The sequence below is a fragment of the Vibrio sp. E150_011 genome (genome assembly GCF_053544015.1).
Map to the genome: position 1 here is coordinate 230,687 of NZ_JBHFOL010000001.1, position 57,447 is coordinate 288,133.

At 44.1% G+C, this 57,447-nt stretch carries 57 protein-coding genes and 1 pseudogene (2 of these 58 only partly in view); 28 read left to right on the top strand and 30 right to left on the bottom strand.

Annotated features, from left to right (window positions below; genetic code table 11):
- The 8 genes from ACE1OE_RS00870 to ACE1OE_RS00905 all read right to left on the bottom strand — a co-directional run.
- Positions 1-1,183: the 5' portion of an ABC transporter ATP-binding protein gene (locus ACE1OE_RS00870; protein ID WP_449209767.1), read on the bottom strand. The gene continues 464 nt to the left of window position 1, outside the view; the window shows 1,183 of its 1,647 coding nt (coding positions 1-1,183); it begins with the start codon at positions 1,181-1,183; its stop codon lies off the left edge, out of view.
- A gap of 15 nt (positions 1,184-1,198) precedes the next feature.
- Complete coding sequence (locus ACE1OE_RS00875) at positions 1,199-2,221, bottom strand: ABC transporter permease (protein WP_102469427.1); 1,023 nt, start codon at positions 2,219-2,221, stop codon at positions 1,199-1,201.
- Positions 2,222-3,310, bottom strand: coding sequence for a microcin C ABC transporter permease YejB (locus ACE1OE_RS00880; protein ID WP_102469428.1), 1,089 nt, complete (start codon positions 3,308-3,310; stop codon positions 2,222-2,224).
- Positions 3,311-3,319: 9 nt separating this feature from the next.
- Positions 3,320-5,146, bottom strand: a complete 1,827-nt coding sequence (locus tag ACE1OE_RS00885) for an extracellular solute-binding protein (RefSeq protein WP_449209768.1) — start codon at positions 5,144-5,146, stop codon at positions 3,320-3,322.
- A gap of 166 nt (positions 5,147-5,312) precedes the next feature.
- Positions 5,313-6,281, bottom strand: a complete 969-nt coding sequence (locus ACE1OE_RS00890) for a diguanylate cyclase (protein ID WP_449209769.1) — start codon at positions 6,279-6,281, stop codon at positions 5,313-5,315.
- A gap of 225 nt (positions 6,282-6,506) precedes the next feature.
- Positions 6,507-7,859, bottom strand: coding sequence for a carbohydrate porin (locus ACE1OE_RS00895; protein WP_449209770.1), 1,353 nt, complete (start codon positions 7,857-7,859; stop codon positions 6,507-6,509).
- Between the two features lie 141 nt (positions 7,860-8,000).
- Positions 8,001-9,566: a family 16 glycosylhydrolase gene (locus ACE1OE_RS00900; RefSeq protein WP_449209771.1), complete on the bottom strand. Its 1,566-nt coding sequence runs from the start codon at positions 9,564-9,566 to the stop codon at positions 8,001-8,003.
- A 112-nt stretch (positions 9,567-9,678) separates the two neighbouring features.
- On the bottom strand, positions 9,679-10,518 hold the full coding sequence (locus tag ACE1OE_RS00905; protein WP_449209772.1) for a MalM family protein: 840 nt from the start codon (positions 10,516-10,518) through the stop codon (positions 9,679-9,681).
- A gap of 631 nt (positions 10,519-11,149) precedes the next feature.
- Between ACE1OE_RS00905 and ACE1OE_RS00910 the strand changes: the two genes are divergently transcribed.
- Positions 11,150-12,157, top strand: coding sequence for a LacI family DNA-binding transcriptional regulator (locus ACE1OE_RS00910; protein WP_102469434.1), 1,008 nt, complete (start codon positions 11,150-11,152; stop codon positions 12,155-12,157).
- A 138-nt stretch (positions 12,158-12,295) separates the two neighbouring features.
- Here ACE1OE_RS00910 and secF read toward each other — a convergent pair whose 3' ends face one another.
- The 3 genes from secF to ACE1OE_RS00925 all read right to left on the bottom strand — a co-directional run bounded on the left by secF (position 12,296) and on the right by ACE1OE_RS00925 (position 15,713).
- Complete coding sequence (gene secF, locus ACE1OE_RS00915) at positions 12,296-13,198, bottom strand: protein translocase subunit SecF (RefSeq protein ID WP_102469435.1); 903 nt, start codon at positions 13,196-13,198, stop codon at positions 12,296-12,298.
- A gap of 2 nt (positions 13,199-13,200) precedes the next feature.
- A complete protein-coding gene (gene secD, locus ACE1OE_RS00920; protein WP_449209773.1) occupies positions 13,201-15,027 on the bottom strand; it encodes a protein translocase subunit SecD in 1,827 nt (608 codons plus the stop codon).
- Positions 15,028-15,149: 122 nt separating this feature from the next.
- The gene (locus ACE1OE_RS00925; protein WP_449209774.1) at positions 15,150-15,713 is read right to left on the bottom strand and encodes a hypothetical protein; all 564 of its coding nucleotides are present in this window, start codon (positions 15,711-15,713) and stop codon (positions 15,150-15,152) included.
- A gap of 159 nt (positions 15,714-15,872) precedes the next feature.
- On the opposite strand from ACE1OE_RS00925, the gene ACE1OE_RS00930 reads away from it, so the two are divergent.
- The 4 genes from ACE1OE_RS00930 (at position 15,873) to nfsA (ending at position 18,417) form a co-directional block, all read left to right on the top strand.
- Entirely contained in the window at positions 15,873-16,274 is a 402-nt protein-coding gene (locus tag ACE1OE_RS00930; protein ID WP_372062069.1) for a hypothetical protein, read from the top strand.
- Between the two features lie 189 nt (positions 16,275-16,463).
- On the top strand, positions 16,464-16,895 hold the full coding sequence (locus tag ACE1OE_RS00935) for a MarR family winged helix-turn-helix transcriptional regulator (protein WP_372062126.1): 432 nt from the start codon (positions 16,464-16,466) through the stop codon (positions 16,893-16,895).
- Positions 16,896-17,224: 329 nt separating this feature from the next.
- Positions 17,225-17,485, top strand: coding sequence for a hypothetical protein (locus ACE1OE_RS00940; RefSeq protein WP_449209775.1), 261 nt, complete (start codon positions 17,225-17,227; stop codon positions 17,483-17,485).
- A gap of 209 nt (positions 17,486-17,694) precedes the next feature.
- Positions 17,695-18,417, top strand: coding sequence for an oxygen-insensitive NADPH nitroreductase (gene nfsA, locus ACE1OE_RS00945; protein ID WP_449209776.1), 723 nt, complete (start codon positions 17,695-17,697; stop codon positions 18,415-18,417).
- Positions 18,418-18,688: 271 nt separating this feature from the next.
- Here the strand turns inward: nfsA and ACE1OE_RS00950 are convergent, their stop codons facing one another.
- Complete coding sequence (locus tag ACE1OE_RS00950; RefSeq protein WP_449209777.1) at positions 18,689-19,207, bottom strand: hypothetical protein; 519 nt, start codon at positions 19,205-19,207, stop codon at positions 18,689-18,691.
- A gap of 222 nt (positions 19,208-19,429) precedes the next feature.
- On the opposite strand from ACE1OE_RS00950, the gene ACE1OE_RS00955 reads away from it, so the two are divergent.
- The gene (locus ACE1OE_RS00955) at positions 19,430-20,164 is read left to right on the top strand and encodes an IclR family transcriptional regulator (protein WP_102469443.1); all 735 of its coding nucleotides are present in this window, start codon (positions 19,430-19,432) and stop codon (positions 20,162-20,164) included.
- 113 nt (positions 20,165-20,277) lie between these two features.
- Positions 20,278-21,141, top strand: a complete 864-nt coding sequence (locus ACE1OE_RS00960) for a hypothetical protein (protein WP_449209778.1) — start codon at positions 20,278-20,280, stop codon at positions 21,139-21,141.
- A gap of 223 nt (positions 21,142-21,364) precedes the next feature.
- Here ACE1OE_RS00960 and ACE1OE_RS00965 read toward each other — a convergent pair whose 3' ends face one another.
- Positions 21,365-21,790 (bottom strand): septal ring lytic transglycosylase RlpA family protein, encoded by a 426-nt coding sequence (locus ACE1OE_RS00965; protein ID WP_449209779.1) that lies wholly within the window; start codon positions 21,788-21,790, stop codon positions 21,365-21,367.
- 352 nt (positions 21,791-22,142) lie between these two features.
- Between ACE1OE_RS00965 and artP the strand changes: the two genes are divergently transcribed.
- The 4 genes from artP to artM are packed head-to-tail and all read left to right on the top strand — an operon-like array spanning position 22,143 to position 25,020.
- Positions 22,143-22,871 carry an arginine ABC transporter ATP-binding protein ArtP gene (gene artP, locus ACE1OE_RS00970; RefSeq protein WP_372062078.1) on the top strand — a complete coding sequence of 243 codons (729 nt, stop codon included), beginning with the start codon at positions 22,143-22,145 and terminating at the stop codon, positions 22,869-22,871.
- 55 nt (positions 22,872-22,926) lie between these two features.
- Positions 22,927-23,658: an arginine ABC transporter substrate-binding protein gene (locus ACE1OE_RS00975; protein ID WP_102469447.1), complete on the top strand. Its 732-nt coding sequence runs from the start codon at positions 22,927-22,929 to the stop codon at positions 23,656-23,658.
- Between the two features lies 1 nt (position 23,659).
- A complete protein-coding gene (gene artQ / locus ACE1OE_RS00980) occupies positions 23,660-24,352 on the top strand; it encodes an arginine ABC transporter permease ArtQ (protein ID WP_102469448.1) in 693 nt (230 codons plus the stop codon).
- On the top strand, positions 24,349-25,020 hold the full coding sequence (gene artM / locus ACE1OE_RS00985; protein ID WP_102469449.1) for an arginine ABC transporter permease ArtM: 672 nt from the start codon (positions 24,349-24,351) through the stop codon (positions 25,018-25,020). Before artQ ends, artM begins: the two co-directional genes overlap by 4 nt.
- Positions 25,021-25,155: 135 nt before the next feature.
- Here the strand turns inward: artM and ACE1OE_RS00990 are convergent, their stop codons facing one another.
- Together ACE1OE_RS00990 and ACE1OE_RS00995 are read right to left on the bottom strand one after the other, a co-directional pair.
- Positions 25,156-25,614 carry a hypothetical protein gene (locus tag ACE1OE_RS00990; RefSeq protein ID WP_198593017.1) on the bottom strand — a complete coding sequence of 153 codons (459 nt, stop codon included), beginning with the start codon at positions 25,612-25,614 and terminating at the stop codon, positions 25,156-25,158.
- A gap of 84 nt (positions 25,615-25,698) precedes the next feature.
- A complete protein-coding gene (locus ACE1OE_RS00995) occupies positions 25,699-26,553 on the bottom strand; it encodes a MaoC family dehydratase (protein WP_449209780.1) in 855 nt (284 codons plus the stop codon).
- 144 nt (positions 26,554-26,697) lie between these two features.
- Here ACE1OE_RS00995 and ACE1OE_RS01000 point away from each other — a divergent pair, with 144 nt between their 5' ends.
- Positions 26,698-26,856 (top strand): DUF3012 domain-containing protein, encoded by a 159-nt coding sequence (locus ACE1OE_RS01000; protein ID WP_372062081.1) that lies wholly within the window; start codon positions 26,698-26,700, stop codon positions 26,854-26,856.
- 90 nt (positions 26,857-26,946) lie between these two features.
- Here ACE1OE_RS01000 and ACE1OE_RS01005 read toward each other — a convergent pair whose 3' ends face one another.
- The 3 genes from ACE1OE_RS01005 to ACE1OE_RS01015 form a co-directional block, all read right to left on the bottom strand.
- Complete coding sequence (locus ACE1OE_RS01005; RefSeq protein WP_449209781.1) at positions 26,947-27,348, bottom strand: DUF4345 family protein; 402 nt, start codon at positions 27,346-27,348, stop codon at positions 26,947-26,949.
- Between the two features lie 167 nt (positions 27,349-27,515).
- On the bottom strand, positions 27,516-27,680 hold the full coding sequence (locus ACE1OE_RS01010; RefSeq protein ID WP_372062083.1) for a hypothetical protein: 165 nt from the start codon (positions 27,678-27,680) through the stop codon (positions 27,516-27,518).
- A gap of 204 nt (positions 27,681-27,884) precedes the next feature.
- Positions 27,885-29,015 carry a 1-acyl-sn-glycerol-3-phosphate acyltransferase gene (locus ACE1OE_RS01015; protein WP_449209782.1) on the bottom strand — a complete coding sequence of 377 codons (1,131 nt, stop codon included), beginning with the start codon at positions 29,013-29,015 and terminating at the stop codon, positions 27,885-27,887.
- Positions 29,016-29,215: 200 nt separating this feature from the next.
- On the opposite strand from ACE1OE_RS01015, the gene ACE1OE_RS01020 reads away from it, so the two are divergent.
- Positions 29,216-29,833, top strand: a complete 618-nt coding sequence (locus tag ACE1OE_RS01020) for an AraC family transcriptional regulator (RefSeq protein ID WP_449209783.1) — start codon at positions 29,216-29,218, stop codon at positions 29,831-29,833.
- A gap of 45 nt (positions 29,834-29,878) precedes the next feature.
- Here ACE1OE_RS01020 and ACE1OE_RS01025 read toward each other — a convergent pair whose 3' ends face one another.
- Both ACE1OE_RS01025 and ACE1OE_RS01030 read right to left on the bottom strand, forming a co-directional pair.
- Entirely contained in the window at positions 29,879-30,373 is a 495-nt protein-coding gene (locus tag ACE1OE_RS01025; RefSeq protein ID WP_102469455.1) for a hypothetical protein, read from the bottom strand.
- A 21-nt stretch (positions 30,374-30,394) separates the two neighbouring features.
- A complete protein-coding gene (locus ACE1OE_RS01030; RefSeq protein ID WP_449210095.1) occupies positions 30,395-30,916 on the bottom strand; it encodes a nicotinate-nicotinamide nucleotide adenylyltransferase in 522 nt (173 codons plus the stop codon).
- A gap of 117 nt (positions 30,917-31,033) precedes the next feature.
- Here ACE1OE_RS01030 and nadE point away from each other — a divergent pair, with 117 nt between their 5' ends.
- The gene (gene nadE, locus ACE1OE_RS01035; RefSeq protein WP_102469456.1) at positions 31,034-31,864 is read left to right on the top strand and encodes an ammonia-dependent NAD(+) synthetase; all 831 of its coding nucleotides are present in this window, start codon (positions 31,034-31,036) and stop codon (positions 31,862-31,864) included.
- A 274-nt stretch (positions 31,865-32,138) separates the two neighbouring features.
- On the top strand, positions 32,139-32,384 hold the full coding sequence (locus tag ACE1OE_RS01040) for a YdcH family protein (RefSeq protein WP_449209784.1): 246 nt from the start codon (positions 32,139-32,141) through the stop codon (positions 32,382-32,384).
- 177 nt (positions 32,385-32,561) lie between these two features.
- Here the strand turns inward: ACE1OE_RS01040 and ACE1OE_RS01045 are convergent, their stop codons facing one another.
- On the bottom strand, positions 32,562-34,409 hold the full coding sequence (locus ACE1OE_RS01045) for an MOSC N-terminal beta barrel domain-containing protein (protein ID WP_449210096.1): 1,848 nt from the start codon (positions 34,407-34,409) through the stop codon (positions 32,562-32,564).
- Positions 34,410-34,576: 167 nt separating this feature from the next.
- Here ACE1OE_RS01045 and pyrC point away from each other — a divergent pair, with 167 nt between their 5' ends.
- The 6 genes from pyrC to trhO all read left to right on the top strand — a co-directional run bounded on the left by pyrC (position 34,577) and on the right by trhO (position 40,762).
- Positions 34,577-35,602: a dihydroorotase gene (gene pyrC, locus ACE1OE_RS01050; protein ID WP_372062087.1), complete on the top strand. Its 1,026-nt coding sequence runs from the start codon at positions 34,577-34,579 to the stop codon at positions 35,600-35,602.
- A gap of 130 nt (positions 35,603-35,732) precedes the next feature.
- A complete protein-coding gene (locus tag ACE1OE_RS01055; RefSeq protein ID WP_102469460.1) occupies positions 35,733-36,074 on the top strand; it encodes a DUF1289 domain-containing protein in 342 nt (113 codons plus the stop codon).
- A 117-nt stretch (positions 36,075-36,191) separates the two neighbouring features.
- Positions 36,192-36,629 carry an acyl-CoA thioesterase gene (locus ACE1OE_RS01060; RefSeq protein ID WP_449209785.1) on the top strand — a complete coding sequence of 146 codons (438 nt, stop codon included), beginning with the start codon at positions 36,192-36,194 and terminating at the stop codon, positions 36,627-36,629.
- 148 nt (positions 36,630-36,777) lie between these two features.
- Entirely contained in the window at positions 36,778-37,698 is a 921-nt protein-coding gene (locus ACE1OE_RS01065) for a M14 family metallopeptidase (RefSeq protein WP_449209786.1), read from the top strand.
- Positions 37,699-38,031: 333 nt separating this feature from the next.
- Positions 38,032-39,351, top strand: a complete 1,320-nt coding sequence (locus ACE1OE_RS01070) for a BamA/TamA family outer membrane protein (RefSeq protein WP_449209787.1) — start codon at positions 38,032-38,034, stop codon at positions 39,349-39,351.
- Positions 39,352-39,772: 421 nt separating this feature from the next.
- The gene (gene trhO, locus ACE1OE_RS01075) at positions 39,773-40,762 is read left to right on the top strand and encodes an oxygen-dependent tRNA uridine(34) hydroxylase TrhO (RefSeq protein WP_449209788.1); all 990 of its coding nucleotides are present in this window, start codon (positions 39,773-39,775) and stop codon (positions 40,760-40,762) included.
- Positions 40,763-40,882: 120 nt separating this feature from the next.
- Here the strand turns inward: trhO and ACE1OE_RS01080 are convergent, their stop codons facing one another.
- The 4 genes from ACE1OE_RS01080 to ACE1OE_RS01095 all read right to left on the bottom strand — a co-directional run bounded on the left by ACE1OE_RS01080 (position 40,883) and on the right by ACE1OE_RS01095 (position 46,311).
- Complete coding sequence (locus ACE1OE_RS01080) at positions 40,883-41,344, bottom strand: exoribonuclease R (protein WP_449209789.1); 462 nt, start codon at positions 41,342-41,344, stop codon at positions 40,883-40,885.
- 274 nt (positions 41,345-41,618) lie between these two features.
- Complete coding sequence (locus ACE1OE_RS01085) at positions 41,619-41,858, bottom strand: PAS factor family protein (protein ID WP_102469465.1); 240 nt, start codon at positions 41,856-41,858, stop codon at positions 41,619-41,621.
- A gap of 186 nt (positions 41,859-42,044) precedes the next feature.
- Positions 42,045-45,164: an efflux RND transporter permease subunit gene (locus ACE1OE_RS01090; RefSeq protein ID WP_449209790.1), complete on the bottom strand. Its 3,120-nt coding sequence runs from the start codon at positions 45,162-45,164 to the stop codon at positions 42,045-42,047.
- Positions 45,157-46,311 carry an efflux RND transporter periplasmic adaptor subunit gene (locus tag ACE1OE_RS01095; protein WP_449209791.1) on the bottom strand — a complete coding sequence of 385 codons (1,155 nt, stop codon included), beginning with the start codon at positions 46,309-46,311 and terminating at the stop codon, positions 45,157-45,159. Before ACE1OE_RS01095 ends, ACE1OE_RS01090 begins: the two co-directional genes overlap by 8 nt.
- Positions 46,312-46,674: 363 nt before the next feature.
- Here ACE1OE_RS01095 and ACE1OE_RS01100 point away from each other — a divergent pair, with 363 nt between their 5' ends.
- Both ACE1OE_RS01100 and ACE1OE_RS01105 read left to right on the top strand, forming a co-directional pair.
- Positions 46,675-47,403 (top strand): glycosyltransferase family 2 protein, encoded by a 729-nt coding sequence (locus ACE1OE_RS01100; protein ID WP_372062096.1) that lies wholly within the window; start codon positions 46,675-46,677, stop codon positions 47,401-47,403.
- A gap of 107 nt (positions 47,404-47,510) precedes the next feature.
- A complete protein-coding gene (locus tag ACE1OE_RS01105) occupies positions 47,511-48,824 on the top strand; it encodes an LssY C-terminal domain-containing protein (protein WP_449209792.1) in 1,314 nt (437 codons plus the stop codon).
- Positions 48,825-48,847: 23 nt separating this feature from the next.
- Here ACE1OE_RS01105 and ACE1OE_RS01110 read toward each other — a convergent pair whose 3' ends face one another.
- Both ACE1OE_RS01110 and ACE1OE_RS01115 read right to left on the bottom strand, forming a co-directional pair.
- A complete protein-coding gene (locus tag ACE1OE_RS01110; protein WP_449209793.1) occupies positions 48,848-49,663 on the bottom strand; it encodes a hypothetical protein in 816 nt (271 codons plus the stop codon).
- 283 nt (positions 49,664-49,946) lie between these two features.
- Positions 49,947-51,848 carry an alpha/beta fold hydrolase gene (locus tag ACE1OE_RS01115; RefSeq protein ID WP_449209794.1) on the bottom strand — a complete coding sequence of 634 codons (1,902 nt, stop codon included), beginning with the start codon at positions 51,846-51,848 and terminating at the stop codon, positions 49,947-49,949.
- Between the two features lie 370 nt (positions 51,849-52,218).
- Here ACE1OE_RS01115 and ACE1OE_RS01120 point away from each other — a divergent pair, with 370 nt between their 5' ends.
- The 3 genes and pseudogenes from ACE1OE_RS01120 to ACE1OE_RS01130 all read left to right on the top strand — a co-directional run bounded on the left by ACE1OE_RS01120 (position 52,219) and on the right by ACE1OE_RS01130 (position 53,386).
- Complete coding sequence (locus ACE1OE_RS01120) at positions 52,219-52,941, top strand: SDR family NAD(P)-dependent oxidoreductase (RefSeq protein ID WP_449209795.1); 723 nt, start codon at positions 52,219-52,221, stop codon at positions 52,939-52,941.
- 32 nt (positions 52,942-52,973) lie between these two features.
- Positions 52,974-53,189: pseudogene (locus ACE1OE_RS01125) on the top strand (ISAs1 family transposase); the annotation flags it as partial.
- Entirely contained in the window at positions 53,186-53,386 is a 201-nt protein-coding gene (locus ACE1OE_RS01130) for a hypothetical protein (RefSeq protein WP_449209796.1), read from the top strand. The pseudogene ACE1OE_RS01125 and the gene ACE1OE_RS01130, both read left to right, overlap by 4 nt.
- A gap of 278 nt (positions 53,387-53,664) precedes the next feature.
- Here the strand turns inward: ACE1OE_RS01130 and ACE1OE_RS01135 are convergent, their stop codons facing one another.
- A complete protein-coding gene (locus ACE1OE_RS01135) occupies positions 53,665-54,039 on the bottom strand; it encodes a hypothetical protein (RefSeq protein WP_449209797.1) in 375 nt (124 codons plus the stop codon).
- Between the two features lie 58 nt (positions 54,040-54,097).
- On the bottom strand, positions 54,098-54,403 hold the full coding sequence (locus ACE1OE_RS01140) for a monooxygenase (RefSeq protein WP_449209798.1): 306 nt from the start codon (positions 54,401-54,403) through the stop codon (positions 54,098-54,100).
- 156 nt (positions 54,404-54,559) lie between these two features.
- On the opposite strand from ACE1OE_RS01140, the gene ACE1OE_RS01145 reads away from it, so the two are divergent.
- Positions 54,560-55,465: a LysR family transcriptional regulator gene (locus ACE1OE_RS01145; protein ID WP_449209799.1), complete on the top strand. Its 906-nt coding sequence runs from the start codon at positions 54,560-54,562 to the stop codon at positions 55,463-55,465.
- A 349-nt stretch (positions 55,466-55,814) separates the two neighbouring features.
- Here ACE1OE_RS01145 and ACE1OE_RS01150 read toward each other — a convergent pair whose 3' ends face one another.
- Positions 55,815-56,744, bottom strand: a complete 930-nt coding sequence (locus ACE1OE_RS01150; RefSeq protein ID WP_449209800.1) for a LysR family transcriptional regulator — start codon at positions 56,742-56,744, stop codon at positions 55,815-55,817.
- Positions 56,745-56,826: 82 nt separating this feature from the next.
- Between ACE1OE_RS01150 and ACE1OE_RS01155 the strand changes: the two genes are divergently transcribed.
- Positions 56,827-57,447: the 5' portion of a sulfatase-like hydrolase/transferase gene (locus ACE1OE_RS01155; RefSeq protein ID WP_372062105.1), read on the top strand. It continues 834 nt past the right edge of the window; only the first 621 of its 1,455 coding nucleotides appear in the window; it begins with the start codon at positions 56,827-56,829; its stop codon lies off the right edge, out of view.

A 57,447-nucleotide genomic window follows, 5' to 3' on the forward strand; every position in this document is an offset into this window, starting at 1 on the left:
GATTCAACGCAGAAAAGGGGTCTTGGAATACAACCTGCATACGACTACGATATGGCAGCATACCTTTCCTATCTAAGGTTTGAATATCATGACCATCGAACTCAATTAAGCCTTCGCTTTGAACCAATTTGAGAATAGCCATTCCTGTTGTGGATTTACCTGACCCACTTTCTCCCACCAGCCCTATGGAGTGCCCGCGTTTTAGTTGAAACTGCATTTTTGTCACGGCTTTAACGTGATCAACCACCTTTTTAAAGATCCCACCTTTAACTGGAAACCAGACTTTGAGATCATTTACAGTCAGCAATGCCTTGGCATCCTCTTCAACGTCAACAGGTAAGCCACGAGGGTCAGAGTCGATTAGCTTTTTAGTGTAAGGATGAGAAGGGTTGCTAAAGACTTGTTGGCATTGACCGATTTCAACAAGCTCACCTTGTTTCATTACTGCCACACGATCCGCAATGCGGCGCACGATACTGAGGTCATGGGTAATAAACAACATTGCCATGCCGAGTTCTTGCTGCAACGCTTTCAACAGATCCAAAATTTGAGCTTGTACTGAAACGTCGAGGGCGGTAGTCGGCTCATCGGCAATCAAGAGCTCTGGTTCATTAATCAGCGCCATTGCAATCATAACGCGTTGCCTTTCTCCCCCTGATAATTCATGTGGGTACGCGGTTATTTTTTGTTCCGGTGAACGAATACCGACTTTTTTTAACCAAGAAATTGCCAATTGTTCCGCTTTGTTGCTGCGCATGCCGCGATGAATGGCTAAGGTTTCAACGAGCTGTCTGCCTACTTTATGTAACGGGTTGAGCGATACCATCGGCTCTTGGAAAATCATACCAATGCGACCGCCTCGAATGCCTCGCAGTTGTCTGTTACTGCATGACAGCATATCGATACCATCAAAGGTGATCTTGCCGTTCAAATAATGGCTTGATCCTTTCGGCAGTAATTTGAGCACAGAGTTAGCTGTCACTGATTTACCAGAACCACTTTCCCCTACAAGCGCGAGCGTTTCGCCCTTTTCAATGCTTAGACTGACCTCGTGCGTCACCGTTTCGATATTATCTCCACGACCAAATCCAACCGATAGGTTGTCGATGCTAAGCACCTTATTCACGCTATCGTCTTTTTGACGTTCCTGTTTTGTCTGTTGCGTCACTGACTGTTGCATCATTGCCATCTCTCAATATCAACCTTGTTGGTGCGGGTCAAACGCATCTCGAACCGCCTCACCTGCAAAAACCAGCAGAGTCAGCATGATGGAAAGCACGGCAAACGCCGACAAGCCTAGCCATGGGGCTTGCAAGTTAGCCTTACCCTGGGCAAGCAGTTCACCTAATGACGGTGAACCCGCCGGTAATCCAAACCCTAGAAAATCCAATGACGTTAATGTCGTTACCGAGCCAGACAGGATGAAAGGCATCATCGTTAAGGAAGCCACCATCGCATTGGGAAGCATATGCCTTAACATGATGCGCTTGTCGCTGACACCCATCGCATGCGCCGCTTTCACGTAATCAAAATTACGACAACGTAGAAATTCAGCCCTCACAACACCAACGAGGCTCATCCAGCTAAAGAGCACCATAATGCCTAATAACCACCAAAAGTTTGGTTCTACGAAACTCGACAAGATGATCAGCAAAAATAATGTCGGCATACCGGACCACACTTCAATAAAACGCTGGCCGATAAGGTCAATCCAGCCACCGTAGTAACCTTGTGTGGCCCCTACCGCAACCCCAACAATGCTCGATACGATCGTTAAAATCACACCAAATAACACGGAAATACGAAAGCCATAAATAATTCGAGCTAAAACATCTCGCCCCTTATCATCGGTACCTAACCAATTCGCAGAGTCCGGAGCTGAAGGGACTGACGCGACAATGTCATAATTAATCGTATCGTAGCTAAATCGAATAAGGGGCCAAATAATGTAGCCATTTTCTTCGATAAGGTCACTGACATATGGATCCGTGTAATCAGCTTCCGTCTCAAACTCTCCGCCAAACTCTGTTTCTGCATATTGCGAGAAAATTGGGTAATACCATTGAGAGTCGTATTCCACTAATAGCGGCTTGTCGTTGGCGATAAACTCCGCAAACAAACTTAAAAAGAATAAGAGACAAAATATCCACGTTGACCAAAAGCCTCGTTTATTGGCCTTAAAGCGCTGCCATCGCGCTTGAGTAAGCGGGTTCGTCGCCATCTATCGCGCCTCAAAATCGATACGCGGATCAACCCACATATACGTCAAATCAGAAATAATACTCAAGACTAAACCTAGTAACGTCATGATATACAAAGAACTAAATACAACGGGATAGTCTCGTTGAATGGTAGACTCAAAACCCAAAAGCCCGATCCCTTCCAAAGAGAACATCACTTCAATCAGCATAGAACCGGTAAAGAATATACTGATAAAGGCACTCGGAAATCCGGCGATAATAATTAACATGGCATTTCGAAACACATGCTTGTAAAGGATGTTGTTTTCGTCTAACCCCTTGGCACGCGCCGTCACCACATACTGTTTGTTAATTTCATCTAAAAACGAGTTCTTTGTCAGCATACTCAAGGTGGCAAAACCGCCAATTACCATGGCCAGTATTGGCAGGGTTAAATGCCAAAAGTAATCAATGATCTGCTGATACCAAGTCAGCTGGTCAAAATTACTTGACACCAACCCGCGCAACGGGAACCAACTAAAATAATTACCGCTAGCAAACAAGATGATCAGAATAATGGCGAACAAGAATCCGGGAATCGCATAACCGATGATAATCATCGCACTCGACCAGATATCGAAGCGAGAGCCATGATGGATTGCTTTGAATATCCCTAGAGGAATAGAGATAAGATAGATGATCAATGTGCTCCACAGACCCAGTGAGATCGAGACCGGTAACCGCTCCTTGATCAGGTCTATGACATTGCCACCTCGAAACAAACTTTCGCCAAAATTAAACATGGCGTAATTCTTGAGCATGTCGAAGTAACGTTCATGGATAGGTTTATCAAAGCCAAACTGTTTTCGAATGGCTTCCACGACCTCAGGATCAAGCCCACGAGAGCCCTTATAGCCCGTTGATACATCATCTGAGCTCGTATCGAGTTCAACTTCTTTTCCACCACCGCTAAAACGCTCCATCACACCGGAGTTAAGCCCTTGCATTTGAGCAATCGCTTGCTCAACAGGACCACCAGGTGCAACCTGAATGATAAAGAAGTTAATGGTAATAATTGCCCAAAGTGTTGGGATGACCAGCAATAATCGCCGGAATATATAAGCCGCCATTAATCCCTCTTATCGACGTTTTACAGGAAGCTTCTGCGCTTTCTCTTTAGACACCCACCAGGTATCAATACCTAGGTCATAGGTAGGTAAGACATCAGGGCGTTCAAATTTATCCCACGTCGCCACCCGATATTTTTTGATGTACCACTGAGGAATAGCAAAATAATTCCACTGCAGAACGCGATCGAGAGATCGGCCGAGTGCAAGTAGCTTTTCAGGATTGTCTTGATTGTCGGCAATTTCATCCGTCAACGCATCAATCACTGGGTTCATCACACCGGCAGTATTATAGGTAGAATCAATAAACTTCGAGTTCCAGACTATTTTTAGGTCTGAATTTGGGTAAGGGTTTGCAAAGTAAGACGAGGACACCATGTCAAAGTCACGATCCCTAAGTCGCTTAGTATACTGCGTTGTGTCGATAGTACGAATTCGCATATCAATGCCCATAGCACGCATATTCTTTTGGATTGGAATGGCGTATCGCTCTGTCGTCGGACTGTAAATAAGCAGCTCAAAGCTCATCTTTTCACCCGTTTTGACGTTCGTCATCGCTTTATTCTTAAGCTCCCATCCGGCTTCTTTAAATAGTGCAAAGGCTTTACGCATTTGCGGGCGAATTCTGCCTGAGCCATCGGTAACAGGAGGGTTGTACTCCTCAGTAAAAATTCGAGCAGGTATCTGATCTTTGTACTTGTTTAGCACTTCTAACTCAGCATCGCTTGGCAACCCTTTCGCTTCGTAGTCTGTATTTTGAAAATAGCTGCGTGTTCGAGTGTATTGGTTATAGAACATGTTCTTGTTCATCCACTCAAAATCCATCGCGTAATTCAGAGCTTCTCGTACTTTAGGGTCACTAAAGACAGGCTGTTGGATGTTAAATACGAAAGCTTGCGTCGCCATCGGCTTGTGGTGTTCAATCTCTTCTTTCTTGATGAATCCCTTGTCAAAGTTCACACCCGTGTATGAGCTCGCCCAAAATTTCGCACTAGATTCTTGCCTGAAGTCAAACTCACCCGCTTTGAAAGCTTCAAGCATCACAGTATCATCACGATAATAATCGTATTGAACGGTTGCGAAATTATTACGACCAACGTTAACGGGTAAGTCCTTCGCCCAATAATTCTCATCGAGCTTATAGGTCACGCTTTGACCTAGCTTGAAACTGGAGATCTTGTATGCCCCACTACCAACCGGCGGCTCGGTGAGGGGCTCCGCAAAGTCTTTGTCTTTCCAAAAGTGTTCAGGGAGTACACGAGTGCTTTGCGCTAGCCCAAACAGTTTCTCTTTGTTTGGCGTTTCCATTTCAATTCTAACCGTCAGTTCGCTGATCGCTTTTACTGACTTTACGTCTTTGTAATAAGCACGATACTGCGGCACCCCTTCTGTCATGAACTTATCAAACGTAAACTCGACATCTTTTGCCGTAATAGGCACCCCATCATTGAATCGAGCTTTAGGGTTGATGTCGATTTCCATCCACGAATAATCATCAGAGTACCTGACACGCTCTGTAATTAATGGGTAGTAGGCGTTAATTTCGTCACTAGGAGAAAACATTAAGGTGTCATAAAGGGTACCTGAGGCCGCCGCCGCGACACCGCGAGAGGCAAAACGGTTAAAGTTGTCGTAGGTACCATTTTGACCGTAGGTTACCTTGCCATATTTAGGGGCGTCTGGATTGACATAATCAAAGTGAGTAAAATTTTCAGGATATTTGGCAGTGCCGAAGCCAACGAGTGTTGTGCTCTCTATGGTTTTAGCCGTCACCGTATTGATACTGAACACCGTTACGGCTAACAAGCCAAGCTTAAGACCGAATGAAACTTTTCTCATTGCTGTCATCCCTTTCTCCCTAAAATAGAAAAAGGGCGTCTTGAGGCGTCCTTTTCCTAGTAATCTGACAATTATTTAAATTTGCTTATACTGTTATAAATAGCTGTATTTGACAGGGTTTTCAAGGGTTCGAGGGGATTGTTGGAATAATTAACGTTAAAGTTTGCTACAACCCAGCTATGCTGCCGGATTCTTGTTCGCATAAGTCACAAGTGAGGATACCCGGAGCATCTGAGCAATAAACATGGACACGCCCACTGCAGCCTTTTTTGGAGACATAAAGCGCTTTATCTGCTCGCTCAATAATACTACCTTCTCGCGCTGAGTAGGTGGCAACACCGATCGAACAAGACACACTAAACTTCTTGCCACTGCTACTGGTAAAGGTCAATGCCTCGATCTTTTTAGCAAGGCGAGACGCCAATGAATACGCTTTTTGAATATGACCACCGGGTAAAATCAACACAAACTCATCACCACCGTAACGACACAATAAATCTTCTTCTCGAGTACTTCGATTGATCGTCTTCACGATATCGACCAACACTCGATCACCAATCGAATGACCATACTTGTCATTAATAGGCTTAAAGCGGTCAACATCAATAATGAGCACCGAGTACTGAGTCCCGTCTTCTATGTACCTATTGTGTTGCTCTTCTAGTGCTAAGTGCAAATATCGACGGTTATAACACCCCGTCAAACCATCAGTATTGGCTTCTTCGAGCAGTATCTGCCTTTCTTCCATATCTTTGGATATATCGACAGCGAATCCAATGACACCAAGCACCTTACCATTTTTGACTATCGGTGAAGAGACCATAAGGTGGTACAACTCTTGCCCATCAATGGCAAAAGGGATTTTATGCTGTGTCGGTTTACTGGTCGTAATGACTCGCTTGTCGCTGGCTCTCATCAACTTAGCGGTATTATAGTCAAACAACTGCCAATCCGACTTGCCACGAATACCGTCTAATCCAACGCCAAACGTCTCGACAGCTTTTTTATTCACGTACTGGTAATGCCCATTGCTATCTTTAATAAATATATACGCGTCAACAGCGTCAAAGACTTCTGATAAGCCTAATAACTCCTCTGGTGAACCTTGGTGAGTTGATAGTATGAGCTCTAGCATATACTCGCTTTTATAAATGCATGGTGTTGAATATATTGAATGCTAGAGTTTAAACCCTAGTTTGTAATTTTTCCTGTATAAACGCAGGTTTACTAAAGCGAAAGTTTAGTTTTGATATGTAGACCACATTTTTTGAATTAAGATCACAAAAAGGCCACTAAATGCAGCCTTTTTGATTGTTTATTAGACAGTGTAAAGCGCTATTTTCGGCGCACTTTTCCTACATTACCACCAAACATCAGCTTGGAAACCCACAATAAAATCTTTATCCGCATTGCCTTGCCCATCCAAATTTGTCCATGATTCTGGTAAATACGTGGCCAGCAACCTGATTTCCGGTGCGACACCCAATGAGGTGGGTAGAATGAACGTAGGGGCAATGGTGAATTTAGACTGTTTCCACGAGTTACCATTCCAATTGTTATAAACATAGCCTACTTCACCTTGCATATAGAAGTGCTGACTGACTGGAATGGTTGGTCTAACCATCGCCGACGCCCAGTAATTATAACCGCCTTCAGTACGAGCATCACCGGTAGCCATATCATTGTATTGCGCTTGTATTGAAGGGAATAAACTCACCCCGTTTTCAAAGGTATACCCACCCCACATTAAAACACGAGCCGAAGTATCGTCATCTTCTAATTGAGTGACTAAGTATGATGCTTCTCCTGCTGGTCCCCAGTCATTATGTTGACCCTGCGCGAGTGAGCCAGGATGATAAGCGTTGTAGTCCGTAATGGTTCCACCAAGTAAGTTTCCGGCTCCCAACCCTTTACCACCTTGTACAATGATTTTTGAAAAGCCATTACCAGGAATCGCAAAAAAGCTATTAAGGTTATAAGTTGCGGTCAGGTCGTAACCTGTTTCTGCCCATTCTTTGCCTTGAACATCCCAGTTATCTGGCATGGCTTTAAGCAAGGCGGACAATTTTAGATTGCCGAAAGTAGATGAAATATTTAAAGCATGCATAAGGTTATTTAGGTTAGTCGCATTGTTGCCGACTTCTGCAGGTGCCGTCGCCCAGCGGTCTACATCTTCATTGACCCGATCACTCGCGATATAGGCTAAATCGACCATCGAATCACCTAATTCGTAGCCTTGAATGCCAATACCCGTACCAGACATATCGGTGTAGAAAAAGTCCGTCATGAAGATGTAGTTATCCGCCTTGCCGTATTCCCTTCGACCAGCCCAAAATGTGCCCGATGGCGTAATACCGTTAAGTTCGATAAACGCATTGGAAATACCCGCATCAATCGCATCCGAGCTTGACGTTAACGCAGATTCCTTCCCAGACTTGCCAATCCCAAAGTGAATTTTGAAACTTCGATCATCTTCAAACGCCCATGTACTTGCGAAGTTGGCTTTGTAATCATTGTCGGCTTCAATCCCTAGACGCCCCAATGTTTCCTTTTGCCCTGCATAGTTAGAACGTTTAAAGTCGTTCTCGGCACTGGTAATCACCCCCGTTCGAAAATAACCGTGAAATTCAAATCCTTCTGTTTCTTGTGCGAAAACCCCAGACTGCATGCTCAATGCGGCGACAACACCTAATGCTAATTTTGATACTTTCATGTAAATGTAACTCCATTTATTTTGTAAGCGCTTTCTTTAGAGTTGCTAGTAATGTTGTTAAAACGCTCTACCACTGCTATGTAAAACTAACCAAATATCATTTTGTAAGTTCGTAATGTACCCAAAGCAATTTCAATCTCACTATCGAACGAGTCGAATGTTATCTAATTGCACAGTAAGTGATGCTTGAGGCTCCAATACGAGGATGTTCTTTATTTTAGAAAGGTCGACAGTGCTGCCTTTAGAGAAACGGTTACCGTTGCTGACAATCTCAGACAGTGGGATTCGGATTTCCTGCCAACCTGTGGCAGCACTTAGCGGCACCTCATAATCTCCGGCGAGAGGCCAACCACTGTCCATTTTAATCAGTAACTGAGAGTCTTCTTTAATATCAACGGTCTTCATGTCAAACACCAATTCACCGTCGCTTGCCCATCCACTTAAATCCAACTCAGGAGTAATGAAATACGCATTGCCCACCTTACCTTTCTTTGTGAGTTCAATGACTGTTCCACGCCCAGGTTCATCAAGGTATGTAACACTGACTCTCCCATCAGGATCGTATCCACTCGCGACAAGGTGTTTATTGAGTGCATCATCAAAAATGGTCAGTTCTTTGCCTTTGCCATAATCTTTATCGGCAATAATAATAGCGGGGGCGGCGTTACCTTTTACTAACTTTGCTTCTGGTGAGACCGTTGCACAACCTTTGCCAGTTTCTCTATCAAGGCTGCATTCAAAGACTCGTACATAATCCACGGCAAGTGTCTGTGGAAAGATATCGCTATCAATTCCGCCTTCATTTCGATTTGCAGACCAAGACCCACCCACCGCTAGGTTTAACAACAGATGAAAACGTTCATTGAAAGGGGCACTTTCATCGGCGGTCATCAATGTGCCATTCTTTTTATATTGGCTATACCACCCTTCTTTTCGTTGTGTAGCAAAGTGATGGTTATCTACATACCATCGAATTTCGCCTTCCTCCCATTCAACGGCGTACGTATGGAAGCCATCCGCTGGGTTAATATTATCTGGTAGGTGGTAATCGGTTCCGGAGCTGACATTTTCTGGCCACTGACGACCATAGTGCAAAGTGCCATAGACCCGACTTTCTAACTCGCCCTTTGGCGCATCTTCGATATCCGTTTGAACTTGCAGGTTTACGGCTTCCATGATGTCAATTTCACCTGACGCCGCCCATGTTCCATACTTCTGGTCTGTCGGCAGCATCCAAATCGCTGGCCAAGTCCCTTGACCGTGTGGCAACATCGCTCGAATTTCGAAGCGACCATACTTCCAGTCACCTTTATTCAGAGTGCGTAAACGCGCCGAAGTAAACGGCAGCGTCGCTTTCGAACGCATGTCTCCGGTATTATTATTAGCACCCGTAAAGCTGCCTTCTTTTGCGACAATATGGAGCACACCATTGTCGACGAAAGAGTTTACGCTGCGCTTGGTGTAACACTGCTGTTCATTATTGCCGCCGCCCCAACAGTTCTCTTCATGACTCCATTTAGATTTATCAATTTCATCGCCTTGAAATTCATCATTCCAAATCATGGTCCAAACCGGATCTGGGCTCCCTGTTGGATCATTGAGTTGCTCTTGTGTAAATGCGATAGGCTCACTGGTCGACGTACAACCGACCAAAGCCAGCACTACGGCGGATGAGAGGATGGAACGAGTCGATACTTTCGTATTCATATTATTTTATTCCCTGTACAACTGTACCCTCTCTAAAAATACGAAAAGAGTCAGTCTGAACTTGTGATATAAATAGCTTGCGATTAAATGTGTGTTCTTCGGTTTATTGAGGTTATGGTTTTAGTTTTACTGACATGGTGAATATGCCTTTTGCAATATCAGGCTTCGCGGCTTTATTGGTGAATGCCAATGCTTTTTCTAAATCCCCACGCTCCACCAATTCGATGATCTCTACACCAAAGTTGTCCCGCTCTTTTTGCGTTAGGTTTCGCTTATAGCGCTCTAACGCATCCAGGGTATTGGCTTTTATGGTCGGACTTGCCACGACTGCATTTGGTGCGCTTTTTTCCATTGAAAGCGTTAATGTGCCAGTGGCGCTATGAACACCAAATGGCTCCATCATGTATTTTTGTAGTGCCATCGTTTGCCCAGTCTCTGCCATTGCTGAAACATCGGCTTTGCGCGGAGTCGACTCTCCCAACAACTGGAAGTCTGTATAGATAATGAGGTATCGAGGCGACGGTTCATGGTCAAAGGAGAGAGTGAGTCGGTATCGCTCTGGATGAAAGGCTGTCTGTGATTCTCGGACGATATCTTGTGCGTCAGAGTTAAAGACAACCGTAAAGTTTTCGTCTAATAACTGCGCCTGTGGTACAAATAAATCCGCATCGATTTCTGAGTATATATTGAGTTTCCGTATATCCTGATGAGCCGAAATTTCAAGCGCAGATATGAATGATTTCCCTGTATCGAACATCAATGAAGGTGATCGGGAGGTTATCTCAATAGTCTGTTTCTTTTCATTAAGTAACGTTTGAAATTCAAGCGCTCTTATGGATTCACAACAAACGTTACTGTCAGACAAGGCGGCTAATCCATAAGCATCAACCGTTGTTGACGACTGACTGCACCCTGTTATCAGCAATACCATTATCCATAACGAAAATCTCATTTTCTAGCTCCTAGTGTTCATCCGTGATACCGCGGCTCATCTAACACACGCTCGCCTGCAATCAACAGGCCATTGCTTCAAAAAAAAATCGGGATAATTAAGTTCACATACCCCCATATGCTCCCTTCCCTAAACATCATCCCGACAAAAGCCCTTTCTTGACGAAGAATCCAACCGTCTCCAGCTATTGCGTAAGCTCTCTTTTCATAACACCAAAAAGTAAGCGCTTTCTTTAAGTTTCAAAAAAACTTGCTTTAAAAGATAAATACCAGCAACATTCTACGTGAAAACAATCATATTATTACCGTCTTTTGGTTGATTATAAGCGTAATAAAAAATTAGAGCTGTGTACACGTACAAAATACCGCCATATCGTAAACTTTGAGCACTATCACTATTAAGAAAGCGCTTACAAAAATAATTGAGCCTCCGGTCACTAAAATGATGCCTAGCGACAATAAGGGCAAATTGACCGCCTGCTTAGCTGCCTAGATCACATTTTTTCGTCTTAAGGAATTCAAGCTCGACATCAATCCAATGAATAATGATGATTGTGTTGTATAATTAAATAACGTCATGTCTATGAAATCGTGAGTGATTTCAGCGAAATTGAAGCATAGGAATTGAAGATTTGATTACAATAAAAGAAGTCGCTGAACTTGCTCAAGTCTCGCAAGCCACTGTATCAAGAACCTTAAATGGTCACGCTTCAGTGAAAGAAGCGAACAAAACACGAGTGTATGCAGCCATAGAAGAACTTGGCTACAAGCCCAATGCTTTTGCTCAAGCACTGGCTTCTAATCGTTCGTGTAGTATAGGCATGTTGGTTGGTACGCTTGATGGCCCATTCTATGGACCGATGATGCATGAGGTTGAAAAAGTAGTAAGAAAAGAGAACTATCATCTCATTATTACTAGCGGACATGAGAAGTACGATGAGGAGTTGGAATCCATTCGCTTCCTTCGTTCAAAAAAAGTGGATGGTCTCGTACTGACCGTCGACACACTTCCAGACAGTGAGTTACTCGATATTACCAAAGAAGTCGAAGCTACTGTGCTTATTAATCGATACATCCCAGAAATTTCGGACCGCTGCATCTGGATTGATAACGAGCGAGGGGGTTTTTTGGCGACGGAGCACCTCATTCAGCAAGGGCATAAGCACATCGGTTGTGTCACAGGTCAATTAAGTAAAGTCGACAGTCGTGACCGCTTGCAGGGTTTTCGAAATGCATTGAATCAGTATGGGGTCGAATACAATCCTAATGCTGTCGTAGAAGGTCGATTTGACCACAAGTGCAATCAACAAGCTATCCGTCGTCTACTCGACCGAGATGTTCCGCTCACTGCTATTTTTTGCATGAATGATAACATCGCAATGACGGCTTACAGTTTGTGTGTTGAACGAGGTTTAACCATTGGCGAGGATATTTCCATTATCGGTTTCGATAATGTCTCGTTTGGTCAACACATGACACCAGGTCTCACTACCGTTGACTTTCCGATTCAACAGATGGCAAGCGAAGCAGCGAAAAAGGTCATGGCTATCGTTCAAGGAAAAGGTAATGCCAAGCACACCAGCGAACCGATTGTACCTAGCGTTATTGTAAGAGGTTCAGTGAAAGATCTCACCGTCTGAATAATAAGCAATAAGCAATAAGCAATAAGCAATAAGCAATAAGCAATAAGCAATAATAATCAAAAAGGGTAACGAACGCGTTACCCTTTTTGATTTACCCGCATAATAAAAACCACTTATGCTTTTTAAATGCCTGTGTTAAGGCGCTGAGTCAATCTCAATAGGTTGATAATGTTTGCCGTCTAATTTCAGCCACTCAGGCAAGACGGTGCCCATGGAGATCGACGACCACGTCCCAGAAAAAATGCCAATGAACATCGCAGTAGCAAATCCTTGCAACGCATCGCCCCCTAAAAACCATAAAGATCCTACCGTCATTAACGTAGTACCTGATGTCACCATGGTACGGGCAAATGTCCCTAGCACTGCTTGATCGCTTACCAGCGCTGTCTCTTCATGGGGTTTAAACTTCAGGATTTCTCGGATTCTATCCGCGATAATAATGGAGTCATTCAATGAGTATCCAAGTATCGCCAATATGGCGGCAAACACCGTTAGATTAAACTCCATCTGCGTCAACGCAAAGAAGCCCAAAACCAACACAACATCGTGCAACAATGCCGCAAGCGCGCCACTAGCTAAACGCCATTCGAAGCGAAAACTCAGATAACCGAGAATACACAGCAGAGAAACCAACAACGCAAGGCCGCCTTGGTCATAGAGGTCTTGCCCAACCTGCGCACCGACGATACTGTCACTAACAATACTTGAATCTGGGTAAGCTGCCATCAATACTTGCTTGAACTCTTGATGAACCTCGGAACCTCGGTCGCCAGCATAGCGGATAGACCAGCGCCCTTCATCACCAGACTTAGTGACAGAAATGCCATCACCTAATACCGGGCTCAGTGCATCTCGTAACTCTGTTTGAGTGGTCGGCTGTACAAGCTGAACTTCTGATACTACACCACCGGTAAAATCTAATCCTAGATTCAACCCCTTAACACCTACGGCAATAACGGACATGACGACCAGTGCGATAGACAGCATATTGGTCATATAGCGAATAGAACGGATATGGTTCGTAAGATAATTTTTCATGGTTATACCCTTACTTCTCTACGGGCGTCTTTTCCCCATACAAGATTGATGATGGCACGAGAAACAAAAATGCCCGTGAACATGCTGGTTAATAGACCTAAGCCTAGTGTCAACGCGAACCCTTGAATGGGACCATTACCCATTGAATACAAAATAACAGCAGTGATCATGGTCGTAATATTGGCATCCAAGATAGTGGCGACTGCCGAATTGAACCCTTGGTCAATCGCCTGGGCAAAGCTTCGCCCTTCTGCCAGCTTGTCACGTATCCGTTCAAAAATTAGAACATTGGTATCCACCGCCATGCCCACGGTCAACACTAGACCCGCGATACCAGGTAGGGTCAGTACCGCTCCCGGTACCAGAGCGATAAGACCAAGCAGACAACTCATATTGAGTATCAAAGCAGCATTCGCGACCCACCCCAAGCGTCGATACCACAGCGCCATAAAGGTTAACGTTAATCCGAGTCCGAGCGCGAGTGCAGCAAAACCGTTTTGAATGTTTTCAGCCCCGAGTGAAGCACCAATAGTGCGCTCTTCGACAATGGTGACCGGCGCGGTTAACGAACCTGCACGTAGCAACAGCGCTAATTGTTGCGCTTCTTCCATATCACCAGAACCTGTGATTCTAAATTGGCTACCCAGTTGTGATTGGATTGTCGCTACGCTGATCACTTTTTCACTTCTCTGAGTTTCCCCACGGGCATTCACACCATATTCACGATAAACGGTGGCCATGGGTTTACCAATATGGCTAGCAGAAAAGTCACTCATGATTTTTCCGCCGAGATGATCGATTGAGATATCAACCTCAGGACGGTGCATTTGGTCAAATCCAACTCGAGCGTTAACAATGTGCTCGCCAGTAAGTACTGGTTTCTTCACCAATACCACCATGCTACCTTGCTCGTCTTTTACTCTTAGTGTTGAACTTGCCGCATCTCCGGGCGTTTTCACCTCATAAAAAGCTAAACTCGCCGTCGCACCGATGACTCGCTTGGCCAATGAAGGGTCTTGAACACCAGGTAACTCGATACGAATACCTGTCTCACCTTGGCGCTGGACCAAAGCCTCAGTAATACCGAGCTCTTCAATACGTTGACGCATTATTTTCAAGTTTTGTTGCATCGTTAAATTAAGGAACTCGGCACTATTTTGCTCGCGTAAACTTATCTGGAGACCTTGGCTATTTCCTTTTGCTAACCATTCTGGGTATTGCTTATTGATAAACTGGCGAATCGTCAGCTGATCACTTTCGTTTTTGGTTGTCACCAACATGCCGTTGCTATTTCTAGGGCTAATGGTGACACCAAAGATTCGCTCTTCACGCAGTGTTTGTTTGATTTCATCAACCACCGCGTCACGCTGCTCTGAGACGGCTTGGTCAACGTCAACATTAAGAAGAAATTGAACACCGCCACGCAAATCTAACCCCAGTTTTATCGGGGACAGGCCCATATCCTTTAGCCAAGCAGGTGCGATTGAGGTATACGAGTATGAGAGGCTGTCTTTCTCATTGATCGCGCCGTTAAGTACATTTCTCGCTCGTGTCTGTATGGCTTCATCAGCAAACACTAACATGGCCTTGTTATCAGACAGTTCAATCGACTCAGCTTGAACGCCTTTGCTCTCCAGTAGTGTCTGAATTTTAAAAGGACTATCGAGTTGACTGCTTGTCTCTGAGAGTTTCAATTCAATGGCTGGTTTTTCACCATACCAAGACGGCAACGCGCTGAGCGTCAGCAGCAAACACGCCGCAATTAATACAATATACTTCCACTTTGAGTAGTGATTAAGTCGTTTTAATGGTTTGTTTTTTATACGCATAGCAGTTCCTCAGCCAATGGCTGATAGATAAAATTGAGCAATAAGAATCAACGCAAATAGATCGTTCGTTTAAGATCGTCTTCGCAGTACGTTATCGTTGCAGGTTACTTTATAAGGAAGGGTTATGCGTATTGGCTATTGAGAGCAACATAGAAAGTATTACTGTCTTTCCAACCATTAACGCGATGTTCACTGGTGTGAAAAAGAAAGTAACTGAAGTAAACAAGAGGGGCATCGGTGTTAAGCCCAATTTTGAAACAGCACGGTGAGTCACCAACTTCTGTAATCAATCCAAAATTAGCAGACTCGAATTCATTCGTTTCATTACCACTACTGATCCAGCGTAAGTTCGACAAAATCGCTTTAATGCGACTTTCGTCAGGTCGAGTAGAGGTAGGTCGCTTTGAGGTATCGGCCAGAGCCGGAACATGAGCATCAGCGCTGAAAGCGTGGCGTTTTTCTTGATGTGGTGCGCTTACACTAAGGTGTTCAACCGTATTGCGTTCAAAAGCAATGTCGCGATCAAAAGAAATATCACGCTCAGAAACCATATTACGGTCAAAATAGGTACCCTCTATGGCGTACGACTCGACTAAGCCCTCGCTATTTTCAGACGCTGTTACTCCGAAGGACGTAAATAATACGACACAGATCGAAACAACAAATGACCACCAAGATTTTGACAAAGCTTCAGCCTCAATAAATTCTGTTGTTATTATTCGCCTATCTGCGCTTAAAGACAAATAAAAAAGTCTAAATTCTATTATTCAATTTCATTCAGTCATCTTGAGGTAACAAAAACTGACAACTATAGTAACAAGTACGTGGTTAAATAAGGACACCCTATGGATTTGTCGCAAAATGAACGTCTCACTTTGGTTAAATATGCACTCAATATTCTTGACGGATGGGGGGCATCAAATCTTCAGGCAGAAGCGATACTTGAGCTGTCACCAGAACAACACGCCAGAATGAAAATTACACCAGCGACCGTCGCAGTAACCCCTACGACAATGGAAAGGATCCATATTTTAGTAGAGATAGATGGGTATTTACGAACCGCATTCGACAGTTCTCATTTCATCAATAACTTCATTAATGTCCGTAGTACATCGAATCAGTTTAATGGTTATGCACCTATTGAGCACATTGAACGTGGCGAAATCAGTGGACTACAGCGTTTGAAACAATGCGCAAAAGACTTGGCGGCGGCCGCAGAAAGCGAATCTGATCATTCCACTTGGTAATCAACCACACAACACGTTTACTCCGCTACAACGGTACAAATCGCGTGCTGTTGTATTTCCGAAATACCACTATTCCAATATTTATCACTATATCCGCGTCATTCAGTCTTGATTCCAACCCAAATCAAGTTGACAATATCAATCACCAACTCTTTTGATACTATTTGTCGTTACTACTGGACCAGAATGATGCCTAACCAAAAATCACTCGATAGCTTGTTTCACCTCATGCATGCTGTTAAACGCAATATGCACAATCACATCGAACAGCTCGGATTGAGTATTGCCCCTATGCACGTCCGAGTTCTAAAAATAATTAATGCTAAAGACTCCTGTACTGCTCATGACATTGCAAGCTTACTTGATCGCGATAAAGCGCAAGTAACACGACTACTGAATACCCTACTCGCAGAAGAGTTCATCGTGAAAGCGCCCAACCCAAAAGATAAACGTAGCCAATGCCTACGAGTGACAGATAAAGGAAAAGAGATTGTAGAGAAGATTTCCGGTGTAGATAGCCACGTTTTAGTCAACCTAACAAAAGGATTATCTAAAGATGACCTTGCCAAATTTCAGGAAATCGCCGAGAAGATGAAGCACAATATGACGTCTCAACCTTAAGCATTAGCCGATGTTTTTACGTCCCCCCAATGACGACAAACTATCTCAAACTTAGTTTGTCTCTTAAGGACATACACTAAACCTATATAACAATTCATTATCGTTTCGACAAAATTCGCCATTTGATGTTGCTAAACGTCATCATTAGTATGCCTTTCAAATTAGAGGCGGCCTCCGCCCTTCTCGAACAATAGCATCAATGGCTTGGAGTGACGGTCGTGAATAGTTTCAAGAATATTTGTCCCAATAAAATGCGCAAAGAACGCGTCAAGCGCGAGCATGATTTACTTATATTAAATTGTGTTAGCGAAAACGAATTTGAGTCCAGAATGGCCATATGGGATAGCCTAGCAAATAGCACCGCGCCACTAGCAGAAATAAAACACTTTATTCTCAATGCTTTCAATATATTTGAACACAAAGTGCAAAAAGCACATAGTGAGCTTACTGTCAGCCAGGTAGAGTTCACTACGTTCGCGACAGAAGAAATCCAATACATCAAAAACAACGTCGTGAATCGTTCCAATCAAATTATTTGGTATGCGGTCATCGTCTTAACAATATCGGGCATATTGGCCATCTGTTTGTAAGCCTATTAGGCTCACTACCTTAAAGCGTGAAGCGAGCTAAGCATCACGCTTCTAGACCCCGTTTCGCGTTATATAACCGCACGCTCAAAACCATTGAGCTAAAGCGTTGCCGTCCCCACACTACAACATGAGCCATTTACCTCGCCAATAAATGCCGTTATGGTATTTCTATTCACGACATCATAAGCACAAAGGACAACCTGACTATTATGAACCGTACAATAGAAACTATTCTTGATCATCGCTCCATTCGTCAATTCTCCCAGCAACCAATCAGTGCAGAGCAACTCGATATCATAATACAATCAGGCCTTGCGGCCTCATCTTCTAGCTTGCTGCAGGTTGTTTCCATCATTCGAGTTACTGATAAAACCAAACGAACGTTATTGGCCGAATACGCGGGTGGACAAGCTTACGTGGAAAGTGCCGCTGAGTTTTTAGTGTTTTGTATCGACTATCAGCGTCATGTGACCATCAATCCCGATGTCCAAGCGGACTTTACAGAGTTAACTTTAATTGGTGCAGTCGACTCAGGCATTATGGCGCAAAATTGCTTGCTGGCCGCTGAGTCATTAGGGCTGGGCGGGGTTTACATAGGTGGGTTACGAAATAGCGCAAAACAAGTCGACAAACTATTGGAATTACCCACTAATACCGCGGTATTGTTCGGCTTGTGCTTAGGTCATCCTGAGCAAAAACCAGAGGTTAAGCCGCGCTTGCCCGCCCATGTCATCTTGCATGAAAACCACTATCAAGCACTCGATATGACCGACATTCAAGCCTACGATGACACCATGCTTCAGTACTATGCTAGTCGCTCAAGCAATCAAAAACAAACCTCTTGGTCGCAACAGGTAACGGGGAAACTGTCCGGGGAATCGCGCCCTCACATTCTTCCGTATCTCAACAGCAAAGGGCTTGCAAAGCGTTAAGAGTTCGGGGTTCTACTGTTATCACCGTGGTAGCGACACTTAAGGTTTCAACTGTCGCTACCTACAGCCCCACCACGCTGATGATTAACGGAGCACTGATTCCTATGGTATACCCATGGACGATTGAGGTTCCGAGCGTTTTCCCCAAGTTATTCGCTACGTTCAAAGCCAATAACGCTCTCGCTATGACCCGCAGCGCTTATGTGACCTTACTGTCTAAACGTAATCCGCAGACCTTGAGGCCGATAATGATTTTGCTGAGACGACAGCCTTAAAAAGACCAGCCGACCTTAAAACTAAACGCCGTTTCTGAGCGGTCAACGAGTGGTAATTGACTGACCCCTACACTCGCCGTCCACCCTTCATTTTCTACGATAAAATCGACGGCAGGAGTGAAACCCGTGTACGAGTGATGGTCGACGTTATCTCGCCCAGCATAAAAATAACTGCGATCCATCGTTGATTGAACCACACCTAAACTTGGAACAATATAGATTTGATCCGTTACCCCATAGGTCACGGCAACTCTTGCTGCATAAAAGTTTGATTGAGTATAATAACCACCGTCTGGGTTTTCATCGATACGCCCTCCTTCAATAACACCGCCGACTCCCCAATTTTCATCGCCATTTAATTGGTACACCCCGAGTGAATAGCCTTTACCAGCGTTGAGAAAAGACACCCCAGCTAATACGGCGATTTTCTCGTTGGCATCCTGGGCATGAACAGGTGCTATGGCTGTCGCCGTCAAGATAGCGAGCGACACTCGCTTAAAGTATGGTTTGTTCATTTGAGTCAACACATCAACAGAAAGTGAGCCGCACTCTAGGCATCTCCGTTATCGGCGTCAAAGCAATCAAAGCACTTTAACCAAAATCTGACTTAACGCTTGGTCGCTTATAGGAATTGGCCGATTTTTCACTCAATAAGAATTCCGAAATCAATAACTATTCCCTTTCTTATTGCATAGGAATATAAATTGCTTATCCGTTTTGAAAAGTAGATAACCAACATGGGCCATACACAGCGCTCCACGAATCAAGTCAATGAAAAGCCGCTTCAGCTTCTGATGCAGGTCGCGCTCTCCGAGATCCCAGTGTCAGCAAAAACCCTCAGTATACAAATGGGGGTACCACTAAGCAGCTTGTATCGTCATATCAAATTGCTAAAAGAATGGAATTTAATCGAAGAAAGCGTGCAAGACAAAACCTTAATTGTTGGCCCTGCAGCCCTAATGTTGATGCACAGTTATCAATCTAATTCTCACAACTCTGAAGCGATAGAAAGCATTCTCAATCGCTTGCAAAAACAGACCGGAGAAATGGCCGCCTACATGGTCCCAGTAGGCTACAGAGCGCTATGTGTTAGCTTGCAAGAAAGCGCTCAGGCAATTCGATGCAGTTATGTCCGCGGACAAAGCCAACCGTTATTAAGGGGGGCATCTTCCAAGGCCATGTTAGCTTTTTTGCCAGAGATTCGTTGTGAAAAAATTCTTCGGTATTTTGGAGAGGAAGACAACATGGATAGATGGATTGCTGAACTCACACTGATTCGACATCAAGGTTATGCCGTGAGTACATCAGAATTTGACCCAGGGGTAACCGGTATCAGTGCGCCCGTGATGAAAGGGACCAAACTACTGGGCGCGGTATCGATTATGGCTCCGGCATATCGAGTAGAAGCGAATAAAGATAGATTTATCCTACATGTTTTACAAGCAGCCCGAGCACTGCCACCAGAAAGATAACAGTATTGGGTTTGCGTTAGCGCGCCTCACTCAAACCCAATACTTGAGATTGAGCTTGTCATCAGGTTTATTTGCCTTTACTGAACCAGTATATTTCTGCAAGGTTATTAATTATGTTATGTGTCTTCAAGCAGTTGTGGAAAAACCGATACCTCTCTGTACCTGAGAATAGGCTTCCGATATTCACCGTTTGTGAATCGATTAAACCAATTAGTCATATTCAGTTTGAAGACTCAGAGTCATTATTGGAGACCGCTTTTGAATGGTTAAATGGTTTCGAATGCTCTCACTCAATGAGAAACATGGGCCATTTCCCATTGCTTTCTACTTATCGGGCAGAGCGTCCTTTTTTTGAAAGCCCACGCGCTAATGCAGACCTTAATACACAGCTCATAGAACAGCTTGCCCATGGTGCAACCCCATTAGTTCTCACTAATTGCCATGAGACATTACTGACCTTATTACCTAGCCTGCTTGTTGATTCTCAACAAGTCGGTGTGATTAACATCAATACCGAGTTTTTGATGGACCCTACATTAGAAATTAAAACCGGCTCGATGCTTCATTTTGCATTGAACCGTTATGATGAATGCCGTGCATTCCATATAGGCGTTGATCCAGTGCGGTCACATAAAAAACAATTGGATTATGCTGAGGATATGGGGTGTGACTGGGCAACACTAAATGAGCTTTGTTATCGGAATAGAGGCATGATTAAGTCGCAAGTTTCGCGTTTCATTCATCATTGCGACAAGATAATTGTCACCATTGACCTTCCCTCAATATCGAAAACCACATCTAAACTCAAAGGCCAAAAGCTCGAACTGTCGATGGTACTTAGGGTATTGAGGCAGTGCATGTCCTCAAAGAAAGCAATCTTGATTCAACTTGTCGGCTCTGAAGAAGAGCATATTTATTCCAAGGCGACTCAGATGTTAATCGAGGAAACGAGCCAATTTTACTATTTCTCGCACTAGCTGTTTTTCGCATGGCCTACTTTTCATATCAACTGTGTTTTAAATTGGCTTGTTGTCGTATTGACTGACGAGGCACTCAGAGAGTGAAACCTCATCATATAAATCAATGGTGAAACGATATGAGCATCACCATTGATTCATTGTAAGCAAGTCTCTACCGTCGATGAGTAGCAACCCATCACAGTGCTTAGCCCTCATCGCTTGTTCTTAAGGGTATTGTCTTCTAGTGTTTATATCTAAAGGTACGACTATCATCTAGAATTTCAATCCTAACGGGTACTACGCCTTGCGTCGTGCTTCCCACTTTTTCAAATGCTATTTGCGAAAGGTCAATAACTCGCCCTTTAACATACGGTCCTCTATCATTGATTTTTACGTCAACACTCTTGTTATTTGAGGTGTTCACCACTCGGACCACGGTTCCGAATGGTAATGTTTTATGAGCAGCAGTGTACGCTCTCATGTTGTACTTTTCACCGCTCGCCGTCAGCCGACCATGAAATTGACTACCATACCAAGACGCTTGGCCTGTCAATTGGTGAGAGTTAGCATATTCTTTCGTTTTCGGTGATGCATTTGTTGTTGTCGATGAACAACCTCCTAGCAAAATTAATGCTAATACGGTTGGTACAATGTGTAATGGCTTCATGTTATTACAGAGTCACTTTTGCATAGGTGTGGTCCAATAGTATTAAGGCTAGTCGTTAAAGGGCCATCAATACAATGTCAGTAGTCGGTAATTTCACTCCAATTCCCACTTTCTAACCATTTAACCAATATCATCAAGCTTAATCATGCCTTTTTTTGGCCAACAAAAAGCCATTTCCTCACTTCACTGGACTACCTTTCATCCTGATGAAGCCCTGGCAACATTCAAGCCCAAAAAAACACCCAAAAACAAAACAAAATAGCAACACTTGAGATTTTTATACATTTTTATTGCATAAAACATCATTTTTAGTAGTATAGCCACCTAGTGACTATTAATGCAGTAAATCAGCATGAGAATTCAAGTTAAGCAAGTAAATAAATCCTATGGTGATATACAGGTTCTCCATGATGTCAGCTTCACCTGTGAACAAGGTGAGACATTAGTATTACTCGGCCCAAGTGGAGCAGGAAAAAGCTCACTTTTACGAGTGCTAAACCTATTGGAAACCGCCAATAACGGCCAGCTCGAAATCGCCAACCAGACCTACGACTTCTCTGCCACCATTACTGAAAAGCAAGGCCTCGCACTACGTAAAAAAGTAGGCATGGTCTTTCAGCAGTACAATTTATGGCCACACATGACCGTGATGGACAATTTGATCGAAGCACCCATAAAAGTATCAGGCCTTGCAAAAGAAGACGCCAAGAAAGAAGCACTTGTCATCTTAAATACTTTACAGCTTGCCGACAAAGCCGATGCGTGGCCATTACAGTTATCAGGTGGACAACAACAGCGCGTGGCAATTGCTCGTGCACTAATGATGAAACCTGATGTATTACTGTTTGATGAGCCCACCGCCGCGTTGGACCCAGAAATAACCACGCAAATTGTCAACATAATCAATGAACTAAGTAGCACAGGCATCACCCAAGTCGTCGTCACTCACGAAGTCGATTTTGCTAAAAAGATTGCCAGCCATGTTCTTTATTTAGAGCAGGGACGCATTGTAGAACACGGCACTAACGCATCGTTTACCGAACCCAAAACCCAAGCGTTCGCAGACTATTTAACACACTAAATTAATTAATAAACAAAACCTGCCAGACATGGTGTGTTTTATTTGGAGAAGAATTATGAAAAAAATCGTACTCGCATCAATCATCGGTCTTATGTCTGCTAACGTTGCCGCTCAACAAGAGATCAAGTTTGCAATGGAAGCCACCTACGCACCATTTGAATACGTTGATGAAAATAACCAAATTCAAGGCTTTGATGTTGATTTAGCGAATGCGCTCTGCCAGCAAATCGATGCAAAATGCACCTTTCATAACCAATCATTTGATAGCCTTATTCCAGCATTAAAATTTAAGCGTTATGACGCGGCGATTTCAGGTATTGATATTACGGAAGCGCGTCAACAACAAGTCAGCTTTACCGCACCGTATTACGATAACACCGCGGCATTTGTCGCACTGGAAGGCAAAGTGGCGAGCCAAGCTGCTCTTGAAGGTAAACGAGTTGGGGTCCAAAATGGCTCAACACATCAAAGCTACCTGTTAGAACAGATGTCGGATGTCACAGCCGTCCCTTATGCTAGCTACCAAGATGCATTTATTGATATGCAAAATGGCCGTATTGATTCGGTATTCGGTGACACGGCCGTCGTAGCAGAATGGTTTGATAAAAATGATACTCTGACGTTTGTCGGTGAACAGATTACCAATCAGCAGTATTTTGGTAATGGCTTCGGTATCGCCGTAAACAAAGGTAATACAGCGTTACTCGACCAACTTAACGCAGCATTGGCTAACGTGAAAGCAAACGGCGAATACCAAGTCATCTTTGATAAGTACTTTGGTAAGTAATATGGGACTGACGGGTTATTCTGCGTCACTCGCTCAAGCAAGTTGGATAACCATCCAGCTTGCTTTTGTCAGCCTGCTTGTTGGGCTGATCCTTGCCATCTTATTTGCGGCAGGTGAGATGTCGCGCCGCAAATTAATATCATGGCCAACCACGGCTTTTGTCACGATCATCCGTGGCCTTCCAGAACTATTAGTCGTGTTGTTCATCTTCTTTGGTTCTACCCAAGTGTTATTTCTTATCACTGGAGATTTTATCGAGGTAAGTCCATTCCTTTCTGGTGTGATCGCTTTATCGCTTATTTTTGCTTCCTACGCCGCGCAAACTATTCGTGGCGCGTTAAAAGCCGTCCCTAGCGGACAAAAAGAAGCGGCAAGAGCACTTGGCATGGGCCAGACACGAACCTTTATAAAGATTGTGTTACCTCAAGCCGTCAAACATGCACTGCCAGGCCTTACAAACCAGTGGCTCGTTTTGTTGAAAGATACTGCGTTAGTTTCTCTGATTGGCGTCACTGACCTGATGAAGCAAGCACAATTAACCTCAGCGGCTACCCATGAAGCTTTTACCTGGTATGCAACGGCTGCGGCCATTTATCTCGTCATTACACTGCTTACTCAGCAAGTCGTTAAACGTATTGATAATAAATTTTCTGATAAACAAGTATCGACATCAGCGAAAGGGGTAACGGCATGAATCAACAGCATATTTGGCAAATGTTTGATGGCCTCATTACGAGTCTCCAACTTACCGCCGCGTCTTTATTAGTCGGTTGTATTCTGGCGATCCTCATGACGCTAAGCCTTATTTTACGCACACCCGTTGTTCATTGGCTCAGCCGCGGTATTATTACCCTCTTTACAGGCACACCGTTACTTATCCAGATTTTTCTTGTGTACTACGGTCCAGGTCAATTTGACGTAATTCGCGAAAGCATGGCATGGAATTGGCTAAGCCAACCTTGGTTTTGTGCAATGCTAGCTCTAGCGCTGAACACTGCAGCATACAGCACCCAGCTATTTAAAGGCGCGTTCAATGCTATTCCTGAGGGCCAATGGCAAGCATGTCGTGCATTAGGGATGGATATGAAAGCCACATTAAGTGTATTGCTGCCATTCGCAATTCGTCGCGCCATGCCCGCTTACTCAAATGAAGTCATTTTAGTTTTCAAAGGCACTTCACTGGCGAGTACAATAACGATAATGGATATTATGGGATATGCTCAGCGTATCAACGCTCAAACGTACGATACACTCACCGTGTTCGGTATCGCGGGCTTATTCTATCTTGGCGTCAATGGGTTACTTACCGTCGTGTTTAGACAGATTGAACGAAAAGCGCTGGCATTTGAATCCGTCAGATAACAACGCAACGAACCAGAGGAGACTCTCCTCTGGTTTAGGGCGGTAATCTAAGAGACTAAACTGTGCTTTAAAAGATTAACGAATACTTTAAGAAGTGAAACATTACTTTAAGAGGTCAAATCATACTTTAAGAAATTAGACCATTAATTTGAGAGAGAAAACGAGAACGTCATTAAACAGCGCGGTTTCAAAACCAAAGTGCTTGTAATGCAGCGTCAACGTCGGCGCAAACACAGGGGTAATCCCTCCCACTTGCACTTTATTTTCATCCACAGTGTAGCCGCTGATACCACCGAGTCTAACGCCAACGCGTGCCCACGATGTCCAGTCATATTGAGGATGATACGACAGAATATACGAGCGATGCTCAAAACTGTTCACCAACGTAAATGCTTCAAACTGTTTATACCGAAAGCCCACTATATAGTTATCTTGATTTCTTCCTGAAGACGTTAGATGTTCTGACCAGCCAGCGTAAGTAAGATCAAAATTTCCTTTTAAAGCGTCGACTTCTTGAGGTGTTTCTTCTGCCGCATATGTCGCACCACTAGCACACAATAGCGCCGCAGCAAGTAACACTTTTACCTTGCTCATGAATCTCGTACCGTATCGTCAAACTGAGCTTCATTTTACCGCACTAATAATTGTGAAGCCCGTCTCACTTTGTAGACAATTGTCTTAAAGTGGATGACATACTGGCAAAATCGCAATAATGAGTTCTTTACCCTGTTTATTTTTCCAAATAATACGCTCACTATCCATAAAGCAGGTAATCGTTTGTGGGAGCAAAACCGGTCGTTTAAAAGTAAATCGAATATTTTTATGGTCGCCTTGTTGCAACATTAAAAGATAAGTCTTAGCCACCATATGCATGCCATGGATGATCGGAGACCTGAAACCAAATAACCTCGATAATGTCTTAGAAAGGTGAATAGGGTTATAATCACCGGACAGCTTAGCGTATGCCCTTGACGATGTTACCGTCAACGTCAGGGTATCTAAATGTCTTGTACTTTCATCAATAACAACCGTAGTTTGTTGTGAGTCTGACGATGACCTACCTCGTGGCTGAGTCTTATTAGGAATAAGGTAGCCGGATTTATATGAAGCGACACAACACCCTTGAAAATAAAACTCTCCGGTAACTTCAAACCACACCCCTCTATCCGTATGCCGTTGATCGCTTAAGTACAATCGAAATTCGTAACTGTCGTCTACGGCCAAAGGACGTGTTTGATTAAACGCCACCTCTGTATGCACCAAGCCTAATGGCTTCACCACTACATTCGGATGAGTAAAGAGCATCAACTGTTCACTTTGTGTTGCCACAAATAGAAACGGTAAAGGAACGGTCGTAGTATCAAAGCCAAAGTAAGTGCAATACTCTCGGTGTTGGCTTTTATTGAATCGGAACGTTGACCTTTTCAGAGAAAAAAATGGAATATCATCACCACTATCCAACTCTCCCCTTTTAAACAACGCCAACGTTAATAGCCGTAGATACGAAGTAGGTTCATCGACCTCAATATGCATGACTTAGATTCCTAAACAAACGAGGATTTGAGTGTAGCGAAGAAAAATAATTAATATCACCCATAAGAAGACAATTATCGGTAACAATGTCACGCTCAGTTAGATAAACTGACTCGATTAGGCTTATTCACAAGGAAAGTAACAATGAAAAGAATCGCGCTAGCTATGATAATCGCAACATCATTAATGGCTTGTACCGAGGTGGGCAGTGATGCATGGTGTAAAGATATGAAAGAAAAGCCTAAAGGCGATTGGACCGCTAATGAGGCGAGTGATTACGCTAAGCATTGCATTTTTAAGTAACAACTTCACCCTATCGGTTTCAGGTGAACGAGCATGTGTTAACGTTCCCTGAAACGCGCTCATAGATCATCATTCAAACAGGTTGGTGGTTTATTTAAAGTAATACCGACGAGTACGAAGCTTTCGGAGTATTAACCCTCCCCAGAGAGTAAATACCACTTCTGCGCCAAGGTAAAAAACCATCGTATCACTGGGATTCTGATCCACAAGAAAGCCCATCGCTCGCGTTAATCCCATCAAAGCAGCAAGCCACATTGATGCCATTACCGCCGTTCTTAGTGTATCAGCATTAAGCGCCAGCCTTGCCAATACCAACCCGACTGCAACAGATAACCCACCATACGTGGCTCGCACATCAATCAACGCAGAACTTGATAGCAATTCACTACCCGTCACTCGTTCAAACATGATGCCAGGCGACACCACAAACAAAGCGCCATAGATAACGAAGACAAAAACCGTAATCCAAACCATTAGTTTCGCTTGAAACATACACTAGTCCAATAACCATGATCTCATCGCTAAGCTTAATGCAAATCTCACATTCCGACAGGGACATGCTGATAATGGGGGTTGTATTTCACCAGAATCACTCATCTGACTCATTATTGAGTCAACTTAGGCTAGCAGGCACACCTCTATCATCGAACGTCTATAAATCAGTGGACCCAAATGATGGCAAGGAGCATTAAAACTGAAAACGTTGCAAACGACATAATCGCGATAGTTGCAATCTCTGATGGTGTCGACGTAGACGATGTCGATGCCTTAGCCCTTTCTTGTTTCTTATCAGGGTTGAGCATAGATAGAAGTGCTGAGTTCATAGGTTCACCTTTACATCAAAACGGTTATTAATTGAGGATCGAATGCCATATAAAGTGTGATGCACGTCAAACAAATTCGCAAGAAAAATGGCAATTTAATCCTTCATTCCAAGTTTCATCAGGTGCAACGAATCAGTTGTTAAATCTGATGACAGAAAAAAACCGCTCTAGTAAGAGCGGTTTTTTCCAGATTGAGTCGCATGATTATGCAGAAAGGGCTTCTCGCTCTTTCTCTACATTTTTTACTGGGTTTGCATAGCTATCAATAAGATATGAATGCGCACCAAGTGGTAAGGCATCCAGCTTGTTTTGCAACGTATCTCGCGTACTTTGCGTAATCGACTCGTCATCACATCCAGCAGCCAGCTTGTTGATTGGAAACAACGTGTAGTTCTCATGTATCTGTCGATCGATTTCAGCCGCCAGCGCGTCTGGCGTTTCAAAGTCTTGGTCTATGACATCACCAAAAACCACTTGAATGCGGTCTTTACGCCCAATAATACCCTGAACGATGCTCTCAATATCTTCGAACTCACCTTTTTCATAACTACCGTGCTCTGCTTTTTCAAACAGTTCGTTTGCTTTTGCCGTATCACATGGGTCATTTTCATACGAAATAGACACAGGGACGATTTTAAGAGAACGAATGTATTCGGCGAACGGTGTTTTTTGCTTACGGCCTTCGACATGGAACATTTTCAAGATAGCCGGGTCGGTATAGTCATTACCGTCTTTTGCTCGGCCTTCTTTTTGTGCAATCCAGATAGAATTCCCCGTCTCCAAGGAATGTTTAATGTAAGACGACAACGTACCGAGTGCTTTCATCATTTCACGTGGTCCTTTCACCGAACGTTTTACAATAAAGCTCTTGTTAAGGCGCATCAATTCCGTCGCGCATGGCTTTTTAAGCAGGTTATCACCTATCGCAATACGCACCGTTCTATGGTTGCTTTGGTGCAAACCGTAGTTGACCAATGCCGGATCCATCGCGATATCACGGTGATTGGAAACAAAAAGATAGGCGGTGTTTTTATCAAGATTATCCAAGCCCTTAAACGTGACGCCTTGAGTCGTCGACTTAAGTGTTTTGGTCAGATATTTTTTCACTTCCATCTGAATGGCTTCAACGCTATCGAACTTGGCCCACTTAAACTTCAAGTACACTTTTAGGATAGGGCTCATTAATGCCTTAAACCAAGGAGCGTGGTTAGAAAAACGGTGTTGCAAGATAGCATCAATAAACTCAGCGTCGTTGATCAAACGATCGAGAGCCGCTGGAATCTCTTCGTCATTGTAAGGACGAATCTCAATATATGGGTCAGTATTGTTAGTCATTTTGGTTACATCAAATTAAAAGCTGCACTATTCTACGCTTAGAGTATAAAGACCGCAGCTATCTTAAGCCTTTTTTTGTTAAGGTCAGACCACATTTTAACTCTAGTGTTCATTTTCAAACATATAAAACTGTGATCTTTGGTTGGCATTACTAGGAACTCACGTTAATCTATGCGCAGTTTTGACCAGTGAAGTGCATCATGAACCACGCCATTGAATTTCGATCCGCTCCTTATGAGCTTTTGACTATTACACCACGTAAAAAGTCACTCCATAATCAATTAATCCGTGTTGAAGCAGGGAAAGTATTGCTCAAGCTTGGAAAGAATGAATATGTTTATAATCAAGGCGATATCTTTTGGGTACCCTTTGACTGTTTATCTAGTCTCACTATTTTTCCTAGCACTCACCTATCAGTCACGACGCTATCGATTCGCTTGTTAACATCATTCCCAGTCAATGCTGGTCAAATAACGCCGACATCGTTGATGACCGCGATTTTAGACAAACTTCAGTCTGAGTTCATCCAACATGAGCAAAAACCTGGGGTCTTAAATGACCTACTGTCAGTATTAAAACACGAACTGGAGCAGATGCAGCCAAAACTTAGGTCATCTCAAGAGAGCCAATTGGTCACTCAATGGAAGCCCGAATCAACACAAATTTCTGGCGAATTAGCATTAATACTGAGAATACGCGAGGCAAGAAAACTAAAGCTGTCCGGGATCAAAACAGATAGAATAAGCGCAACGTTATTTGACGGTAATGAAGAACAATTCAAACAACTCTATCTATCACTACTTGGTGAACCGATCTAAAAAAGCGAGCTCATTGCTCGCTTTTATTTATATTCATTTCTTTTACTAGAATGGCACTTCAACCTGCATCATCATGTCACCCTGGTAGTCTTCATGCCAGCGGTAATCTAGACGTAGCCTCGGCTCCTTGCCTTTTTCTCCAAAACCGACACCAACATGCAACCCTTGTGACATGAGCCACTCTTGCATTGACATCTCATCCTTTTGGCGGGCAATCTCTGCCGGAGCCCAAAGGCCAATACCAACAAAGCTGCTCTTATAGTTTCCGGTCAATACTGGCTCTGATTCTTGGTTTAATAGCCACTCATCCCAATACGAGTCTTGTAATGCCGCTAACGGGTCTGTGGGTTCTAGAAGTCCGCCTAAAGTCACAACTTTAGTACCCAAGTAGCTAAATGGTTTTATCAATAAAGAGCACAACGACTCTTCCTCCGTCACTTTAAGTACGACAGAGCGATTACTGTTGTCTTCGCAAAACGCGTGTGCATTAGGCACACTCACCACTGCTAACAAAGCAATACCACACAATGTTGCTTTCATTTTTATTAAAAATCCTTTTTATTATCCTTTTAAATATAACGGAAAATTCAATAAATGTTTAGCAATCGATGGGGTTGTTAAGTGATCTATGTTCAAACCTTGCTGTAAATGCTCTCGAATCTGGGTCGAGCGAATGTTCACTTTTTCAGGACAGGCAAGAACAGACCACCTTTGTACGATCTCTTCTGCTTTATAAAAACGACTAAAACTAAAAAAATTGTCAGGTCCTAGGACAAACGTCAAGTCAGCGTGTGGATAGCGACGCTGAATCGCGTCTAGAACGGCGTACGTCGTTACCGATGTATCCGGTTCAACCAGTGTTTCTTCAATCGCCGAGCGTACAATATTGCCCTGTTCGATATCAGCGATAAATAAATCCACTAGCTTACAGCGCTCGTCGTATTGAAGCATCGTTTTCCCCCAAGCGTGGGAAATACTTGGTACTAATAGCACTTGGTCAAAATGACTGAGAGACTCAATCACACTCAAGTGGCCAAGGCTCGGTGGGTTAAAAGCACTGCCAAATATTGCAATCTTTGTCATGAATGTCCTACTTGTTTGACTATCTTCGGTATTTTCAGGGCTACTGTAACTTTTTTTCATTAGTTTTCGTAGGTATCATAGAAACAATTCAATTTGCTTGCAGGAAAAGGAAATCTAATGGAACAACTTATTCGTGACGAAATGCGTGTGCTGCCGTCTATTGACCCTCAATTCGAAATAGAACGTCGCGTCGAATTTATTAAAGCTAAACTACTCAGCTCTGGCTGTAAGTCACTGGTTCTTGGTATCAGCGGCGGTGTTGATTCAACCACATGCGGCAGATTGGCTCAACTTGCAATCAATGCATTAAACCAACAAGCAAACTCTGCAGATTATCAATTTATCGCAGTGCGCTTACCTTACGGCGAACAACAAGATGAGGATGAGGCTCAACTTGCGCTTTCTTTCATCGAACCAACACATTCTATTTCTGTGAATATTAAAGCCGGGGTTGATGGACTTCACGCCGCGTCGCACATTGCACTAGAAGGAACAGGTCTACTTCCAACCGATCGCGCTAAAATTGACTTCGTAAAAGGCAATGTGAAAGCGCGCGCTCGTATGGCTGCACAATACGAAGTCGCAGGGTATGTAGGTGGCCTCGTTCTGGGGACCGACCATTCCGCAGAGAACATCACTGGTTTCTATACAAAGTTTGGCGATGGCGCTTGTGATATGGCACCATTATTTGGGCTAAGTAAACGCCAAGTTCGTGAGGTAGCCGCGAGTTTAGGTGCGCCAGAACTTCTCGTGAAAAAGGTGCCCACTGCCGACTTGGAAGAACTTGCGCCGCAAAAAGCCGATGAAGATGCATTGAATTTATCTTATGACCAAATCGATGATTTCTTAGAAGGTAAAGCCGTCTCACAGGATGTCTCCGATCGACTGGTTGCGATCTACAAAGCAACACAACACAAACGTGAACCCATTCCAACGATCTACGATTAAAGTATTTCATTTAAAGCCAATGAGCGTGTTCTCGTTGGCTTTACTACCCTCTCACCAAACCTACCCTACCCGTCATCTTTACCTAGCAATAAAATGCATCGTGATGTAGCTCAATAAACAAGCGCATTCGTGTTAAGTAACATTGCGTAACGACAGTCTTGTGCCATGTTTATAGTAAGCTACCGTGTAAGTCATCTATGTAATCTATGCCATGGCAACTTACACGTAATAGCGGTCGTTTAAAGCCTGAATCGAACAATAAAAAGGGATAGCTATGTTAGGTGAAAACCATTCTCTTCTAAAAGAATTTCCAGACCATCACGAAACCATTGTACAACTAATCAAAACCGATGAACCTTTTGCATCCACGACAAAAAAGTACGATGCTCTAGACAAGGAAATTCGCGTATTAGAACTTAATGGGGCGCCTATCGATGACGCCGCAATGCACCAACTCAAACACGAACGGGCTGTGCTTAAAGACGTGTTACACAAACACTTAATTGAGTCTGAAAAATAGACCGGCCTACGGTCAACACTGAAACTGTTATCGTTAACCCAATGACAGAAACGGTCGTTACCACAAGCAATTAACGTCAAAAGGGAAGTGTAATCACTTCCCTTTTTATATCCATTTACCGGGCTAACTTCACCGAGATTACAGGACAACACTCATACTTAAACTGACCTCGTCAAATTAACGTGTCGATAACACAACATCGGTTTGTGGAATCGCGCAACATGCTAAAGCCTTACCCTCTGCGACTTCGCTGTCTTGTATTGCGGGTACGTCAGGTTGATGCACCGAACCACTTTCCACTGTCACCTTACAAGCGCCACAGAACCCTGCACGGCACGAATATGGTACCGTCACGCCAGCATTTTCCGCTTGCTCCAATAAATTGGCTTGGTTCGTTCCCATGAACTCTTGCCCATCAATCGAAACCTGCAGCGTTTTTTTAGTTCCGTCGACCGCTGAACTCACACCAAACGCTTCTTGATGGTAATGCGTCACGGGCAACCCCAACGACGTCAATAAGGTCTTCGCCGATGTCATAAAACCGTCGGGGCCACAGACAAAAGCTTGTCTAGTTTGTAAATCAGAAATTGACGCCAATTGGCCGACACTTATACGCCCGGTCAAACCCTCCCAATGCCTTCCTGGCTGCGTTAGTGCTAACTTGATGACCAGTGAAGGGTGCTTGGCCATGAGCGCATCAAGCTCGCCTTTGAAAGGAATATCTTCTGGCGTTGAACATTGATGATAGAAAACAATGTCTCCTACCCTATCTCTGTCGGATAAGTCACGCAGCATTGACATCATTGGCGTCACTCCGCTTCCAGCCGACAGCAGCAATAACGGTTCATGAGAATCCAACTTAAGGTGAAAATCTCCATTTGGCGCATCAGCGACTAACGTATCACCCACTTGAAAATGTTCAAACAACCAGTTGGACACCTCGCCACTATCCAGACGTTTAACTGAAATCGAGAGCCGTCCTGGTCTGCTAGGCGATGAAGATAATGTATATAAGCGCTTCACAACGCATCCGTCGATAACGAGCTCTATCGGCAAGTGTTGACCTGCTTTATAGCTCGGCATCTCCCCTTTTTGAGGCTCTAGCCAAAAGGTCTCAAAGTTTTTGGCAACATGCTCTCTTTCCACGCAGACAAAGGTTTGCTTATGGATATCCAAATCGGGGTAAACTTCTTTTTCTTTATATTCCAGCACTTCAATTACGTCGTCGACATGAATCATGCCTTCGTTCTTAGCGACTAAGTTTTGACCAAAAAATACGCCGCCTCTTTCATTTGCTCGAAAGCGAGAAAACGTCATTAATGGCTCTTTGCTAGCTCTAAACTCGCCTTTATTGACATCAACCGTCGTCAACACGCAGCGCTCACAAGGTTTGACTACCTCAAACTCGACCTCACCAATCTTGATTCGTTTCCATGAATCCTCGATAAACGCTTCGTCCGATTGAATCACTAGATTGGTTCGAAACTGCTCCATGCTATGGGTTTCAGGGCTGCGCCTATTCAATGCCTCTAATGATCCAGTACTGATCATCAGCAAAGGATAACCATCGGCAAAGCTCACGTTGTGACCTATTTTTTCACGATGACGGTTCGATTGCTCACCAGTGAACAAGAGTTCAACACGCTGACCCAATACACGACTAAACCAATCATCGGCTTCGTCAGTAGTGGTGTAGGCCGTAAATCTATCATTCCATACCTGAGCGGAGGCTTCTTGTTTTTTGAATCCAGCGTACTCTAGTTTTAACGCTGGCTGGCCAGGATAAGTAAACACAAGACCCGATGGGATAATACTCGAAGAAACCTTAACCATGTTAGGGTGCTTTCTGGCTGTCACCATACTGCCGTCAGCCAAAGCGACCATAAATCGGCGGTCAAAGCTTAACCCCTGCAATTCCACCCATGATGATGACAAAGCAATGCCCCCTACAGACTTAGCAGGGTAAATATTAATTTGAGAGAGCTGAGCAGAATCAGTCACGATTTCTTCCTTTCGTCGTTGTATTTTGACAGCGATATTATCGTCTTTTCTCGCTCAGTCCCAGAAACTTAGTGAAATGTGTGCCGAATTCCACTATCATCCTGTCGCCTAAACGTAAGCGTTTGCTTTCACATTTTCACGCCACGTTTAGGCTCCGTTTCAAGAAGAATTTAACCTTGGTGGGAGCCGAAATGACTACATTGACTATTACTCGTCCTGATGACTGGCACGTTCACCTTCGCGATGGCGAAGTATTGAAAGACACCGTTCGCGATATTAGCCGCTACAACGGCCGCGCACTTATCATGCCAAATACCATCCCACCCGTCACTGACACCGACATGGCGCTGGCGTACAAAACTCGCATCATGGCGGAACAGCCTTCCGAGCAGTTTGAACCTCTCATGGCGCTGTACCTAACAGACAAGACGTCTCCAGAAGAAATTCGCAAAGCAAAGGCGGCAGGTATTGTTGCCGCTAAGCTGTACCCAGCAGGTGCAACAACAAACTCAGACTCAGGGGTCACATCGGCTAAGAATGTTTACACCACGTTAGAAGCGATGGAAGAAGTGGGCATGTTGCTGCTTGTTCATGGTGAAGTCACCACGCATGACGTCGATATTTTTGACCGTGAGAAAGAATTTCTTGATACCGTCTTAGCACCGATCGTCAATGACTTCCCAAATCTAAAAATTGTTTTAGAACATATTACTACCGCCGACGCTGCAAACTTTGTTAAACAGGCCAACGACAATGTGGCTGCAACAATTACTGCACACCATTTGTTGTATAACCGCAACCATATGTTAGTTGGCGGCATTAAGCCTCACTTCTATTGCCTACCTATCTTAAAGCGCGGTTCACACCAACAAGCGCTCGTTGAAGCCGCTACTAGTGGTAGTAAAAAGTTCTTCCTTGGGACTGATTCAGCGCCGCACTCAAAAGGCGCAAAAGAAGCGGCTTGCGGTTGCGCGGGGTCTTACACTGCACATGCGTCAGTTGAGCTCTACGCTGAAGTTTTTGAGCAAGAAGGTAAGCTTGAAAATCTAGAAGCATTTGCCAGCCATAACGGGCCTGACTTCTATAATCTTCCTCGTAACACCGACACTATCACGCTAGAAAAATCCGCTTGGGACGTACCCGCAACGATGCCATTTGGCAATGATATTGTTGTACCAATTCGTGCCGGTGAGCAAATTGTGTGGAAAGTAAAATAAACATTACTTAGCGAACATTGAATCCAACGCCCCTATTTGGGGCGTTTATTTTATCGTCACACCGCACACAAGTTATAATTTGGGTGTTTTTTTATCCACCTTTGTTGCAAATGATAAGGCACAATAAGCAATGACAGACAAAACAAATAACGCGCAAGTATCGGTTTATACGCCCTGCCGCGCCGCCTGCAAAAACAATGCAGGGATCTGTAGTGGCTGTCATCGCACTCTAAACGAGTTGTCTGATTGGCGACACCTGTCGAATACCGATCGCCAAACCAAGATGAATCAGATCTCCGGTACAGATTCTACACACGTCTGTGAGCAGTGTGGCGCGCCAGCATTTTGTGAAATCGCGGCTGGCAATGAAAGCTGTTGGTGCTTTGAAATAGATAAGCGAGACACGTCATCGCTCACGACGTCTAAATTATGCTTGTGCCGTCAATGTCTTTCCGCACTGCCGGTTAAGTAACTCACCGTATTGCCCTCTTGGCTCCCCATATTGAGTACACATTTCGAGCGGTTGCTTGTTGCAGGTTTGTTAATTGATGATTAGAGTAAAAATTCAATTCACAAAGGTACCGCTATCATGGAAGAGTTACTCAAAGATTACCCTGTCATCACTGAAATCCCTGTTGCTTGGGGGGAGATGGACGCGCTAAACCACGTTAACAACGCCGTTTACTTTCGTTACTTTGAAACCGCTCGCTTAGATTATTTTCGTCACTTAAGCATCATGGAAGACATGGCGGTCACTAACATAGGCCCAGTGCTAGGAGATACCTATTGCCGTTACAAACTTCCGGTCACCTACCCCGACACGCTATTAGTTGGTTCACGTATCACCGATGTTGGCGCCGATCGCTTTAAGATGGAATATCAAATTGTGAGTAAAAAACAAGGTAAGGTCACCACAATCGGTACTGCGAGTATCGTTATGTTTAACTTTATCTCCAATCAAAAATCAAACCTCTCAGAAAAACTGATGCTCGCCATCGAAAACTCTCATCATCACGATATGGCGTAAACGTCACTTTCGTGGCGTCATTGACGAGTGAGGATTACACGTATACTTACGTAATCCTCACCGCTACGCTCTTGCTGTTCTTCGATGTCATCGTTATCCTAACGATATCACCCTCGCTTTGTCATACCACACAAAAGAGAACAGCAAGATGCATAATAGTTTTCAGTATCCCATTGGGACTCCGGGTCAAAAATGGACACAACAGGACGTCCTTGAATGGCGAAAAACCACTGCCGTAAAACGCACCTATAGAGAAGACGTTTTACCGAAGATTGAAGCGCTTAGATCAGCATTAGATGTCATTCAGTACGGCGCCTTATCGTACGACGAAGAGCGTTTTCCTCTTTTTGCATTGAAAACTAAAAATTGGTGTCCTTCAAAGCCCACTATTTTGATCACCGGTGGCGTTCACGGCTACGAAACCTCTGGTGTGCACGGTGCCCTGCAGTTTGCTAAAGAAAATGCGCATCAATTTCAAGATGAGTTCAACATTGTTATCGCTCCTTGCGTAAGTCCTTGGGGATACGAAACCATCAATCGTTGGAACCCAAATGCCATCGACCCTAATCGTTCATTTTACCCAGACTCGCCAGCTGAAGAATCAGCCAACGTGATGGCTATGGTTGCACAGCTGAACGTTCCTATTCTTGCTCATATCGATTTGCACGAAACCACGGACTCTGATGAAAGTGAGTTTCGGCCAGCATTGGCGGCACGAGATGGTTTAGATTATTTCGAAGATAGTGTCCCTGATGGCTTTTATCTCGTGGGTAACACAGAGAGTCCGGCAGAGGCTTTCCAGGCCGCTATCATTCAATCGGTAGAGAAGGTCACCCACATTGCGCCGCCAGATCATGAAGGGAAAATCATTGGTTCTCCGGTCGTTCAGCATGGCGTCATTAACTATCCGCTAAAAAAACTGAGCCTTTGTACTGGCATGACCGATTGCGTTTATTCTACGACTACCGAGGTTTACCCAGATAGCCCAAAAATCACTGAGCATGAGTGTAATGATGCTCAAGTCGCATCCATATTAGGTGCGATCGGTTACTTGAAAACTCAATTGTAACGTCGAAAAGGGTGCCTTCTCGGCACCCTTTTATTGATTACCCTACCCCATACACATAAAACCTATAGCCAACGCTAAGCTGCGCGCCCCACGAACTGAACCCTGAAATGATTGGACGGCGTTCTTTCCGTGACGACTAATACGGGTATTCGATTAACCAAACCCAGAAGCTAAATATTCGAACTCTCTTCCAAACCACGCTTTGTGTCATAAATAACACTCTAATAATTAGCCAAAATAATCACTTACTGTTCTATCTATCCTAAAATAACGGTAGGCTGTGATCATAAAGATTAAAAACAATAAAAATGAATACAAGGAAGTGGAAGTCGCATGACATATCGTCGTATTTTAGGTGTCATCACCGCGCTTGGTTGCTCATTGCTAACACCTATGAGCCAAGCTGCAACGCCAACCAGTGTCAAATCAAGGGTAGATAGACTAGAAACACCCGATCGCGTCCGTGAATCGATGATATTGCCTTACCTCTTTAGTACCGAAACAATGGGACTCAATGTTGGTGTGGGGGGGATGGTCAAAGGCTTATACCAAGACCAAATGACCGTCGGTGGTACCGTGTTTGCCGGTGATGTTAGTTGGGCAGCAGCCGGAGGGGTATGGAACTATATGATTCCCGGCACTGAACGAGTGTTTCTAAGTGCTTATGGTATGGTGGGCTATTACCCACAACAACGAGCGTATACCACAGGTCGAGATTACTACCCTACAGGCGTGCCGCTTCCCGGTAGCAACGATTCCTCAAATCAACAATATTTCGAAGCGGATGGCGCGTCAAATTGGTTTGATATCAAAATGGAATATGTGCTTCCACTTGGTGCAAACAAGGACCATGGCTTGGTCGACTATTCAATCCGAAACGGATTGCTCGTTTCAGAGCCGTCTGGCGGAAAAGAGTGGAACCCAATGACAAGTGGGTCCACCATCTTTGTAGCGCGCCAATTTAACCGTTATCAATCGTTTGAGTTTTCTGATGGCACGAGCGACGGAACCATTCACGCAATGGAATTCGGGTTGTTATATGACAATACCGACTTTGCGCCCAACCCTTCATTTGGTAGCAAACAATATGTAGCAACATCACATGATTGGGGTTGGTTTGAATCTAAACAACAATGGTCCTTCCATGAACTCGACCTCAGTAAATATTTCTCACTAGGCAAATCCGATTGGGCATCGCAACGAGTCATCGCCATGAACTTCTGGACGGGTTACTCCCCGACTTGGGAAGTGGAAGATGCCGGAAACGGTACGCAGCGAGTGACTGGTGGTGCACCTTATAACGAAGGTGCAACACTTGGTGGATTCACTCGCATGCGTGGCTACGACAACAATCGCTTCCACGATAAAGCCGTTATCTACGGTTCTGCCGAATACCGGTACACGCTAGCGTATAACCCTGCGAAAGATGTGTCTTGGCTTAATTTCTTGCGCATCGACTGGATACAACTCGTGGGTTTTGTTGAAGTAGGCCGTGTGGGCTCTTCTTATACCGCTAACGAGTTGCTTACCGACCTAAAATATGATGGTGGCGGTTCAATTCGAGCACTAATGGCCGGGCTTGTTGTCCGAGCCGATTTAGCCAAATCTTCAGAAAGCACGAATTTCTGGATTATGGTAGATCACCCATTCTAAGCAACGGGCTCCGGATTGATAGTCGGCTATAACTGACTATCAATCCAGCTAATAAATGCTGTCACTTTTAGCCTTTCGATCCCACTAACGCGCCGATTCGTCTAGTCAACGATTCTGCGCTTATTTTCTAGGTCCCATTGAGGTTTCTTTCGTATATTTAACATCGATGCCTGATGTCGGACATGGTGATTACGTGACTTAATTTTACGATATTTATCATAAGGTTAACTTAAAAAAATCCGTACATTTTACTAGCGTGTCCACCTTTAATTTAACCAATAGCCATGAACTTATGATGGCTATATATCCCTACCTTTGGTTGGTTTTTGTCATCGCTTAGCTTAGCTATACTTCGCGCGATCATAATACATCATTAACCATACGCTCTGGATTTACGTTCCAGCTCGCAGAAGGAAAAACCATGTCTCAATATGTTGTATGCGCACTCTACAAATTCGTCACACTTGACGATTACCAAGACATCCGCCAACCACTGACCGAACTGCTAGAAACGCATCAAATCCGCGGCACCTTGTTATTGGCAAGTGAAGGGATCAATGGCACGGTTGCGGGAAAGCGCGACGCTATCAATGCCCTACTCCAATGGTTCAAACAAGACTGCCGCCTTGCTGATGTCGTTTACAAAGAATCATTTAACGACGTACAGCCTTTCAATCGCACCAAGGTGAAGCTAAAAAAAGAAATTGTGACCATGGGCGTCGAGGGCATCGACCCACTTAATGTCGTTGGCACCTATGTTAAACCAAGTGATTGGAACGCGTTAATCTCCGATCCCGATGTCCTTTTAGTGGATACTCGTAACGACTATGAAGTCGATATTGGAACGTTCAAACATGCGGTGAACCCCAATACAGAAACATTCCGAGAGTTCCCACAATACGTTGCAGACAACCTAGACCCCGCTAAACATAAAAAAGTGGCGATGTTTTGCACAGGTGGTATTCGCTGCGAAAAATCAACCGCTTACATGAAAGAACAAGGGTTTGATGAGGTCTATCATCTAGAGGGCGGCATTCTTAAATACTTAGAAGATGTACCGGAAGAAGAAAGCCTATGGGAAGGCGATTGCTACGTATTTGATGGGCGTGTTGCGGTCAACCACCAGCTAGAAAAGAGCGGCTATGATGTCTGCAACGCTTGTCGTTTGCCTATCACAAATGAAGAGCAAATCTCTGAACACTTCGAAAAAGGCGTCAGCTGCCCTAAATGTATCGATAAACACAGCGACGAGCAAAAAGCACGTTTTCGTGAACGAGAAAAGCAAGTCCAACTCTCAAATGCTCGAGGCGAAACCCATGTAGGTGGTGAAGCCGCTCATTTGATAGAACAGCGTAAAAAAGAGAAACAAGCCTTGAAAGCGCAACAACGTGCGGGAAAGCACGCAAAATAGTGGCTATGGTTTAAGCGCTTAGAAGCACCATTTTATCTTTAACCATTCAAAGTGGTCTCGCTATTATGCGGACCACTTTTTGTTTAATTTTCACTCACATGATGGCATCTCTTTTGATGTTCATACGTCTTTAGCGTTTTCTTTAGCGTTAATATTGGCATAGGTGTGCAATAACTCAGTCAGCGCCTTTACCCAGCCAAACGCCTCTAATGGCGGTTTTGCCAGCAACTTTTCTACCTGTTCACAATGCACTTCAAGGGTAATAGCTTGCTCTAAATTAAATGACATTGCATAAAAATGCCAAAGCACTAAACGAGTCATTCGTTCACTGTTTTGTTTAGCGTTTTCAGAGTCATCAAACGCTTGCTGAATTTCACTTAATGCGATGGCCGTCATCCGAAGTGTGGCATCCAGTCGTGCCGACATCATTCGCTCTTCACTATCGACCTCTTCATGCTCGAAAGTGAACAGTTCGCTCATCGTTTCTTCTGGCACCATCTTACTGATCATTCGAACACTGAACTCTTCAAGCTCTTGACGCGGCATAGTAACGAGGCAATTAAATGTGTAATCACGAAGCATAAGAAAGTCACTCTAGATAGCAAATAGATGAACCCGCATTTTAAGCATTATCACTAAATTTACTAGTGTTTATGTGACAGTATTGAGGGAGGTTGCCGTGTAAAGAAGCATGTAGGAAAGTGATGATAGTGAGCCTCGACCATTCTTCGCCAAGCAATCAATCGATTAAAGGCCCCGATATTTCGGAGCCTTTCTTTTAAAGCCATAATGCCCTGCTACTCTGGCTACTTACCTGGTCAACGGCTTAATAACTCAATGGTCAGTGGCCTAGGGGCTACTTACTTGGCGCTTGTAAAACTTCGATGGCGAGCTCTACCGCTTTATCTATATTGTGGCGACCTTCTAGTTTCCCTGAACTAATCGGACCCAATACACTCGCGTACAAGGCCAACTGTTTGGAAAATGGTAGTTCTAGATGTTCATATAATGTCTGGCGAATTTGGGCATGCTGCTCTGGAGCATGATCAGCAAGACGAGTTAACGTGTCGTAAATTAATGTGGTGGTTGTGTTCATTTGTCATGTTTTCTTTAGCTTTGGGGGACGTTAAGTGTACAATTTTTCTATCGAGATAGCCGTGACATATGTCATACAATAGTATTAATGGGCTTATTAAAATAACCATTTATTAGGGGCGTCGCTCTACTAACTCATTAACGACGACAAAATAGAATGCCGTCGTTCATGTATCGTCTACTGACTTCAACTCGAATGATGCCCCTTAACTGGCACATATAAGCGCCACAATTTCTTAGCCACCTTGCCAATATCCTCCAACATCACATATAAACATGGCACCAATATCAAGGTCACGACGGTGGCATACATCACCGCAAACCCTAGTGCCACTGCCATCGGTTTTACAAACGCCGCTTGTAAGCTGGTTTCAAACATAATCGGCAAGACGCCAAAAAACGTCGTGATAGAAGTGAGGGTTATCGCCCTAAATCTCGCACAACCGGCTTCAACGACGGCTTGTTTGGCGCAGTCACAGCGAGCCTTTATCTGATTGACATAATCGGTCATGACCAATGAGTCATTGATCACCACTCCGGCGGCGGCGATCAAGCCAAACGTCGACATCATACTCATATCTAGGCCATAAAAATAATGCCCCCAGATGGCCCCCGTTAAGCTAAACGGAATAACTGACATGATAATAAATGGCTGTGCATAGCTTTTTAGTGGTATCGCAAGCAAAATGTAAACCGTGATCATTCCTGCAATAAAGAAGACGATTTGTTCGGCTTTTTGTTTTTGCTGCTCTTCAATTGTGCCACCGAGCTCAGTCACCACACTTGGAAATTGAGACTGTACCTTCGGCAAGACATTATCCTCAATATTCTTCACCGCTTGATCCGGTTCTATCTGCGATTCATCAATAGACCCATAGACATAGACCGTGCGGTAGCCGTTTTCACGACGAATTTGATTGATGCCAGGTTTATTGACGATGTTGACCACATCACCCAGCATGACCTTTTTGCCTTCAGGGGTATTAATTAATGTGTAGCGTAAGGATGAAAACGCTTCTCGCGTTAATTTAGGATATCGCACCATCACCCGCACTTCTTCGGTATTACGTAAAATTCGCTGCGCTTCACCACCATAAAAACTGCCACCAACTTGCCCCGCTATCGTGGCTAAATCCAAACCTAGGTCGTACGCGACAGGTTTGAGCGACAATTGTACTTCTCGGCTCCCCGTGTCCATCGACGAACTAATATCATACAACCCTGTTTGTAGTTGAAGTTGTGAAATCAGTGCTCGACCCGCAGCGTTAAGCACTTCCATATCCGGCCCATAGAGTAAATAACCAAATTCATCGCCGTCTTCACCTCCTGTCACGTTATCGTTAATGACAATAGACTTTAATCCTACAATGGTCGGCATTTTCTCTCGCCAGCGTTTCGACAGCTCAAACGCATCGACGGGGCGAACACTTTCATCCACCAGCGGTAAGATAATCATTCCTTGGGTACGGCTGGTGTTAATCGTCATCATATCGCGGACAACCGGTTGCCCATATTCTTGTCGAATATCCTCGTTGACCTCTTGCACAATCCGTTCAAGTGTCAGTAACGCGCTTATAGTCTGATCATCAGAAACATTGCTGTTCATCTCAATTTTAATCAAAGGGAAATCAGACGGTACCTTAGGGCTGGGGATCATTCGTACGTGACCCGCAGTGAGCATCGACACGCTAATAACTAACACGGCTATAAATCCTGCGACGACTGACCAGCGCCACTCCACACACCAAGAAACGCAACGCTTATACGGGCCATCAACAAAACGAAAGAACTGTTTATTGAAACGAGCCCGCAAGCTGTTTTCTTTAATCGGCGTAAAGGTGGTGTGAGCGAGATGCGCGGGCAAGATAAGCTTGGACTCTATCAAACTAAAGATTAAGCAAAAGATCACCACGATGGACAAACCATAGAAGAAGGCTTTTTCTGGTCCGGTAGAAAAGAGAAAGGGAACAAACACCGCTATCGTTGTCAGTACACCAAAGGTAGCTGGTGTCGCGACTCGCTGAGCACCTCGCACAACATTAGTCACGCCTCCACCTTCTTTTTCCACTTCGGTATAAACACTTTCTCCGATAACGATGGCATCGTCGACGACAATACCCAGTACCATAATAAAAGCGAACAAGGTGATGATGTTGATGCTGACATCAAAAAGAGGCATCAACATCACAGCGCCCAAAAAGCAAACCGGCAAACCAACCATGACCCACATGGCTAATCGAAAACGTAAAAATATAGTGAGTAGCAACGCAACCAATACCGCGCCTTGAAGCAAGTTCTTGAGCATCATGTCTAGGCGCGCATTCAGGTAATACGTCATATCCATTAATGTATGCAACTGAATACCATGCGGCAATTGCGCATTTTTAGCTTCAATAAACTTCTTAACCGTATTCGCCACTGGGACCATATTCTGTGTTTTGGTGGCTTTTACGGTTAAGTAGATACCATTTTGACCTGAATACTTAAAATAGTGCTGCCCTTCGGTAAATTCATCTTTAATGACGGCAATATCTCCCAGTAAAACCTTTGAGCCATTCGCGCCAAGCTTGACCGGGATCTGGCGAAACTCAAAGCCGTTGTAATACTGGTTTTCGATACGAATAGACACCAATCCCGTGCTGGTTCGAACCTGCCCGGCTGAAAAGTTGGCAGAATATTTTTGAATCGCGGTAACAACATCATCAAGGGTCAAATCATACGTTCGCAATTCATCCGGGTGGATTTCAATACCAATCTCATCGGGTGGTGAGCTTACCTCCACCAGCGACACATCACCAAGTTGCAGCAGTTCTTTTTCAATTTGTAATGCCATGGTTTTTAGCTCAGGCAAAGAGGTGTTTCCTGACAGCACCATACCAATGACATCTTGCTTAAACTCTATCTGCGTGACCTTGATTGGTTCCATTACTTTAGGGAAGCTTGCGACGCCATCAACTCTTTGCTTCACTTTATCCAGCACTTCCATCAGATTTGCTTTGGTATCAATCTCAAGCGTGACAACGCCTCCACCTCGATAAGCATCCGTGACCGCTTTCTTAACTTCAGTGACATCTTTAAGTGACTCCTCCACCTTGATGAGAATACTCTCTTCGATTTCTTGAGCAGAAACACCAGGATAGGAAGCCGTCACTTGGATATAGTTAATTTCAAAATTAGGGAACATTTGCCGCTGAATCAAAAAATAACTCACCGTGCCCATAATTAGAATGAACCCCATCAGCAGATTTGCGGCAACCGAATTTCGTGCAAATAGTGCGATAATGCCTCGTTGAGGAGCGTTACTCATTGAGACTCCCTAGGGTGGATTCCCGATCCGTTGGCGTGACTTGCATTCCTATTTGGGGGAATTCAGGGACTGTCAGCACCAATATATCGCCGTCTTCCAACCCTGAATCAATGTAAAAATTAGATTGTTCTTCACGCAACACATGCACAGGCTTTGGGACAAGGCGGTTGTCTTCATCAATAAGCCAAACGCGGTCATCCGTCACCAACTCTTGTGGGATAGGATAAAGATTCAGTACGATTTCTCCATTGAAACGCACCTCTACATAAGAGCCAAATGGAAGCGGTGTCTCCGCAGACTTTAAACCATATGGATCATCCACTCGAATCACCATATTGACCATACGGGTCGCGCTGTCGACAACACCAAGATCTCGAACGACCCGACCTTGACGCCTCGTTTCAGTTCGCCCTTTCGCGATAACAACGGCGTCGATGCCAATAATATCTTTAGGCAAAAACGGGGCATCAAATCCAGCGATGGGCACCATTATCTCTGCACTTTCGATGTTGTTCAGTTCTGCCACCTGTGAACCCGCGGTAATATATTGGCCCACGCCAAGATTTCGTGAGACGACAAGTGCATCGTAAGGGGCTTCTACTTCACAATTTGCTAAGTCACGGTTGGCACGTTTGAGCCCTGCGCGAGCCGATTTCACTCCAGCTTCTGCACTCAACACTTGGGGGATCCTGAGATACAAATCAGAGACTTGTGTATCTTTGATTTTCTTTGCTTGTTGTTCAGCGACTTTGGCTTTTGCGCGCTCTTCAATCAGCGTTGCTTGGGATTGAGCTAACTGGGCTTGCGCTTGCAAAACGGCAGCCTGATAGTTGTCTTTTTCGATGGTAAACAATACTTCACCACGTTTAACGACTCCACCCGCAACAAAGTTTGGATGCCAACTCAGCACTTCTCCAGACACTTGTGTCGCAAGCGCAGTACGCTCAAGTGGCACGACCTCACCAAAACTAGAGATAAGGATCTGATGCGACTGCGCAGCGAGTACCTGGGTCTTTACGGTCGCATTCGTTTGCACCGATTTTTCTGGCTCAATGTCAGGCTTGGTTTCCTGCACCACAGCATACCCTGCTACCGCTATGCCGATAATCCCAATGGGAAGCAACCATTTTACACTTCGCTTAAACATACCTTTCCTTGTCCCTGTGTTATGCCAGCATCATTGTACGTAAAAGTAGTGTCGTAAACTGTATTGATTTGCCCTCCAAGTCTAAGGTTTGACTTTTTTACGTTCACCGGCCCCAAATGCGCCAACTTTATTTGGCTCAAAACGCTCCCGCTTCTCCATTGCTGTGTGCCCATGACATTAGCCATAAGGCTATATATTAGCTTCAAGCCTAAATATTAGCTACAAGCCCATAAACAAGCTGTAAGTCCATGAAATAAAATGACTAAAAAAGCGCTTTATGAACGCAATATGAACCTTTGCCTCAGCAACAATTAACGTTTGTGAGTTTAGTATCTTCGCATCAACGAAGAAAAGGATCTTACTATGAAACCAATCAGCATTGTCATCATTACACTAAACGAAGAAAAACGTATCGCTCGTCTACTTAGCGATCTCTCTACACAAACATACCAACAATTCGAGGTGATCGTTGTCGATTCAAATAGTGAAGACCTCACCACGCGAGTCGCTGAAAAATATCGTGCCGCTTTGCCTGACTTAACTGTGCATACCATGACAGAGCGCGGTGTCAGCCTTGGTCGTAATACTGGCGCTAGTCTTGCGAAACACGAACGTCTTTTGTTTCTTGATGCTGATGTGCGCCTTGATCGTGAGTTTCTTGAACTCGCGGCTAAAAAGCTTGAATCAGAGAAGCTAGAAGTCGCTGGTGTTTTTATGGGTGCTCGTCAACTCACTCCCGCATACAAAGCAGGTTATGGGCTATTCAATGCTGGGTTGTTTGCCACGCAATTCTTTTTCCCTACGGCTGTTGGGGCGTGTATTTTCTCGACGAAGAGAGCGCATAACGAAATCGGTGGGTTCGACGAAGCAATCGTGCTTTGTGAGGATTGTCATTACGTTAAGAAAGCCGCGCAAACATGGCGCTTTCGATTCTTACCACTCAGTTTCCAGTTTGACCCACGTAGGCTTGAACAAGATGGCTTTTTCAAAATGGGCGCAACGTACCTTAAGGCCAATGTTCGTCGGTTTTTCTTCGGAGAAATGCGCAACAACGAAATGAACTACGAGTTCGGGCACTACCAACAGCAATAATGGCGGGCAACACCGCTCTTCACATACCCGTGATGACGCTAAGTAAAGCACTAAGCAACTAAGCAACTAAGCAACTAAGCAAGAAGATAAGGTAAAAAGGACGCGTTATGTTTGAAACCATTGGGTTATTTTTGGGGTCATTGCTGGATGCCGTGATCGGCCCTAATTTAGTGGTGCCAGGAGAACCCTTTATGATTGCTGCTGGATACCAACTTTATAGCGGCGGTTACATCGCCGTGTTCGCCGTCGTATTAGGCGGACTGCTCGGTGACCAAATCAGCTTCTTTATTGGACGTCGGTATGGGTTTAATGTGCAGAAAAGACTGCTGGCATGGCAACCCAAGATTAGAAGACCATTGGCTCGATGCCGCCTTCTGCTGCACCGTAATGCCTTCTGGATTTTAGCATTTTCACGACTCCTCGGCCCTGTCGCTTGGGTGGTACCATTTATGGCTGGAACCCACCGTATCGCGTGGCGAAAGTTCTCGCTATATGCCAGCATTGGATTGACTCTGGGTATCGGTCAGTTTGTTGTCTGGGGATACTTATTAGCGGCCGGTGTCGATAATGTGCCTGTACTTGGTGATATTGCGCTCTTCATCAGTGAACATAAATACACGATGGGCGTTGCACTCCTTTCCCTAGCCATCGCGTATTTTGGGTTTAAAAGACAGTGGCGACACACGTGGGTAAAAGCATGTAGCGTGTTTATTATTGGTACGCTTGCGCTCAACTACTCTCACTTTTTTTGGTTTAGTGATGATAAAGTGAATTCGACCTTGGTCGCTCAATCAACAATGCCCATCGTTACGCTGAAGAGTCTGAATTACAAAGTATTTGCCGGGCAATCGTCCATATATTCAGCACAGGGTATGAACGTGGTCTATCTCGGTGAATCGCCACAGTCTTTAATGGAAACCTTAGGATGGATAGAAAATAAAACCTTTTCGCGTAGTGATCTAGAGTGGCCAGATTATGTCAATTTGTTGAAACAAAACACCCCTCCAGTGTCCGATCTCATGTGGAATGGAGAGCCACAACATCTCGCCTTTCAGTTGCCGGGGACGCTGACCAAGCGCTCTCATATCCGATGGTGGCAAGCAGGCATCGATTCAGTAACAAAACAACCGTTATGGCTGGGTGCATTAAGCTATGATGATGGTTTAACAGTCACCCCGTACGGCGGCATCATTACCATTCTTCACAGCGTCGCCCCGGACATTGATGCCGAAAGAGACAAGCTAAAACACGATGTATTTCGCCTCAACGCCGCGTGGACTGCCGAAAATATGAAACTGGCTTACGCAACAGCAATGGATGGTCGTCATGATTACTTCACCGACGGACAAGTGTTGGTGGTCTCCAAACAGCAGCCCATTGATGCACTTCAGACCACTCATCTATATGAGTCTCAGTGGTAAGATCTTGATACGATCGACAGCAATTACTGCACTGAAAAGTCGTGGCTATAGGAAAAAATGATTTTTTGCTCAGAACCATAATCATTATCAGAGAGAAGCCCTAGTAGTGTCAGCGAATCGCGCTTGGTAAATTTATAACCAAGGCCAGCGCCAAGCCAGTAACCAAAATAGTCATTTGACCCCGCAGATGCACCTGCAAACGTCATCGCGGTGAATTCATCATTGAGCGGCTTTAAAGAGAAGTAACCTAAATACCCTCCAGTACTGTCTGTTGGGTGCAAAGCATAGGGATTAGATGGATCAAACTCAGGCTCAACTTCATTCAACGGTCTTTCACCATCAGTATAATTGAAGCCTGCCATCGGGAATATTTGCCACCCGTAAGGCTCTATATCAAAAACAGATAACGGTACAAACGTGCCAATACTATAATTATTAAAGTTTGAGCCATCGTCATACTCACTTCGGCCGAAATTGAAATTAACAATACCAATATCAAATAGCCAAGATCCGCCAAGCGTCCATTCATCTGTATCAGGGTGGAGTCGAAGGTTGATCTTCTGCGCTTCACTAAGCCCGATTGAACCCGAAACAGAATAACCATAGCTTTCTGAGTTGAAATCATAGTTACCCGCAAAGCCCAATTTAGAGTTGATTCTAGTTGGGTCTTCTACGTTTTTATTCTTATTGTCGTAGATGTCCCTTTCAATCGACGCGTCTCCAGACTGAGTATTGGATTCGGGTAATGAAGACGTTTGGACATCTTCATTTGCAATAGCATTCGGAACATAAGCAAACAGCGACATTGAAACCAATATGGTGAATAAATAGGTCGCCATAACACGTTTTGTACATGACGAACATTCAATAGGACTTTTCAGGGGAATAACCACAGTGTAGGAATTTGAGCGGAGGTATTCTACTGAGATAGATCGAAAGATACAGAGGTTGAACTTTCGTTGTCCCATAAATTGCATTGATGTGTTTGGCGCTTGCCAATCGACAAGCTAATCATAATGCTTGATAAAGAAAGGCCTAATTACCCAATAATGAACAACTTAAATAATGGATAAACAAAGCCTCTCTTCCGTAGTCGTAGTCGTAGTCGATATTATAATGATGTTAGATAAATTTATGACGGTAATCGTAAAAGCTTAAAATGTGTTTCAACGCTCTATCTCGGTATCGATCAGCTTCAATCAAGACATCATGCTTAGCGTAAGGAATCGTGAGTAAACGAGAACTTATGCACTTTTCATTAAAGGTTTCTTGCGCTGACAGTGATACCACATTATCGCCTTCTGCTTGAATGATTAGAATCGGCGTTTTTATTTTACCGGCCTGAGACAAACAGGTTTTACCCGCCGCCATTGCTTCAGTTATCCATTTGGGACTCACACCACCCAGTCTTAACTTAGGGCTGTTAGTAAGAAGATCACTGTACACCTTAAATCGACGCTGGCTACTTGTGTGATCATTACCTTCGAAGGTCTTAGTGACAAAAGCGGTTTGTTTTGGCGCAAAGTGAGGTTTCTTCTGCAGCTGACTGATGACCTTGATCGTAGCCGACTGAATCCCTCCAACCACTTTAGGCAATTTTATTCCAAACATGGGGCTAGTTAACACGCAAGCTTTAACGACATGCTCATACTCAGCAAGATATTGAGTGGTGATCACACCTCCCATTGAATGCGCCAACATCATGATGTCTTCACTGTGATCCTTCATGACAATGTCACGTGTAAATGTATCTAAATCTTCAACATAGTGAGCAAATTGGTCAATGTGTCCCAATTCACTGTCGGCAACGAGACGCTGTGATTCCCCCTGACCACGGTGATCAAATGAATAAACACTATAATGGTGGCTTAATTCATAAATAAGTTCTTTGTACTTCCAGCATGACTCATTACGACCCTGTACTAAAATCAACGCTTGGGATTGATTATTTGGGTTCACATTCACCCACGAGATATTGCACGCCAGAGCCCCTTTAAATCGACCTGTCGTGCGGTTCTGCCATACATGTTCCATCTCTAAATGGCGCGCATCAGTACTTGAGTGCTCGGAAGTCACTAATTTATGACGGTAAAAAGGTGTGTAAGGGATATCTAACTTTCGACCAACACTTTCTACAAACAAACGACCAAGACCAACACCATGTATATAATCTGCATCGAGCTGCTTTTTGGTACTTCCAATAACCGGTGACTTCAGGTTGCGAGCTGGCGAGATCTCATAAATATTCACATCATCAGGTGGATTAGCTAAAAAGCGCTGTGTTTGGCGGTAGCTTTCTTCATGCTTTAACAAAATAGCGGACAACTCGCTCATCGTCTTGGTTGGCGCACGCTTTAAAATCGCTTCTAACAAAGGATGCTGCTCTTCGAAATCAACAGGCATGGTTCGAATCACGACAATGTTTTTGTAACCTCTGCGGTACGCCTCTTCAACAGGTATCGGCGCAGAGACCCCACCATCAAGCCATCTTGCATCATCAAACATGACCGGTTTTTTGTGCAATGCGGGAATGGCACAAGATGCTCTTAAGACGTTCTTCCAGTTGTCTAATGTAACGTCAAAACAGGCTGTCGTGAGCTTTTGAGCGTGTGTGGCGACCGCAACCACTTGTTTAGTTTTAAGTGCATCGGCACCTTTGATCCAATTCAGCGGAATATCTACTTCTGTACTGTTAACCAACCAATCTAAATCGACACCTTCACCACTTAGCAAATATTTGGTCAGTTTAAAAAACTCGGGATGGCGAGTCGCTTGAGCGATCACTTTGTAGGCATGACCTTCATGCCCACAGATATAAGAAGCGAGATTCAACGACCCCGCAGACGTACCGATAAGGAGGTCAAACGGGTTAAAATCTGCACGTAGGAAGGCATCGAGAACACCCGCGGTAAAAACACCACGTTGCCCACCACCCTCGGTAACAAGCGCAATTTTATCAACGTGTTGTTGTTCTAGCATAAAGTTATCATGATGATGATGACTAATGACGTAACGTTTACCCATTTTGATCCTATTACTTATCTAACGCTGAATTTATGACATTGAGCTTAATATAGAGCACTTACAGTAATATGGGGATAGGCCTGCCGTAAATTCAATAATATTTATAGGTGGTTAATCAAAACCAAACTGGCTTGTAGGAAATGATGGCAAATCGGTTGAGGGGTCGGATGACATAAAGCATGGAGCTTTCAGGTGGAAGGATTGTCCTGTTTAGTCAACGCTCTCGGTTGGAAGCTAGCAGGAAAATGCCCCATTCTTTTTTTATATACATTATATTTCAGTGATTTATGGTAGCTTGGAAACACCATATATAATATGTACAGCAACAGCAAGGGGGCCTCCCCACCTTTATACAAAGAGGAATAAGTCAGTGGACCTTAAATTAGTGGGAAAAAACGTAGTAATAACAGGAGGTAGCTCAGGAATTGGGGCTGCTATTGTCAAAGGGTTTCTCGATGAGAACGCAACGGTTTACTTTTGTGGCCGTAATCAAGAAAAAATTGATTCTATACTAAAGGATTTAGAAGGTCTGCCAAATGTTTACGCGACACAGTTGGATGTAACAGATGAAATGGCTTTTAAAGCGTGGATAGAAGAAATAGGAGTTGTAGACGTATTTATTCCAAATGTTAGTGCATTGGCTAATGATTGGAAGAAATCTGTAGAAATGGATTTACTTACTACTATCAAAAATATAGAAACTGTTATTCCTAAAATGACTAGGGGAAATCCAGCGGTAACTTTTATAGGGTCGGTTAGTGCCACTATTAGTGAAAGTAGTAATGCGTATGGTTCAATTAAAGCAGCGCTTACCCATTATATATTTTCCTTGTCGAAAGATTATGCTGGAAAAATACGTTTTAATACAGTGGCACCTGCATCAACTTTGTTTCCCGGTGGAGGTTGGGACATCTTTCGTACAAAGTCACCTAAAGAGTTTGAGGCAAAAAAAAACCAACACCCTATGAAGCGACTAGCAACTCCAGAAGAGGTTGCTGCTGCTGTAATTTTCATTTCATCAACGAAAGCCACTTATATTTCAGGAGAAACGCTGCATGTTGATGGTGGTGAAAGGACTATGGTCAGTTTTTAGTTACTTATTGGGAAAGTTGTAACCGTTAACTATTTGCTACAGACGTTAGAGAGCATTGGGTTATCGAGCATAGTCTTCACTGGGTTCTAGATACCGCATTTAATGAAGACGCTTGTCAGATTTATCGAGGGAATGCCGCACAGGTTTTAGACGCCGTTCGCCACACGGCAGTGAATATGCTTAGAAGTGGTACAATTCGAAAAGCGAGCATACGCGGAAAAACTAAGATGGCAGCGATGGAAGTATGAAAGATGTATTGATTCCATTACTGCCGGAAGGGACTGAGTTTGCGCCTGATATGCGCCAAATAAAGTTCCCTACCATTACGCTCGAATGGCAGAACGAAGAGCCTTGGAAAGACGCGTTTGATTTCTACCAGTTACGCTTAAACCAAATTGACGCCTCGATTAAGCCATTGTTACCTCAGACACTTGAGGCTAAGTAGTGAACGTTTGGCATTGAGGAGTAGTTTTCTATGGGACAAAAGCGCCTTAGATTGATTGCTCTAAAATGTTTATGCCCCATTGTGAGTTTCGTTCGATTTACATCACGAGTTATTGTATGAGGTTTAACCTAATTTTGCTTATACATGTAATGTCTATAAAGTTCAGGCTTTATCATTATTAGCGAACTTTACTTTAGTCTTGATAAAATGGTTGAATACGAAAATACTCGGCATATACCGAGTATTTTTTGTTTGTGCTATCCGAACTAAATAACCGTTTAAGCTTGCTTACGAACCTGCAACACGCTCAGTATAGATAGTGAAAGGAAGAACGCGGGGTCACTCCAACCAAAGCCAACAAAGATACCAGTAAAAGCCGCATACAGTGTGATGATGGCACCCAGCATATTGGTGATAACCAAACCTTGGATGAGCTTTTTGGCGCTGATCCCCGCTTCAATATCTCGTAATAACCAAGTTATCGCTGCAATACCACCAAGGAAGATACTGGTGTGTTGAGACAGAAAGTAAGCGTACTTATCATTGATTTCCACGCCGTACATGGGCCACATCACCGTTGGTAGAAAAAACAGTACGATGGCAAACCCAGCGTAAATGATGCCGTGTAGGCTTAAAAACGTTTTATTGTTCATGTTGTATCTCTCTATCTCGTGTCTTCTACTATCTTTCTTCATTCAGCAAACGTCTGAATTAGCCATTGATTGGACCTTTGTTAATGGCAGTTAATGGCTGATTAACATCAAAAATTACACCACGCACTTCTTCTACGCCCATCTCTTTTAAGCGAGCGGCATGCATCGCTAGGTAAGTCTCTGCACTGAGTTGGTCTTCAAAAAGGTAGACACCACCACCCAGTTTTTCGGCTTGGTTTTCTGTCCAGATTTTCCAGATCATGCCTGGTTCGTTGTTAATAGACTTTGCTAGGTCAACGAGTGCGTTTGACATCTCTTCACCAAATGGGCCGTTAAATTCAAAGTCGACTTGTAATAATTTCATGGTCATTTCTCCAAACAGTTACTTGGTATTGCGCTGTGACTCATGGTCATTTCGCAAAACATAGGAGGCTTGATTGCCTGTTGAAATAGATATTACCTGTAAAAAAAAGACAGAAAAGTTCATAATATTGCCATTAACTGTCAGGATTTTAGACCGATGAGATTAAAGACTACCCTAGACCAATGGCAAACACTCTATGAGATAGACCGCGCTGGCAGCATTCAGGCTGCGGCATTGTTGTTGAATAAGAGCCACACCACGCTTATTTATGCGCTGAGAAAGTTGGAAGATCAATTGGGCGTGTCTTTGGTTCAGGTTGAAGGTCGGAGGGCGGTGTTATCGGAAGACGGCAAAGCGTTACTGCGCAGGGCGAGCAGCATGCTGGAACAAGCTCGAGAACTTGAGCTGATCAGTGAACAGCTAGTAAAGGGTGTGGAATCTGAAATAGTGGTCGCGGTTGATCATCTTTGTCACCTTGAACGTCTTTATAAGCCCATGGCAGCATTTTTGGCGGAGAACAACACCACATCGATACAAGTTGTTGAAACGTCACTGTCTAAAACAACGGAAATGGTGACTCAGGAATTAGCCGATGTAGCTATCATCAACCTACCCATCACAAATTATTCGGCAGAAGTCTTTGGCTTTACGAAGATGGAACCTGTTGTGGTTAGCTCACATCCGTTAGCTAACGCGACATCCATATCGCTAAACCAGCTGTCGTCGTTACCACAAATTGTTGTTAGAGATTTAGGCTCGATTGAAAAGATCGGAGATAAAAAAGATGTGGGTTGGTTGAAGTCGAGTCAGCGCATTACGGTTGATAATTTCGACCATGCCTTTAGTGCAGTAGAGCAGGGTGTGGGTTATTGCAGGCTACCTAAGCATATTGTTGACAACCGTGGCAGTGGGAGACTGACTGTGCTGAATGTTGAAAATGGCGGTGGTTATCAGGTTCCATTACATATGACTTTACCTAAAGGGGTTAAAACGGGGCCTGCTACAAAACGTTTTTATGAATTGCTTCTTGAGTCAGTCTCTCCTCTACCTTCTATCTATTAGTTAGTAGTTTTTGTAATACTCTAGATAATCCGCTAAATGTTAATTTGGAAACTTACTGACTCACAATTGTCCACAAACGTGCCAGTTCGGTTGTCATCAGCGCAGAACAAATTCCTGATTGCTTCCACAAATAAAACTAACCGTCATCCCCTTGAAAAAGGGGATCTTCATCAGCGCGTTGTGAGCCTATTCTGGTGTCATTCAATTCGACTATGAGCGAGCCACACGTGTTGGAAGATCCTCGTCTGCACGTGGATGACGGCCTAATTGGGATGGGTTAAAGAGTGACAAACTAAGAGCGACCTGCCCCAAAACGTTCGCAGCTATAGAAGAAAATATGCAGCTCTTGTCATTCATTGACAATACGGTTTCCTATTTCAATCATCATCTCTTTCATCCAATGGTAGAAAGGGTCGTCGCTTAATCCTATAGACCAGCACATTGAAATAGGAATGGGCGTTAACTTCGGCAATGGGATGCTGTTGTAGCTGTCTTTATCGTCAATGCTTTCAATAAACTTGCTAGGTCCTACCAAATACGCATCCGTCGACTTGACTGTTTCCATAGCTAACCAGAGTGTCGTTTCGTCCAGTAGTACTGGGCTCTCACCTATTAGCTCATCATATATATTTTGATATCGGTGCGAGCCTCGAATTTTGACAATCGGGAAGCTTGAGAGCGACGGTTCTGGTTGGTCAGTATTGGCAAAAATAGGGTGATCACCTCTCGCAATCAGCGAACTCGACACCTCCCCGATTTCATGAGTCTCAAAGCCAGAAAGCCCTTCTGGTAACGCTCCTAACGCAAAATTAATCTCACCCAAAGTGAGCTTCTTTATATTCTCGTAACTCCAACTCTTGCAGGTCACCGTGACATTGGGTGCATGTATTGATATTTCTTTGATGACTTGCGCCATCCAATGAGGGCTTGCGTAATCTGAAAGCATGATAGTGACATTCTGTGTCACCTCACTTAAATCCAGCTCCTCTGAATCGACTAGATTTTTGAACTGGTTACAAAGTAGCTCGACTTTGGGGTATAACTGGATCGCTTTTTGCGTGAGCACCAATTGGTTCCCTACTCTCACCAAAAGAGGATCATCAAACATTTCTCGAAGTTTTGATAACTGTTTGCTCACCGCGGGTTGAGTGATAAACAGCCGCTCTGAACTTTTTGAAATATGCTTTTTTTCCAAAAGAACAAGCAGTGTTTTCAGCAAGTTAAGATCAAGTGATCTAATCTTTGAAAACTCACTATTCCTCATGGTTATACCTTTCATAAATATCCATCACTTCAGATTCTAGGCCGAGCCGTTATTCTTTTCAAAAGAAATCAATTAGAAATGGTCATTGGAGCGAAATATGATGAGAAAAAAAACCGTGTTAGCCTCTGTTTTAGCCGGTGCACTACCTTCCCTATCGGTGACGGCAGCAGAACAACCTAATGTGGTCATTATGATGGTCGACAATTTGGGTTTTGGAGAGCTTCAGTCGTATGGCAGTACACGAGGCGTCGCGACACCAAACCTAGATAAATTAGCTGAAGAAGGCATCAGGCTGACAAACTTTAATGTTGAGCCTCAATGCACCCCTACCCGATCAGCATTTATGACCGGTAGACGCCCGTTGAGAACAGCGACAACAGAGGTTGTTTGGGGTATGGATTACGGCATGGTGAACTGGGAGGTGACCATGGCCAATAAGTTTAAGGAGCAGGGTTACAACACCGCAATGTATGGCAAGTGGCACCTTGGCGATACCGAAGGTCGCACACCTTTAGAGCAAGGATTTGATGATTTCTTTGGGGTGCTTAATACTTCAGACGAATCACTCTATTCGTCACAACTCCACTTCGAAAACGAAGATGGGTACGTTCCGAAGATCCAAGACACCGTCAATGGAAAGACAAAAGATGTCATGGACTTTAATTTAGATACACGCCGTACTATTGATGAACAAGTCACTCAACGAGCAATTACACAC

Excerpts from the sequence above, each read along its gene's own strand:
- ACE1OE_RS00875 (WP_102469427.1), bottom strand. The coding sequence starts at position 2,221 with ATGGCGACGAACCCGCTTACTCAAGCGCGATGGCAGCGCTTTAAGGCC.
- ACE1OE_RS00880 (WP_102469428.1), bottom strand. The coding sequence starts at position 3,310 with ATGGCGGCTTATATATTCCGGCGATTATTGCTGGTCATCCCAACACTT.
- ACE1OE_RS00885 (WP_449209768.1), bottom strand. The coding sequence starts at position 5,146 with ATGAGAAAAGTTTCATTCGGTCTTAAGCTTGGCTTGTTAGCCGTAACG.
- ACE1OE_RS00890 (WP_449209769.1), bottom strand. The coding sequence starts at position 6,281 with ATGCTAGAGCTCATACTATCAACTCACCAAGGTTCACCAGAGGAGTTA.
- ACE1OE_RS00895 (WP_449209770.1), bottom strand. The coding sequence starts at position 7,859 with ATGAAAGTATCAAAATTAGCATTAGGTGTTGTCGCCGCATTGAGCATG.
- ACE1OE_RS00900 (WP_449209771.1), bottom strand. The coding sequence starts at position 9,566 with ATGAATACGAAAGTATCGACTCGTTCCATCCTCTCATCCGCCGTAGTG.
- ACE1OE_RS00905 (WP_449209772.1), bottom strand. The coding sequence starts at position 10,518 with ATGAGATTTTCGTTATGGATAATGGTATTGCTGATAACAGGGTGCAGT.
- secF (WP_102469435.1), bottom strand. The coding sequence starts at position 13,198 with ATGAAAAATTATCTTACGAACCATATCCGTTCTATTCGCTATATGACC.
- secD (WP_449209773.1), bottom strand. The coding sequence starts at position 15,027 with ATGCGTATAAAAAACAAACCATTAAAACGACTTAATCACTACTCAAAG.
- ACE1OE_RS00930 (WP_372062069.1), top strand. The coding sequence starts at position 15,873 with ATGGATTTGTCGCAAAATGAACGTCTCACTTTGGTTAAATATGCACTC.
- ACE1OE_RS00935 (WP_372062126.1), top strand. The coding sequence starts at position 16,464 with ATGCCTAACCAAAAATCACTCGATAGCTTGTTTCACCTCATGCATGCT.
- ACE1OE_RS00940 (WP_449209775.1), top strand. The coding sequence starts at position 17,225 with ATGGCCATATGGGATAGCCTAGCAAATAGCACCGCGCCACTAGCAGAA.
- nfsA (WP_449209776.1), top strand. The coding sequence starts at position 17,695 with ATGAACCGTACAATAGAAACTATTCTTGATCATCGCTCCATTCGTCAA.
- ACE1OE_RS00950 (WP_449209777.1), bottom strand. The coding sequence starts at position 19,207 with ATGAACAAACCATACTTTAAGCGAGTGTCGCTCGCTATCTTGACGGCG.
- ACE1OE_RS00955 (WP_102469443.1), top strand. The coding sequence starts at position 19,430 with ATGGGCCATACACAGCGCTCCACGAATCAAGTCAATGAAAAGCCGCTT.
- ACE1OE_RS00960 (WP_449209778.1), top strand. The coding sequence starts at position 20,278 with ATGTTATGTGTCTTCAAGCAGTTGTGGAAAAACCGATACCTCTCTGTA.
- ACE1OE_RS00965 (WP_449209779.1), bottom strand. The coding sequence starts at position 21,790 with ATGAAGCCATTACACATTGTACCAACCGTATTAGCATTAATTTTGCTA.
- artP (WP_372062078.1), top strand. The coding sequence starts at position 22,143 with ATGAGAATTCAAGTTAAGCAAGTAAATAAATCCTATGGTGATATACAG.
- ACE1OE_RS00975 (WP_102469447.1), top strand. The coding sequence starts at position 22,927 with ATGAAAAAAATCGTACTCGCATCAATCATCGGTCTTATGTCTGCTAAC.
- artQ (WP_102469448.1), top strand. The coding sequence starts at position 23,660 with ATGGGACTGACGGGTTATTCTGCGTCACTCGCTCAAGCAAGTTGGATA.
- artM (WP_102469449.1), top strand. The coding sequence starts at position 24,349 with ATGAATCAACAGCATATTTGGCAAATGTTTGATGGCCTCATTACGAGT.
- ACE1OE_RS00990 (WP_198593017.1), bottom strand. The coding sequence starts at position 25,614 with ATGAGCAAGGTAAAAGTGTTACTTGCTGCGGCGCTATTGTGTGCTAGT.
- ACE1OE_RS00995 (WP_449209780.1), bottom strand. The coding sequence starts at position 26,553 with ATGCATATTGAGGTCGATGAACCTACTTCGTATCTACGGCTATTAACG.
- ACE1OE_RS01000 (WP_372062081.1), top strand. The coding sequence starts at position 26,698 with ATGAAAAGAATCGCGCTAGCTATGATAATCGCAACATCATTAATGGCT.
- ACE1OE_RS01005 (WP_449209781.1), bottom strand. The coding sequence starts at position 27,348 with ATGTTTCAAGCGAAACTAATGGTTTGGATTACGGTTTTTGTCTTCGTT.
- ACE1OE_RS01010 (WP_372062083.1), bottom strand. The coding sequence starts at position 27,680 with ATGAACTCAGCACTTCTATCTATGCTCAACCCTGATAAGAAACAAGAA.
- ACE1OE_RS01015 (WP_449209782.1), bottom strand. The coding sequence starts at position 29,015 with ATGACTAACAATACTGACCCATATATTGAGATTCGTCCTTACAATGAC.
- ACE1OE_RS01020 (WP_449209783.1), top strand. The coding sequence starts at position 29,216 with ATGAACCACGCCATTGAATTTCGATCCGCTCCTTATGAGCTTTTGACT.
- ACE1OE_RS01025 (WP_102469455.1), bottom strand. The coding sequence starts at position 30,373 with ATGAAAGCAACATTGTGTGGTATTGCTTTGTTAGCAGTGGTGAGTGTG.
- ACE1OE_RS01030 (WP_449210095.1), bottom strand. The coding sequence starts at position 30,916 with ATGACAAAGATTGCAATATTTGGCAGTGCTTTTAACCCACCGAGCCTT.
- nadE (WP_102469456.1), top strand. The coding sequence starts at position 31,034 with ATGGAACAACTTATTCGTGACGAAATGCGTGTGCTGCCGTCTATTGAC.
- ACE1OE_RS01040 (WP_449209784.1), top strand. The coding sequence starts at position 32,139 with ATGTTAGGTGAAAACCATTCTCTTCTAAAAGAATTTCCAGACCATCAC.
- pyrC (WP_372062087.1), top strand. The coding sequence starts at position 34,577 with ATGACTACATTGACTATTACTCGTCCTGATGACTGGCACGTTCACCTT.
- ACE1OE_RS01055 (WP_102469460.1), top strand. The coding sequence starts at position 35,733 with ATGACAGACAAAACAAATAACGCGCAAGTATCGGTTTATACGCCCTGC.
- ACE1OE_RS01060 (WP_449209785.1), top strand. The coding sequence starts at position 36,192 with ATGGAAGAGTTACTCAAAGATTACCCTGTCATCACTGAAATCCCTGTT.
- ACE1OE_RS01065 (WP_449209786.1), top strand. The coding sequence starts at position 36,778 with ATGCATAATAGTTTTCAGTATCCCATTGGGACTCCGGGTCAAAAATGG.
- ACE1OE_RS01070 (WP_449209787.1), top strand. The coding sequence starts at position 38,032 with ATGACATATCGTCGTATTTTAGGTGTCATCACCGCGCTTGGTTGCTCA.
- trhO (WP_449209788.1), top strand. The coding sequence starts at position 39,773 with ATGTCTCAATATGTTGTATGCGCACTCTACAAATTCGTCACACTTGAC.
- ACE1OE_RS01080 (WP_449209789.1), bottom strand. The coding sequence starts at position 41,344 with ATGCTTCGTGATTACACATTTAATTGCCTCGTTACTATGCCGCGTCAA.
- ACE1OE_RS01085 (WP_102469465.1), bottom strand. The coding sequence starts at position 41,858 with ATGAACACAACCACCACATTAATTTACGACACGTTAACTCGTCTTGCT.
- ACE1OE_RS01090 (WP_449209790.1), bottom strand. The coding sequence starts at position 45,164 with ATGAGTAACGCTCCTCAACGAGGCATTATCGCACTATTTGCACGAAAT.
- ACE1OE_RS01095 (WP_449209791.1), bottom strand. The coding sequence starts at position 46,311 with ATGTTTAAGCGAAGTGTAAAATGGTTGCTTCCCATTGGGATTATCGGC.
- ACE1OE_RS01100 (WP_372062096.1), top strand. The coding sequence starts at position 46,675 with ATGAAACCAATCAGCATTGTCATCATTACACTAAACGAAGAAAAACGT.
- ACE1OE_RS01105 (WP_449209792.1), top strand. The coding sequence starts at position 47,511 with ATGTTTGAAACCATTGGGTTATTTTTGGGGTCATTGCTGGATGCCGTG.
- ACE1OE_RS01110 (WP_449209793.1), bottom strand. The coding sequence starts at position 49,663 with ATGGCGACCTATTTATTCACCATATTGGTTTCAATGTCGCTGTTTGCT.
- ACE1OE_RS01115 (WP_449209794.1), bottom strand. The coding sequence starts at position 51,848 with ATGGGTAAACGTTACGTCATTAGTCATCATCATCATGATAACTTTATG.
- ACE1OE_RS01130 (WP_449209796.1), top strand. The coding sequence starts at position 53,186 with ATGAAAGATGTATTGATTCCATTACTGCCGGAAGGGACTGAGTTTGCG.
- ACE1OE_RS01135 (WP_449209797.1), bottom strand. The coding sequence starts at position 54,039 with ATGAACAATAAAACGTTTTTAAGCCTACACGGCATCATTTACGCTGGG.
- ACE1OE_RS01140 (WP_449209798.1), bottom strand. The coding sequence starts at position 54,403 with ATGAAATTATTACAAGTCGACTTTGAATTTAACGGCCCATTTGGTGAA.
- ACE1OE_RS01145 (WP_449209799.1), top strand. The coding sequence starts at position 54,560 with ATGAGATTAAAGACTACCCTAGACCAATGGCAAACACTCTATGAGATA.
- ACE1OE_RS01150 (WP_449209800.1), bottom strand. The coding sequence starts at position 56,744 with ATGAAAGGTATAACCATGAGGAATAGTGAGTTTTCAAAGATTAGATCA.